The organism is Snodgrassella sp. CFCC 13594 (genome assembly GCF_001590725.1).
Classification (GTDB): Bacteria; Pseudomonadota; Gammaproteobacteria; order Burkholderiales; family Neisseriaceae; genus Snodgrassella.
In genome coordinates, this window is sequence record NZ_LQXR01000017.1 from 1 (window position 1) to 46,361 (window position 46,361).

Consider the following 46,361-nt stretch of genomic DNA (forward strand, 5'->3'; position numbering starts at 1 on the left):
TTCGTAAAAAAATGCATTGTGCATTGCGACAAACAAACCTTTTGCCTAAGGCATCTTTTTGGGTACTACTAATGTTTCAGGGCTGGTTAAAACCATAGGCGAATGGCTTATTAAGCCAATCCCACTATCCGATGACGCCACTAACGGCCAATATAATTGGCAACACATTTCTGAAGAACAAGAAAAAGCGCAAATCAAATTACACGCCGGTTGAGAAAAGGCCCCCTATGCGCTACATACTACGAATAGGCGCCTCTTTATCCTGCTCATGCACGTCGGAAGCGCGTCTCTCCTAACAGGCTGTACAACCAGGCTATTAACGCACAGACGGTCAGAACCAGTCCCAGTTGCTGTACCATGCCGGCGACCCCCAGCATTAAGCCCAACAGCAGATAGTAGCTTAATCCGAACAGTGCTCCAGCCGCGCCGGCCTGCTCACGATAGTGACTCAGGGCTTGGCTCAGGACATTGGGTATCGCAATACCATAGGCAACCACCACCCCAGCCACGGGGACAAGTATCCATGCAGAATGCTGCAGCCAACAGGCAGCGACACCAGATAGCAGCGCCAGAGCACAAGCATGCCGTACCAGCTGTTCCTGCGAAAGTCCAGTTGCCAGCAGCTTCCAGTTTAGGAGGCTGCCCAATAGTGACGCAAGCGCCAGTATGCCTCCCGTCCACCCGAACGCCCTGTTGCTCCAGCCAAGTTGCCCGAAAAGAAACGGAGCGAGACTGTAGTAACTGAATAACATGGTGTTCAGGAGGGCAACCAGCATGGTGTTTTTTCGAAGCGCTTTGTCCCGCACCATGCGCGAAACTAATCCTGAAAAATGAGGGCTTGGTGTATTTTCCTGCCGTGTTTCCGGCAATACGACTGCTGTCAGTGCCAGCAGCACAACTGCTAGCGATATCAGTGCTGTAAACACGCCGGTATGCCCGTATAGACTGACCAGCAAGCCGCCGCTCGCTAGGCCGAAAACCGGGCTCACAGCCAGAGCAGCCCCCATGATGGAAAAGATACGAGCCAGCGCGGTTGACTCATAACTATCTCTCAGTATGGTCTGTACCACAACTGATCCAGCTGCCGCACCCATGGCCGACACCATCCGCGCTAGCAGCAAAACACTAAAATCAGTTGCAATAATCGCCATTGCAGAACCTGCTCCGTAGCATAGGAGTCCGGCCATCATAGATAGGCGTCGCCCGATGCAGTCACTCATCCAGCCCCAGACAGCAACGCCAGCAGCAAAGGCGACAAAATAGACGGAAAGTGTCTGAGAGGCACGCTCACTGCCTACCTGAAATGAATGAGCAATACTCGGTAATGCTGGGCTGTATATGGTTTCCACTAGTTGTGGAAACATAATCAACAGCGTCAGTAGCCACAAGGGCGGCTGTTTGCTTGTATTCATGGCTGTGTCCTAAGAAGCACAAAATTAAAGCATTATTATTGCTGAAACGATGATGTCTTATTATCATAATAAAGACTTTTTATATTAAATATCGGACACTAATGAAGATTAATCAAGATGATATTTTTGATCCAGACGGCTTTAATGCACCGGTAGTCGGGATTGCGTCCGATATGGGTGTACATGACTCAGGGAGGCACAGTCACCTGCGCCATCAACTGCTTTTTTCGGCTGCTGGGAGCATCACGATTGAGCTGGAGAAAACCTTGTGTTTGCTTCCGCCACGTCGTGCTGCCTGGCTTCCGGCGGGCACGGTTCATCGTGCCATCATGCGTGGCGTGCTAGCCTATCGATCTCTCTATTTTTCAACCATACTTCAATTACCTGTACTGCCACTACAGATAGTCGAGGTTAACCCACTCTTTTTTGAAGTCATAGAACGAATGGCATCCTGGCCATGGGAAATGCCAGCAGAGCAACAGACCAGCCTCATTACCGTTTTTAGTGAAGAAATACAGGCTGCACGACGAGAAAATTGGACATTAAGGTTTCCCTCAGACGCGCGCCTAGGCTCATGGTTGGATAGGGTATGTATGGGTGAATTACCCCCGCGACTGAGCCAAGTGGCCAGACAGGTTGGCGCATGTGAGCGTACGATAAGCCGGATATTTATCAAGGATACAGGAATGAATTATCAGAGCTGGAGGCAACAATGGAGGCTGCTGAAAGCAATGGAAATGCTGTCTGACGGATGGATGTTAAGTCAGGTGGCACAGCAGCTTGAATTTATTAGCGACAGTGCCTTCATCGCTTTTTTTCGGCGGCATACAGGTATGACACCGAGACATTATTTATATGAAAATACAGTTGAAAACCGGCATTAATTTAGGGCTTTAAATAACAAATAACAATGAGTTGATTTATTATTTATTACTCGGATCGTCAATTTTCACCCGTAACGTACAATATTTTCCATTTCCCGAACGGAGTTCAGGTATTGATTGAAACTCCTAAATAGATAGCCTTAGCCTGCCTAGAACTGGGGTTTCAGTCGACCCAGGACTTAGCTAGCCCATTAACTCGAGTACCACGAGTTGCTAATTCTGCTGACAGCGTTCGGGCGAGGGAAAGTAATCTATCCTTGCTAGCGGCGTAGGCGCTATTTTGTGGAAGACCAATATGAGCGCTGGTCGATCCGTATAAAATAATTGAGGCAGGATTTCTCAGCAAAGGCAAGACTGCTTGAATCAAGAAAAAAGGCTCTTTAAGGTTTGTTGCCATGAGACAATCCCAAGTCTCTTCATCCCAATTTTCAAGTGATCTGTGCGTAACATCGCCTGCATTGGCAAATAGCACATCTAGACGTGGCCATTTTTGTGAAAGCATCTGTGCTAAATATCGCTGAGATTCAACGTCGCCTGCAGGGACGCTTTCAGCTCTACATGAACCAACCTGTGTTGTCGGTAGCAGTTGCAACGGCGGCTACGCTGAATTGATGCTGGCACGTAGCACGGGCCTTGTCGCCATTCCACAAGAACTGCGCTCGGAAGAAGCAGCGCCCATCCTATGCGCGGGGATTGCGACCTTCAACGCGCTGAATAAATCTGGCGCGCAAGCAGGTGACACGGTCGCTGTACTTGGCATCGGTAGCTTGGGATACATGGCCCTGAAATATGCAATACGCATGATGTTCAAGGTGGTGGCCATTGGGCGCGGCAAAGCTATTGCAGCGGATACGCAGACACTTGGTGCACACATCTATATCGACAATCGGGAGGAAGACGCCGCCATTCTCAAGAGGATGGGTGATGCGCAAGCCATTGTCACCACGATCGATCATGCCGAAACAGTGTCACCATTCTGGCCGGCTTCGCTCCTGAAGGCCGATTAGTGGGGCTTAATCCAGCTAAAAACCCGCTGCAAGTTCCTGCTGGCCTACTGGGCGGTGACCAGCGCAGTATTTTCGGCTCTATCACTGGCACGCCCTACGACAACAAAAAAAGCGCTGAATTTCAGTCTGCTGGTGAGCGTGAAGCCGCACATTGAGCTTCTCCCCTTGGAATACACAAACGAAGCTCTGTGCAAGCTCAAATCTGGCGATGTAAGATACCGCATGTTGCTATCAGTTAGAAATTAACCATAAATGACAGAACAAACATGACCCCTGATCACTACAACCTAATGAATGGCGAGTTGCCTGAAAAGGCACAAAGCGGGAATATCTGGCGGCTTTCTATAGCCCAAGCACTAGCTGGTGCGAACTCAATAGTGGTGTATGCCACTGGCGCTATTGTAGGTGACATACTTGCTCCGTCCCCGATGCTGGTTACGCTGCCAATTTCGATTTTTGTGGTGGGCATGGCAGCATGCATCCTGCCAGTAGGTGCCATAGCACGTCGGCATGGACGGCGAGCTGCCTTTCTGACTGGCACGGGGGCCGGCATATTGGCAGGCTTATTAGCCATGTTCGCCGTCATCTGGGGCGAGTTTTGGCTATTTTGCTTGGCTACCTTTTTCGGCGGTAGCTACGCGGCTGTGGTGTTGTCGTTCCGCTTTGCAGCCACAGATGGCGTGGCACAGCAGTGGCGCGCTCGTGCGCTATCACTGGTTATGGCGGGTGGTGTAGCCGCCGGGGTGGTCGGGCCTCAGTTGGTAACTTTCACAATGGATTTGTGGCCGTCCCACATGTTTGCAGCCACGTTTCTTGTACAGGCTGTCGTCGCTTTTGCTTCGACCTTTATTCTGCTCGGGGTAAAGCTGCCTATGCCCACTGCAGAGGAAATCGCGGGCGGTCGCCCGCTCAAAGTGATTGTACGACAGCCGAGTTTCGTGGCTGCAGCCATCTGTGGCGCGGTGTCATACATGCTGATGAATTTCCTGATGACAGCCGCGCCGCTAGCGATGCATCATGTTGGTCATTCGCAAGCGTCCGCCAATCTGGGGTTGCAGTGGCATGTGATTGCAATGTACGCGCCCAGCTTTTTCACCGGCAGCCTGATTTCTCGCTTCGGTGCTGGGCGAGTAGCGACGGTGGGGTTGGCATTGACTGGATTGTCTGCTCTAGTCGGGCTGGGCGGTATGGATGTTGCTCATTTCTGGGCCTCCTTAATACTGCTGGGAGTGGGATGGAATTTTGGATTTCTTGGTGCGTCTGCGCTGGTGCTGGAATGCCACCGGCCCGAGGAAAAAACACGTGTGCAATCGCTTAATGACTTTATCGTCTTTGGGCTTATGGCAGTCGGGTCTTTCTCGTCAGGTGGCCTGTTATCCGCTTATGGCTGGAATACGGTTCTGTGGGTTTCGTTTGTTCCTCTTGCCATTTCCGCCCTAGCACTGGCCTTAGGAATGACAAGAAGCAAAGATTCTGCCATTTCATCAAGGTAGGTATGTACTGGCCGCAACAGGTGCTCATTCCAATCAGCGAAACATGAAGCCTGAGGAGACAATCATGGAGCTACGTCATCTTCGCTGTTTTCTCACTGTTGCTATAGAACTGCATTTCGTTCGAGCAGCGGAGAAATTGCAAATCGAATCAGCTCCACTTTCGCACGCCATCAAAGAGCTGGGATATGATCTATATCGTTGTTTTTAAATACCTTAATTAGGAGTGTTGTTCTGGTCGCGGCATGGCAGGTTCAATACTGTTGAGGCTGTTCTCAGAGCGAGTTCGATTAACTAATGCTAGGCCTGCTGCGGTTGGTGTATAGCCACGGGTGCGGATGCCGTTGCGCAGGACCGACCAGTTTAAGAAAAGAGCCAACCTTGAGGTTGGCTTTTTTTGTAGCGTTTCAATGCGCTTGGGTTCGATACCTCATTTCCTTTGGGCATTGCTCTATTCTGTTTTCATCTCTGTGGTGCAGGATTCAGGCAGCCAGACCATCATTTGCCATTGGGGCGTATCGGGAATGGTAAAAACCATACGTTGGTGGATAACAGGCCCTTTGTGGCTCAAAAAAGTGGCTTGTAAAGGCAGAAGAACTGGCTCTTTTGGGGTGTTTGGGGTTTTATCGGCGCTCTCAAATAAAGGACTTTGTGCCCGACGTTGTTGCAAGAATTCAGCGATGGTTTTGTGATTGCGGTAAGGTGCAATTTGCTGGCAAAAGTGGCGCAATAATTGTGGTACATGCGCTTGCCATTGATGGATGAATAACCGGCTTTGTGGGTCAAACAACAGATAATCAATCAGGCTTTGATATTGTGCATGTTTGCCTAGCCAATGCGAAAATAATTGGCCAGCCACGCGGTTGTGACACACCGGTTGCCAAAGTTGGTCGAGGATGTAGGCGGGTGCGCTAATGGCATCAACGGTTTGCTGTAAGTGGCGGCGTAGTTCTTTTTTTGGCAAATCGGTTAGCCGTTCTGGTAGCCAACCGGCTTGTTGTAATAATTTATGCTGCTCCTTGGGTGAAAAACGCAAGGTTTGCAGTATCCGCTTTAAGCCTTCAAAATCGTGCAAAATCAGCTGGTCTTGCTCAAGGCGGCTAAGCCAACGTAAGCCCACGCCGCTTAGCACGGCTACTTCCATGATGCTCAAGCCATGTTGGCGTCGCTTTGCAAGCTCAGGCAATCCTACTTCACTAGGGTTAAGCGCTTGGCGTTTGGCGCGAATTTGCACGCCCAAACTCGTCAGGATAGGCATGGGTCAAGTTTGTTGTGAGTCAACCCCGTCGATACTAACGAATTTTCTCAAGCGAATCCACTCAGACACTAAAAAAAGCCGTTATCGATTGGCGATAGCGGCTTTGGGTAGCTGGAAAGTTAATGTTTGTCTTCTAATGCCTTTTTGGCATTGTCTTTTAGTTGCTGTCCTGCTTCTTTTGCATCTTGTGCTGCGTTTTGCGCTGCTGCTTTGGTTTTATCGGCCGCTTCTTTTGCGGATTCTTTTAAGTCAGCCCCTGCTGCTTTGGTTTTGTTTGCGGCTTCGGCCGCTGCTTGGTGTGCATCTGATGCGGTTTTGGCAACATGTGCTTGTGCATCTGCGGCAACAGAGGCAATGGTGGCAGAGGCATCTTCGTGTGCGGCTTGAATATCGGAAGCAACGTTTTGAGCGGCTTCACTGGTGCTTTGTTGGGTTTGCTGCGAGCAGGCACTCAGCAACGCAAGGCTGATCAATAAAGGGACATATACGGTTTTCATGGTGCTCCTCAGTTAAAAGCAAAGTGTCTGTAACAGACCGGTTGGATCGTAAATGGTTCCCATGCCAGGCTGGGTAGTGTCATGAAGCGCATACATGATGAGCTTTATGGATCACGACTGCACCCATGGTGGTGTCGGCCAATTCACGCTGCGCAACAGGTGCAAGGTTTCATATACGGGTAAACCCATGACGCCAGTAAAGCTACCGCTTAAATGCGCCACAAAGGCACCACCTAAGCCTTGTATGCCATAGGCACCAGCTTTGTCGAGTGGCTCGCCAGTGGCCACATAAGCGCTGATTTCTGCGGCAGATAAGGCTGCAAACCGTACATCGCTACATTGAACAGTTGCCTGCACATGCCCTTGCCAAGAAACACATACCGCACTCAATACCTGATGCGTTTGGCCAGAGAGCTGATGCAGCATGGTTTCTGCATGTTGTGGTGATGAGGGCTTGCCTAAGATGCGCTGCTGAATGGCGACGGTGGTATCGGCGCTGAGTATGGGAAAAGCAGGTTTGTTATCATGATGTTGCGCCCAAATTTGCCGGGCCGCCTGATTTTTTTCTTTGGCCATGCGGTCCACATAATGGTGTGCAGTCTCATTAGGACAAGGGGTTTCGTCTATGGCAGAAGGCAGAACATGGACGGCATAGCCAAGCGCGATCAAGATGTCACGCCGTCGTGGGCTGCCTGAAGCCAGATACAATGATGGGGGTGTCGCAATCATGTGGTTGATGCCTTTTAAAATCTGAGCGCTGGCATTGTGTGGTGGTGTTGTTATGGTCAACTAGGAGGTGCTGCTGAGGAATAAGGTGTGGCTTAATGGGTTTTGCCTTGCCCAGCCACCGCGCGCCGTGACGCAGCATCTAACCAAGCAGTAGGCAACCAACGCTTTAAATACCAAAAGACGTGGGTGGGAATGGTAACCGCATAGCGGGCCTTGGGTTGCTTGGCACTTAAGGCTTTTGCACATACCTGAGCACAGGCTTCAGCGGATAGGGTAAAAGGTGCTGCGGCGCCTTCGGTTTGCAGACGGTTTAATTGCGCTTCGTAGTTGGCTTTGTGTACGCTTTGCTCGACGTCGATGTACTGTCGAAATTTAATGAGCGCATTGGGGCGGAACCGAGTGGCAATCGGGCCTGGCTCAAGCAAGCTCACGTGTATGCCGCTGCCGTGGGTTTCTAGACGCAAGGTATCACACAGTCCTTCGAGCGCAAATTTGCTGCTGTTGTATGCGCCGCGCCAAGGCATGGCGGCAAAGCCCAAAATACTGGAATTCACGAGGATTCGTCCATGGCCTTGACGGCGAAATAAGCGCATGGCCGCGTTGATGCATTGCCAGGTGCCGAATACGTTGGTTTCATATTGCTCGCGCAAAGCCGCGCGATTGATGTCTTCCACTGCGCCGGTTTGGCCGTAGCCAGCATTGCAGAAAAGCGCATCTAAATGACCCAATTCGGTGGTGGCGTGAGCAAAGGCTGCCTGAATTTGCGCATCATCGGTAACATCGAGCTGGATGCAATGAAAGCCCTCATCTTGAAGGCGAGCCACATCTTTTGGGTGGCGGCAGCTGGTCAAAACACGCCAGCCTTGTTGGCGCAGCAGTTGAGCAGTGGCGTAACCAATACCGCTGGAGCAGCCGGTAATCAAGATGGATTTCATGCAGTTGGCATCCTTATTTGGGTGTGTTCACGGACGGGTGGCGGTCGCCGGGCTACGTCAGTGGCTGATGTTAAGCTTCGGTTACCGATTCTCGGGCAAAAGTTTTTTCACAATAATGGCATTGCAGCTTGGTATGACCTTGACTTTGGCGCACATAAAAGCGGCTGCGAACGGGTTCGCCATGGCTGGCACAGTTGTTGTTGGGGCAACGGAAGACTTCACTGATGGTTGCCGGCAGCGTGAGCGCGCGTTTGTGGACCACATCAAAATGTTCAATGTCGTTCACCGTGGCGTTGGGTGCAAATAGCGCCAAACGGTTGGCTGCATGATCGTCTAGGTGGACGCCCGCAATTTTAATGATGTCTTTGTGGCCAGTGCTTTGACTGGGTAAATTAAAGCCCACAGTGACGGCGCTGCCATAAGACAATAGCTTGAACTGCCGCAAAATGGCCAGCCCTTGACCCGCCGGGATATGGTCAATAACGGTGCCATCTTTGATGGCTTCAACGCTGAGTTTGGTATTGTTCATGATGTTGCTCCCAATGCCTGATGTGCTTCAGGCAGCTTTATATTTAAAGGGATTCGTTTAAAATTAAAGACAAAATCGCTTGCCGCGCAAAGACGCCGTTATTGGCTTGCTGAAAGTAGTAAGCGTGTGGGCTGGCGTCTACATCTGGGTGGATTTCGTCCACACGGGGTAGCGGATGCAAGATACGCATATTGGGTTTGGCTGTGTTCAACATGGCTGCGCGTAAGCAGAATTTACCTTGTATTTTGGCGAACTCTTGCTCATCAAATCGTTCTCGTTGAATACGCGTCATGTACACAATATCGGCCCAAGCAACTGCTTCTTCTAAAGTAGCCAAGTTGTGATGAGGCGATTGTGCGTCATCCAATTGCGCACAAATGTAATCTGGCATGGCCAAGTTTGGCGGTGCCACAAACGCCAATTCGCAGTTCCAGCGGCTTAATGCTTGGGCTAAGGAATGTACCGTACGGCCGTATTTCAAATCGCCCACTAAGGCAATTTTGAGACCATCAAGCTGTTTTTGGGTTTCGTAAATGGTGAGTAAATCCAATAGCGTTTGCGATGGGTGCTGGTTGGTGCCATCGCCAGCGTTGATGACTGGCACCTTGGCAAATTCGCTGACCACCCGTGCAGCGCCATCTTTGGGATGGCGCATCACAATCGCATCTGCATAATTACTGATGATGCGGGCGGTATCAGCTAATGTTTCGCCCTTTTTGGCGCTGGTGTTGGCACCATCGGCAAAGCCAATGACCTTGCCACCCAAACGTTGGATCGCAGTTTCAAACGAGAGGCGCGTACGTGTGGAAGGCTCGAAGAAGCATGAGCCGATAAGGCGGCCTTGCAGCAAATCGGTTTGTGGCTGCTGCTTTAATTGCAATGCTGTGTGCAGCAACAATTCCAGCTGGGCGGTCGATAAATCGTTAATCGAAATCAGATGTTGGCGGTAAAGTAGATTGGCCATGATTTAACCTTTGAAAAGCACCCGCAACAGGCATAAAAAAACCCGTCAAAAACGGGTCGAAATGGCGACGCACCGCTGTCACAGCGGTTTAGTTTATTGACCATTGGCAATACGTTGCGACCCGTGGTCGCACAACACAACCCCATGCTCATGATGCAAACGCCAAAGTATGCAAAACGCGGCGATTATCGCATATTTGCACGCACGGCAAAAGGGTGGTCAGTGTTGTACAATGCGGTTTTTGAAGCTCACCTGGCTCGCTGTGATTTATCATCATTTGGCGCTCAACGTTCCCCTTTATTGCTTATTTACCTATGTCCATGACGCTGTTTTGGTGCCTGGGACTCGGGTATGCGTGCCGTTTCGCAATAAGCTGGTCGTGGGGGTGGTATGGGCGGCAGCGGTGACGCCCGACATTGATGTCGCGAAAATCCAGCCCATTCAACAAGTATTTGACGCCGAACCCAGGTTGCCTGAAAGCTGGTTGGCGCTACTGGATTTTACCGCCCGCTATTATCATTATCCGCTCGGGCAGGCGGCTCTGGCGGCATTGCCACAAGGGCTACGCCAAACCCGTGCGGTGCGTTTGCCTGAGCCGGTGCGCCATTACACTTTGTCGATACTAGGGCGACAACATGCGCCTCCCCCCATACGTCATGCCAAACAGGTCGCTTTGTGGCAGGTGCTGAGTAAGGGTACTGCGGACATGGCTGCGTTAAAAGCCATCTATGTCCAAGCTGCAAAGTATATTCAGATTTGGCAGGATGCAGGGTGGATTACGGTGCAGACCGAGGCAGCGTACCGCGCCTCGCCAATTGATGGGCATGTGCTCAACCCTGAACAGCAGGCTGCCAGTCAGGCCGTCCAAGCTGCTTTGCCTGAATTTGTGCCATTTTTGCTGTATGGCATTACCGGTAGCGGCAAAACGGAAGTGTATTTCGACATCATGGATAAGGTATTGGCTCAAGGCCGGCAAGTGTTGTTTTTATTGCCTGAAATCAACCTGACTCCGCAACTGCTCAAGCGCTTGTCGCAACGTTTTGCGCAAACGACCACTGCGGTACTGCACAGTCAGATGGCGGCAGGAGCGCGCACCCAAAATTATTTGCGCGCAGCATTGGGTCAGGCTGCTTTGGTGGTGGGTACTCGTTTGGCCGTGTTTACCCCGATGCCTCATCTGGGCTTGATTGTGGTGGATGAAGAGCACGATGCTTCATTCAAGCAAGACAGTGAACTGCGGTATCAGGCACGTGATTTGGCCGTGTGGCGTGCACGTCAAGCCAAATGCCCAATTGTACTGGGCAGCGCGACTCCCTCGTTGGAAAGCTGGCATAAGGCCCGAATGGGCGACTACACTCTGCTCACCTTGACGCAACGTGCCCACGCTGCTGCTCAGCTGCCACAAGTGCATTTGGTGGATACGAGAAGATTGCCACTGGACCAAGGGTTCACCGAAGTGGTGAAAGAAAAACTCCAAGCCAATTATGCGTCTGGCGGCATGAGTATGGTGTATTTAAATCGTCGTGGTTTTGCACCTGCACTATTTTGCTCAGCGTGTGGCCATGTTTTTGGGTGCCCACATTGTGCGGCGAAAATGGTGCTGCACCAGCGCGCCCACCAATTACGCTGTCATCATTGCGATTATCGCATGCCCGTACCTTCAGTATGCCCCGAATGTGGCAATCAGGATTTAACTGCAGTGGGTCAAGGGACACAGCGGCTAGAAGAAACGCTGCGTCATTGGTTGCCAGGTGCCCGTGTGGCTCGGGTTGATCGTGACAGCACCAGCCACAAACAAGATTGGGCGCAGTTGTATGAACATATTGCGCGCAATGAAATAGATGTGTTGGTGGGGACGCAAATGTTGGCCAAGGGCCATGATTTTGCTCGCCTCAATTTGGTGGTGGTGGTGAATGCCGATGGCAGTTTGTTCAGCGCGGATTTTCGGGCGTCCGAGCGCTTGTTTGCGGAATTGATGCAAGTTGCGGGTCGTGCTGGTCGCGCTGATCTGCCCGGTGAAGTATGGGTGCAGACGCAACAACCGGAAAATAAGGTATATCAAGCGTTGAAAGCCCAAGATTATACGCGTTTTGCTGATGCCGAACTGGCGGAGCGCCGTGACATGGCGATGCCGCCTTTCGCGCATATGGCGGCGGTGCGAGCAGACGCCCGCACCATGCAGGCGGCCCAACAATTATTGCGGACAGTGATGGCGGCCAGTGTGCAGCAACATGGGCTGCCTGAACACGTTAACCAATTTGGCCCAGTACCCATGCTGATGGCGCGTTTGGCCGGATATGAGCGGGCGCAAGTATTTTTAGAGAGTCGCAGTCGTCGGGATTTACATCGCGCAGTGTCATGGTGGCAAACCGCTTTGTTGGCGGAAGCCAAATCCCATCCACACATAAGGTGGTTGATTGATGTTGATCCGATGGAATTGTAAAACACTGCTGGTGTTTGCGTTGGGGATTATGCTGTCTGCCAGCGCTGTTGCCGAGGTGTATTTAGGTGGATTACCGACTGCGCAAACGGCAGTGTATGCAGTGGATTTGGTGACGGGCAAAGTGGTGGCGGCGCACCGTGCTGAGACAGCAATGAGTCCAGCCTCGACCATGAAGCTGGTGACCGCTTTTGCTGCTTTTCAGCATTTGGGCGCGGATTACCGTTGGCGCACTGAGTGGCTTAGCCATGCTCCTCTTGATGCAGGCCATTTGCGCGGCAAGCTCTATTGGCGAGGCAGCGGTGATCCTGTATTTGACCAACAGGATCTACAGGCTATGCAGGCGCAATTGCGCCTGAAAGGCGTGCAGTACATTGATGACGACGTGGTATTGGATCGCTCGGTGTGGCGTGAAATCGCTGGCGCTGATGATTTTGGGCATGATGCAGAAGCGGCTTTTGTGACGCCACCAGACCCGCAAATGGTGGCATATAAGGTATTGTGGATCGAACTCCGCAATGATGCAGACGGTGTGCCTCGCTTTGACTTGGTGCCGCCGCTGACTGATTTGCCTACCCATGTTGATGTACGGTGGCTAACTCAGGCTATGCCCTGCTCGAGCTTAGGACATTTTGTGCAAGCAGATTATCGCCAAGGGGTATTGAGGTTGACAGGGCAAGTACCCAAAAGTTGTGTGGGAAAGCAGCTGTATGTGAATCTGTTTGACGCTCCTACCTTTGCGCAGAAGAGCTTTCAGGCTTATTGGCAATTGGGTGGTGCAGAGCAACGAATGTCATTCACCACTGGCATAACCCCAGCCGATTCTGCTGTGTTGGCGGTGCATGAAAGCAAGCCTTTGCGCTCGGTGGTGGCCGATATGAATAAATATTCTAATAACATCATTGCGCGCACGCTGTTGCTTACTTTGGGGCAGTCCGCATCGAGTCAGCAGGCTGGTACTGTGCGGCAGAGTAAGGCGGCATTGCGGCAAACTTTACGTGCAGCCGGGTTGGATGATGGTGCTTTGGTGGTGGAAAATGGTTCAGGATTGTCGCGTACCGAGCGGGTGAGTGCTGCATTGTTGGGTAGGTTGCTGGTGCAGGCGTATCAATCGCCATTCGCAGCAGACTGGGTGGCTAGTTTGCCCATTGGCGGCGTGGACGGTACGCTGAAAAACCGTTTTCGCCATACCGCAGGCCAGTGGCATTTGAAAACCGGCACTTTAGATAATGTACGGGCTTTGGCCGGTTATTGGTTGCCTGAAGCGCCAAAACAGCATCCATTAGCGGTGGTGGTACTGGTGAATGCGCCTCATGCCGAAACGTATGTGGCGGCCATGGATGATTGGTTGCAGCAGTTGCCTCAGCGGGCGGTGAGTGGGCAGTTGAATTAATGACGGAATGCCGCCATATCAATCATTAAATTTAAGGAGCTAATGATGAAACCCATTACTATGTACACCACTGGGGTATGCCCATATTGCCAGATGGCCAAGGCCTTGCTGAAGCAAAAGGGTATTCAGGATATTCAGGAAATTCGTGTGGATACCGAGCCGCAACAGCGCGTGGCAATGATGGAACGCACGGGTCGGCGGACAGTACCGCAGATTTATATTGGCGAAACGCATGTGGGTGGTTTTGATGATTTGAATGCCCTCAATCAAGCAGGTAAACTGGACGCCTTATTGGCCGATTGAAACTGGGCCTAACAGCACTTATTATTTTTTAATTCGGGTGGCTACATGCTGCCCCAATCTTCACTCTTTAACCATGAAAGTAACCATATGAGCGAGCAAGAACCAGCCGTAGACCAACAACCAGTGTTCAGTATTGAAAAATTGTATGTGAAAGACTTGTCATTGGAAGTTCCCCATGCGCCACGCGTGTTTTTGGAAAATGGCGAGCCACAAGTCGACATGCGCGTGGCCACGGCCAGCGAAAAGCTGGAGGATGAATTTTATAATGTCACAGTCACTGTGACTGTGACCGCCAAAATGGCCGATGAGCGGGTGATGTTTTTGAATGAAGTGGCACAAAGCGGTATTTTCCGCATTGCCAATATTCCTGATGAAGACATTCAATTATTGCTGGCGGTGGCCGCGCCGAATATTTTGTTCCCGTATGCGCGTGAAACAGTTTCCAGTACCGTTACTCGGGCTGGTTTCCCGCCGGTATTGTTGGCACCCATTAATTTTGAAGCCATGTATCAACAATCACAACATCAAGAAGTGGGCAACGCATAATATCAATGGTGTTGGTTTTCACGAAAAGGCTGCCTGAATACATTCAGGCAGCCTTTTATTATGTTCTTTAGCTGAATTTGTTCAGACTCGATCAAATCGAAGTGTCGTGCTTATGGTGCTTCATCTACAGATAGTCATCTTGCAAAATCGATAGATTGAAAAATAATGAGTTATCTTTGGTTAAAGGTACTGTATCTGTGGGGCTGATGGAACAGTCATTTGGCGCGGGTGTAAATTTAGGGCTACATGCATCGAAGGTGTTCAAAATTGCGTCCGGAAATGTTGCCAGCCTTGCTCGCTCACGAAAGCCGGGAGTGGCTGGTCGTGGTTTTCGGTGGCCAATACAGGAACTTGTTGGCAGGCAAAACCCACGCCCACCAAGCGAGGACGTAAACGGTGACGGATGTGTGTCAATGTAGTGTCGTAATAGCCCCCGCCTTGGCCAAGCCGAAAGCCACGTTCGTCTATGCCTACCAGTGGTACCAATAATACGTGCAAGGCATGCGCACGAATTTTGGGGCCGGCAAATTGTGGAATACCAAAGTGATGGCCAGCGGCGCGCTCGGGACAAGGTGGAAGCGGCGTAAACCACAATCGGCGTTGATGGGAATCAATATAAGGCAAGTATAGCTTGGCGCCACGCTGGTGTGCGGCGGCGATGAAATCGTCGAGCGCCAGTTCGCTGCCCACAGCCCAATACACACCGATGCGTTGGTTGCGCCGGATCAGCGTATATAAATTTCGGTTGATGCGTCGCGTGGCTTGGCGCCTTGTACGCAGGTCTAAGGATTGGCGTTGATGGCGCAAATGCTGGCGTAATTTTGATTTGTGGCGAGCAGGTGTGGACATAATGGAAAGCCAATGAGTAATTGATGGTTATTGTAGCGCTGGTGGTATGCTGGTGCATGGGAATATCAATGGCTAATGGGTTGAAATCAGGCTTGTTTTCTTGGCTTAATTCGGGTATCATGCTGCGGCTTTTCTCTGTAAAAGCATTATTTTATTTATTGAACGCTCGCATTCGTCGCCAAAGGGTGCCCATTTTCGGGTTCGGCGCGGTGAATGTCAGGCTTAACCCTTTAAGGAATCGTTATGTCACAAATTACCATGCGCCAGATGCTGGAAGCCGGTGTGCACTTTGGTCACCAAACCCGTTACTGGAACCCGAAAATGGCCGAATACATTTTCGGCGCGCGCAATAAAATTCACATCGTGAACTTGGAAAAAACCCTGCCGATGTTCTTGGAAGCCCAAGACGTGGTACGCCGCTTGGCTGCCAATAAAGGGACGGTGTTGTTTGTGGGTACCAAACGCCAAGCACGCGACATCATTAAAGAAGAAGCGGCCCGTGCAGGTGCGCCTTATGTGGATCACCGCTGGTTGGGTGGCATGTTGACCAACTACAAAACGGTAAAACAATCCATCAAGCGCTTGGAAGAAAAATCTGCTGCATTGGAAAATGCCACTGAAGCTGGCTATAGCAAAAAAGAAATCTTGGAAATGCAGCGCGAAGTGACTAAGTTGGAACGCTCTTTGGGCGGCATTAAAGACATGAAAGGCCTGCCGGATGCGATTTTTGTGATTGATACCGGTTACCAAAAAGGTACTTTGATTGAAGCTGCTAAGCTGGGTATTCCAGTCATTGCTGTGGTCGATACCAACAACAGCCCAGAAGGCGTGAAATACGTGATTCCAGGGAATGATGACTCAGCCAAAGCCATCCGTTTGTACTGCCGTGGCATGGCCGATGCCATTTTGGAAGGTAAAGCACAATCTTTGCAAGAAGTGGTACAAGCTGCTCAAGCCGCTGAAGAAAACCAGGCTGCCGCCGCTGCTGCTGAATAAAGCACAGGCACGAAAACTAAGGGGCGGTGAGCCCCTTTTTTTAAATGTATTTTTCAGGTGGCTCGAAGGTTGCCTGAAAGCCGATTTTTGAATTTGAAGGAGTAAACAATGGCTGCAATTACCGCAAAAATGGTGGGTGACTTACGTGCTGCTACCGGCTTGGGTATGATGGAATGCAAAAAAGCCTTGGTAGAGGCCGATGGTGATTTTGACAAAGCCGAAGAAATTTTGCGCATCAAATCTGGTGCCAAAGCCGGTAAGTTGGCGGGCCGCACCGCTGCTGAAGGCGTGGTGACAGAGTGTGTTAAAGGTAAAGTGGGCGCCGTGGTGGAAATCAACTGCGAAACCGACTTTGTGGCCAAAGATAAAAGCTTTTTGGCTTTTGCCAATGCCGTGGCCGAAGCCGTGGTTGACAGCAATCCTGGCACCTTGGAAGCCTTGGCTGAAACCAAGTTGGCTTCGGGCGAAACCGTAGAAGAAGCGCGCAAGGCCGTGATTGCTAAATTGGGTGAAAACATCACTGTGCGCCGTTTTGATCGCATTGAAACCGCGCATGATTTGGTTACCTATATGCACGGTGCTAAAATTGGTGTGCTGGTCGAACACAAAGGTGGCGATGCACAAGCCATTCGCCAAGTGGCGATGCACATTGCAGCTTCTCGTCCGCAATGCGTGTCTTCTGCCGAAGTGGATCCAGAAGTGGTGGCCAAAGAGCGGCACATTTATGAAGAGCAAGCGGCGCAATCTGGCAAACCCGCCAACATCATTGAGAAAATGGTGGAAGGCCGCGTACACAAATTCTTGGCTGAAGTGACTTTATTGGGCCAGCCTTTTGTAATCAATCCTGATGAAACCGTGGAAAAATTCTTAAAAGAAAACAACGCTGAAATCGTGCGTTTTGTTGCGTTCCATGTTGGCGAAGGGATTGAGAAGAAAGAAGTGGACTACGCTGCTGAAGTGGCTGCGGCTTCTAAAGTTTAAAAAATCATGTAAATCAAGCACTCTGGTTTCAGGCAGCCTGAACAGAGTGCTTTTTTTTGAGCGTGTTGATTCATTGATTGTGCGTCATCAGCATGCTGAATAAAAAACATTTTTGATTTATATTGAAGGCTGTTTTCGGCAGTCTTGTTTTTAGATAATCCATTGAGAAAGAAAAAAATGAGCACCCAACCCAAATATCAGCGTGTGTTGTTGAAATTGTCTGGCGAATCCTTAATGGGCTCGGATGCCTTTGGTATCAACCGCGACACCATCATGCAAATTACCGCGCAAGTGAAAGAAATTGTCGATATGGGTGTAGAAGTGGCGGTGGTGATTGGTGGTGGTAATATTTTTCGCGGGATGGCGCAGTCAGCGAAAGGCATGGAGCGTGCCACTGCGGATTACATGGGCATGATGGCTACGGTGATGAATGCATTGGCATTAAAAGAGGCATTTGAGACTCAAGGTGTTAAGGCGCGTGTGCAGTCGGCGCTGAGCATGCAGCAAGTGGCGGAAACCTATGCGCGCCCGAAAGCGATTCAATATTTGGAAGAAGGCAAAGTGGTGATTTTCGCTGCCGGTACCGGCAATCCATTTTTTACCACCGATACGGCTGCTGCCTTGCGAGGCGCAGAAATGAATTGTGATATCATGCTTAAGGCCACTAATGTCGATGGTGTGTACACGGCGGATCCAAAAAAAGATAGCAGTGCCACGCGCTATCAAAACATTACTTTTGATGAAGCCATCAGTAAAAATTTAAAGGTGATGGACGCCACTGCATTTGCCTTGTGTCGCGAACAAAAATTGAACATTGTGGTGTTTGGTATTTTCAAAGACGGGGCACTCAAAAAGGTGATTGCGGGTGAAGATGAAGGCACTTTAGTTCATGTCTGAACTTGTGGCCGCGCGCGCAGTTGCGGTAGTATGCGCGCTAATTTGCTTTTCAGGCAGCCTGTGTCAATAAGCTGCTGTTTCCCAAATCGAGGACAAACATGATTAACGAGATTCAAAAAACCGCTGAAGACAAAATGAAGAAATCGCTGGAGGTGCTGCGCGAAAATTTGTCGAAAGTGCGTACCGGACGGGCACACACCGGTTTTCTCGACCAAGTGGAAGTGGATTACTACGGCAGCCCAGTGCCTGTCAGCCAAGTAGCCAGCGTGACGCTACTGGACGCCCGTACCATCAGTGTGAAACCCTATGAAAGCAAAATGGCGGGTGCGATTGAAAAAGCCATTCGCGATTCCAATTTGGGTTTGAACCCCGCATCTATGGGTGATTTGATCCGTGTACCCATGCCTATGCTCACAGAAGAGCGCCGCAAGGATTTGATTAAAGTGGTGCGTGGCGAGGCAGAAGAAGGGCGCGTAGCGGTGCGCAATGTGCGCCGTGATGGCAATAATGATTTGAAACGATTGCTTAAAGACAAAGACATCAGTGAAGACGATGCGCGTCGCGGCGAAGAAACCATTCAAAAATTGACCGACAAATACATTGCTGAAATCGATAAAATGTTGTCGGCCAAAGAAGAAGATTTGATGGCCATTTGATGGCCTGTGGTTTGATCACAAAGGATATGCATTGACCAGCAGTACGCAAACCATACCTGAACACCGTGATTTGCCGCGCCACATTGCGGTGATCATGGATGGCAATGGCCGTTGGGCCAAAAAACGCTTGTTGCCGCGGGTGGCTGGACACAAAAAAGGCTTGGAAGTGTTGGAAGCCCTCACGGCCATATGCAGTCGATTGGGTGTGGATTATTTAACGGTGTTTGCTTTTTCAACCGAAAACTGGCGCCGCCCTCAAGAAGAAGTGGGTTTTTTAATGGGCTTGTTTTTGCAGTCGCTGCAAAAGAGGGTAAAAAAGTTGCACAAAAATGGCCTGCGCTTGAAGATTATTGGTGATCGCAGTCGGTTTGCGCCATCGATTGTAGCGGGTATTGAGGCGGCAGAAGCTTTAACCGCCAATAATACAGGCCTCACGCTGACGATTGCCGCAGACTATGGCGGCCGTTGGGACATTCTTCAGGCAGCCAATCAGGCATTGGCCACGGGCGTGAAGGTATTGGATGAGGCTGCCTTGGCGCCTTATTTGGCTTTGAGTGAGGCGCCTGAGCCTGATTTGTTTATCCGCACCGGCGGTGAAACCCGCATCAGCAATTTTTTATTGTGGCAGTTGGCCTACACCGAGTTGTATTTCACACCAGTATTGTGGCCAGATTTTGATGAGGCTGCCTTAATGCATGCCGTCCATTCTTTTCAAACCCGAGAGCGCCGTTTCGGACGTACTTCCGAGCAGTTGCCAATTCATTTGCAGCGCCCCTAAACCATGTTGAAACAACGCATTTTGACTGCGCTGGTCTTGTTGCCGCTGATGATTGGCATGTTGTTTTTTGCAGATGCCCAATGGTGGGCCAGTTTTGCTGGTTTGATGGCTTTGGTAGCGTTGTGGGAATATGCCCGCATTTGCCACATGAAAGCATGGCAAAATGCGCTGTATTTGGGCGTCAGTTTGGCTTTGGGTATTTATTTGTATCAAACGGATTTTCGTTTACAGCCGTGGCAGCATGCCTTGGTTTTGTTGTTTTGGTTGGTGGTAGTGCCATTGTGGTTAAAGTTTAAATGGCGCTTGCAGGCCAATGTGTTTGGCTATCTGGTCGGGTGGTTGCTGATGGGACCGTTTTGGCTCGCCTTGATTTCCTTGCGGCCCAACTCGGCCGCTGCGGGTTATTTGTTGGCCATTATGGGCATGGTTTGGATTGCGGATGTGGCGGCTTATTTTGTGGGCCGCTCCATTGGCAAACGCAAACTGGCACCCACCATTAGCCCCAATAAAAGTTGGGAAGGCGCCATCGGTGGTGTGATGTGTGTGTGCGTCTATGCGGTGGTTTTGCAGCAGCAACAATGGTTTGCAGTAAATTTACCATTGCTGCAAACCTTGGTGATTGCTGTGGTGCTCACAGCCGTGAGCGTGTGTGGTGACTTATTGGAAAGTTGGCTCAAACGCGCCGCTGGCGTGAAAGACAGCAGCCAACTTTTGCCTGGACATGGGGGCGTGTTTGACCGCGTGGATTCGCTGATTGCGGTGTTGAGCGTGTATGCGGCTTTGTTGTCTTGGTTGACGTTTAAAGTGGTTTCCGTATGAATCAAAAACAAACAGTGCTAACGATCTTGGGTGCCACCGGCAGCATCGGTGAAAATACTTTGGATGTGGTGGCCCAGCACCCTGAGCGGTTTCGTGTGTATGCGCTAACGGCACACCGACAAGTAGATAAGCTGGCCGAGTTGTGTGAACGCTTTGTGCCTGCCTATGCGGTTGTCGCTGATGAAACGGCTGCTCGTTCTTTGCGTGCGCGCCTTCAGGCAGCTTCTGTTGCCACAGAAGTGCTATTTGGTGCTGAAGCGTTGTGTGCAGTGGCCAGCTCGACCGAAGTAGATGCAGTGATGGCAGCGATTGTGGGAGCAGCTGGGTTGTTGCCGGCGATGGCCGCAGCGAAGGCCGCCAAAACCATTTACCTTGCCAATAAAGAAACTTTGGTTGTGGGTGGTGCTTGGTTTATGGAAGCTGTGCATCAGCATGGTGCTCGCCTTCTGCCTATAGATAGTGAGCACAACGCCATTTTTCAATCTTTACCGCGCAATTATGCTGGTGATTTAGATGCCGCAGGCGTGGCTTCATTGATTTTGACCGCATCGGGTGGTCCTTTTTTACACACGGAATTGCGCGATTTCGCGGGCATTACCCCTACTCAGGCGGTAAAACACCCGAACTGGCGTATGGGGCATAAAATCTCAATTGACTCGGCCACCATGATGAATAAAGGGCTTGAGTTGATTGAGGCGAGGTGGTTGTTTAATGCGCCGGCCACTCGGATGGAGGTGTTGATTCATCCGCAAAGCGTGGTACACAGCATGGTTCGATATCAGGATGGTTCTGTGCTGGCGCAGATGGGCACGCCCGATATGCGGATTCCCATTGCATATTGTTTGGGGTTGCCTGAAAGGATGACATCGGGGGCGGCACCTTTGGATTTTGCTGCGCTGAGCGGGTTAACCTTTGCCAAGCCTGATTTTCGGCGATTTCCTTGTTTGAAACTGGCTTATGATGTATTGATGGCTGATGCACCGGCAGCCAGTTGTGTACTCAATGCGGCGAATGAAGTGGCGGTAGCCGCTTTTTTGGCGAAACGTATTGGTTTTACTGACATTGCCGCTTTGGTAGATGCTGCTTTGCAACGACATGGTTCAGCACAAGTGGACCAGATTGAGTCAGTATTGGATTTAGATGAGCAAGTACGCGCGACGGCGCAGGTGTGGGTACGTAACCACCACCGAATCTTGCCAGATTAGGATAGCATGAGTGGATTTTTGACAACGCTTTTGGCGTTTGTGGTTGCCATCGTGGTACTGGTGAGTCTGCATGAGTTGGGCCATTTCGCTGTGGCGCGCTTGATGGGGGTTAAAGTGCTGCGGTTTAGCGTGGGATTCGGCACGCCTTTTTGGAAAACCCAGCGCGGGGACACTGAGTGGTGTTTGGCTCCCATTCCATTGGGTGGTTATGTCAAAATGGTGGACACTCGGGAAGGCCCAGTAGCCGATGCGGATTTGCCCTACGCGTTTGATCGGCAACATCCAGCCAAACGCATTGCCATTGTGTTGGCGGGGCCACTCACTAATTTGTTATTGGCGGTGGTGTTGTATGCCGTCAGCTTTAGTGTGGGTGGGGTCACTCAAGTGCGTCCCTGGGTGGGAATGGTTACTGCGCCTTCTATTGCCTCTGAAGCGGGCTTTCAGCCTGGTGATCGTATTGAGTCAGTGAACCAGCAAGTAGTTTCTGATTGGGCTGATGCTCAGGCGGCGATGGTATTGAATTTGGATGCAGCGGCATTGAAAGTTCAGGTGCGCACTGCCGATGGGCAACAGGTAACTCGGGTGATTGATGTTGCCGGAACAGATGCAGCAGATGCTGTGGCCAAAACTGGCTTTCTGGGCATGCTGCCTTTTAAATTGACTAATCGCATAGGTGTGGTGGAGCCCAATGGCCCCGCCGCCAAAGCCGGCTTACAAAAAGGCGATGCCTTATTGGCGGTGGATGGTAAGATTTTGCCAGACTGGCAGGCCTGGGTACAGGTGATTCAAGGCAGTGCAGGTCAAAAATTAACCGTGACTTATGAGCGTAATGGACAACAGGCACAAACGCAAATTCGCCCAGATTCGGTGATGAGCAGAGGTGAAATCACGGGCAGGGTAGGTGTGGGTGCTTTACCCGATCGTGATTGGCAAGCTCAAGTAGAACACCATTACCGCCCTGACTTCGCGGCGGCGTGTACATTGGCTGCGCAGCGGGTGTGGCACTATATTTCGCTAACTTTGCGCTTTTTCGGTAAATTATTGATGGGACAGGCCTCTTTGGCGAATATTTCGGGGCCTTTAACCATTGCTGATGTGGCTGGTAAAACGGCGGCTATGGGTTGGCAAAGCTATGTGGAATTTTTGGCATTGGTGAGTGTCAGTTTAGGGGTGTTGAATTTATTGCCTATTCCCGTTTTAGATGGTGGGCATTTACTGTATTATGCGGTCGAATGGTTGCGTGGGAAGCCACTCAGTCAAACTGTGCAAGAATGGGGTTTGCGCTTTGGTTTGATGGCCATGCTGTTATTGATGATGGTGGCCTTTTTTAATGATATTACCCGTTTGTTTGGATAGATTATGAAATTGAAACAAATTGCAGCAAGCTTGATTGCGTTGGGCTTGTCCTCCATGGCCTTGGCGGTTGAACCGTTTACCATTAAAGACATCAGGGTGGAAGGCTTGCAGCGCACAACACCCTCGACAGTGTTCAGTTATTTGCCTGTGAAAATCGGTGACACTTTTACCGACACAGAAGGGGAAAGCATCATCAAAACGCTTTTTGCGACGGGCTTTTTTGATGATGTACGGGTGGAAACGCTGAATAATCAGGTGTTGCTCACAGTGGTGGAGCGGCCGGTAATCAGTAGTTTGAATGTGACCGGTGGTAAAACCATAGGCAATGCTGATATTAAAAAGAATCTAGATTCATTTGGTTTAGGGCAGTCGCGTTTATTTAATCAAGCAACGCTGAATCAAGCCATGGCGGGGTTGCAAGATGCTTATCGTGAACGCGGTAAGAATCAAGTAAAAATAACACCGACAGTGACACGCTTGGAGCGCAATCGGGTGGCTGTTGATTTGGCCATCGACGAAGGGGCCACGACCACCATCAAAGACATCGAATTTTCAGGCAACCAACATTTCTCTAGCCGGACGTTGCGTAATCAAATGGCATTGAGCGAGGATGGCTGGTTGACTTGGTTCAGTAAAAGCAATCGTTTTTCAGATACTCAGTTTCGTCAAGATTTAGACAACATCAGTAATTTTTACCAAGATCGTGGCTACTTTGATTTCCGCATCACCAATGTCGATGTCAAAACCAGCGAGGATCAAAAATCACAAACCATCCACGTTGATGTTTCTGAAGGCGAGCGTTATCGGTGGGGTAACGTAACATTACAAGGCGACAGCCGTGAGGTACCGAAAGAATCACTGCATAAGCTACTGACCATGAAGACGGGCAAATGGTACAACCGATCACAAATGGTTGATAGCTTGAAAGCCATGCAAGACAAAATGGGTGAAGCTGGTTATGCCTTTAGTCAGATTGATGTTAAACCTCAGCCCAATGCGCAAACGGGTGTGGTTGATTTTGTCTTAACAGTCGTACCCGATCGCAAAGTCTATGTGAACCAAATTAATATTACGGGCAATAACAAAACACGCGATGAAGTATTGCGGCGCGAATTGCGCCAGATGGAAAGTGCGCCGTACGATACATCCAAAATTAAGCGGTCTCAAGAACGTATTCAACAGCTGGGTTATTTCGATAATGTGCAAGTCGATGCCAAGCCCGTGAGTGGTACTCCAGACCAGGTTGATTTGGACATGTCTGTGAAAGAACGTTCTACAGGTTCCCTGAACGTAGCCGCAGGTTGGGCGCAAGATGATGGCTTGATATTGTCTGGAGGTATTGCTCAAGATAATTTATTCGGCAGCGGTAAATCTGCCAGCATGCAAGTGTCACGCTCGAAGGTGAGCCAAGTGGGATCGATTTCATTTACCGACCCCTACTTTACGCCCGATGGTGTGAGTCTCGGCTATGATGTTTATTACCGTGGTTATAACCCTAATAAATCCGATAGTAATAGACAAGGTTATAAAACCACGACAATAGGCGCGGGGGCGCGTATGGGTGTGCCCATTACCGAATATGACCGAGTGAATTTCGGTTTGGGTTTGGAGCACCTGAATGTGAAATTGTTTGAGGATCAATATCCTCCCCAACGTTATGTGGATTTCGTAAGACAACACGGAGAAAAAAACTGGATTGTCAAAGGTTCCGTAGGTTGGGGGCGAAACACCACCGACAGCGCACTCTGGCCAACGCGAGGGTATGTGATTAACGCTGGATTGGATTCGGGTTTACCTGGTGGCGATTTACTGTATTACAGCTTGAGTCATGACCAACGTTGGTATTTCCCTGTAAGTAAAAATGTCACTTTTATGTGGTCCGGTGCTATTGGGTATGCCAATAGTTATGGCAAAACCAAAGAACTGCCATTTTTCCAATCATTGTATGCAGGTGGTTTGGGTTCGGTGCGTGGATATGAGTCTGGTACGCTAGGGCCGAAGTATTACACTCAGTATAGTGATAGCGGTAAAAGTTCAGAGGCCAGTAGTTATGGTGGCAATTACAAAGCCTACACTACAGCAGAGCTGATGTTCCCCTTTCCTGGGGTGAAGGACCAGCACACGGTTCGTTTGAGTTTGTTTGCTGATGCAGGCAGTGTGTGGGATAACAAAGAGCATGGGCCTACAAATGATGGAAGTTACTCTGCTTATGATGGTAACTATAAGTCAACTTTCAGCAAAGAGCTACGCTACTCAGCTGGTGTGGCAGTGTCGTGGTTGTCGCCGCTGGGGCCGATGAAGTTTAGTTATGCGTATCCGATTAAGAAAAAGCCTGAAGATCAAATTCAACGCTTCCAATTCCAGTTGGGTACCACGTTCTAATCGGCTGTAGAGATAGACGAGGATAATTTATGTTACGTAAATATATATGGATGGTGGCGCTGGGTCTGCTTTCAGGCAGCCTAGCGTGGGCAGATGGAGTCCAAAAACTGGGCTTTATCGATACTGGCCGAGTGTATCAGGAGTCTAAACAAGCACAATCCATCCAAATGAATCTGGATAAAGAATTTGCTGCACAGCAGAAGCGTTTGCAAGACATGCAAAAACAAGGCCTAGCGCTGAAGAATGCTTTGGAATCCGGCAAAATCCCTGAAGCACAGCGTGAAGCCAAAGTGAGGCAAATGCTGCAAATGGATCAGCGATACAAGCAACAAGCACTGCAATTGGCGGAAGAATACAATTTGCGGCGCAATGAGGAGTTCGCTTCCTTGCAGCAAAATGCCAACAAAGTGATTGTGAATTTAGCCAAAAAAGATGGCTATGACCTGATTATTCAAGATGCGGTGTTTGTGAACAGCAAATACGATGTCACAGACCAAGTGATCAAGGCATTGAATGAGCAAAGATGATGGCTCAATCTGAATTATCCTTTCTGGCCAGCGAGCTGGTGGCGCAATTGGGTGGCACGCTTCAGGGACATGACTTGCGCGTGCGCCGTTTAACGTCGTTGCAACAAGCTACTGTTGACGACATCAGTTTTCTGAGTAATCCACGGTTGCGTGCCGACGCCCTTGCCAGTTGCGCGGGTGTGTTAATTGTCACTGAAAAAACCGCGCAAATTTTGGGTGATGGCCGCACATTGATTGTGGCCGATGATCCATATTTGTATTTTGCCCGAGTAGCGCGGCTCTTCCATCCCGTAATTAAAGCAAAACCCGGCGTCCATCCTACTGCTGTGGTCGCGGCATCGGCGCAGCTGGCCGCAGATTGTGAAATTGGCCCTCATGTGGTGGTGGGCGAACGTACGGTGATTGGTTCCGGCAGTCGTCTATTGGCTGGTGTCGTGGTCGAAGATGATTGTGTGATTGGTACCGACTGTGTGTTGCATGCCAATGTAGTTGTCTACCCAGGTTGTCGTTTGGGTGATCGCGTGGAGTTACATTCGGGCTCCATTATTGGTGCGGATGGTTTTGGTTTGGCTTGGGACAAGCAAGATAACTATTGGTATAAAATTGTACAAACGGGTGGTGTTGTACTGGGCGACGATGTTGAGATTGGTGCCAACACGACTATTGATCGTGGTGCGATTGAAGACACTGTAGTAGAAAACGGTGTCAAAATCGATAATCAAGTGCAAATAGGGCACAATGATAAAATTGGTGCCCATACTGCCATTGCTGGTTGTACGGGCATTGCAGGCAGCACCGAAATTGGTCCTTATTGCATTATTGGCGGCGCAGCTATGATTGCTGGTCATTTAACCATCCCGGCGAAAACCATGATTGCAGCTGCCACGCCAGTCAGCCACAGTATTAAGCAAGCAGATCATTATGCTGCTGTTTATCCGCTGCAAACCCACAAAGAATGGGTAAAAAATGCAGCATATCTGCGCCATCTGCGTGAGATGCATCATCAATTAAAAAAATTAGAACAGTTACTGATGGCTCAACAGACATCAGAAATTGTGAATCAGGAATAAAATCATGGATTTCACTCTGCCCATTGATGTGCGTGCGTTGCAAAAATTGCTCCCGCATCGGTACCCATTTTTGTTGATTGATCGGGTAGTCGCCTACAACGATGAATTACAATCGCTCACAGCCATTAAAAATGTCACTTTGAATGAACCGTTTTTCCAAGGTCATTTTCCTGACTTCCCAGTGATGCCTGGGGTATTGATTATTGAAGCCATGGCGCAAGCATGCGGCACACTGGCTATTTTGAGTCATGGTGGTCGTGAAGCTGATGAAATTTATTTTTTTGTGGGCATCGACAATGCGCGCTTCAAACGCCAAGTGGTGCCTGGGGATCAATTGGTTTTTGAGGTCAACATGATGGCAAACAAGCGTGGTATCGGTAAATTCCAGGCCGTTGCTAAAGTGGATGGCCAGATAGCGTGTGAAGCAGACATTATGTGCGCCAAACGCAAAGTCGATCAGTAATTGAGGCCAAGCTTATGATGTCATTAATACCGTGTGCGGTGCCCCATTTGGTGGTGGTTGAAGCCACGGGTTTGGTGGTGGCGGAAGATTATCGCACTGTGTTGATTCCAGCCTTGAAAAAGCAAAACGGGCCAATCCGGCTGGTTTATATTTTGGATACCGATGTGGCTCAGTACACGGCCAAAATATTGTGGGAAGACGCAGAAGTAGGTTTGCAAAGGTTATTTCATTGGCAAAAAATTGCTTTGGTATGTGCTGATGAACGCTTGGAAGAAAGCGTGGCTTTTTTTGGTCATTTTTTGCCGGGCGATTGGCGCAGTTTCCCGCGTAATCATTTGGAAGACGCTCTAGAGTGGGCGGCCGCCTAAAATTGGTTGACTGAAGAATTCAGGCAGCCACAGTAGGAATCATTCATGACTCACATTCATCCAACCGCCATTATTGATCCGAAAGCACAATTAGACAGCAGTGTGCGCGTGGGTGCGTACAGCATCATCGGGCCTAATGTGCAAATTGGTGCAGGCAGTGACATTGGTCCGCACGTGGTGATTGATGGGCACACCACCATCGGGCGTGAAAATCGGGTGTTTCAGTTTGCTTCTTTGGGGGCTCTGCCGCAGGACAAAAAATACCACGGCGAACCCACCAAATTGATCATCGGTGACAACAACACCATCCGTGAATTCACCACCTTTAATACTGGCACAGTAACTGGAATTGGCGAAACGCGGATTGGCAATGATAACTGGATTATGGCTTATGTGCACATAGCCCACGATTGTGTGGTCGGCAACCACACCATCTTTGCCAATAACGCTTCTTTGGCAGGCCATGTGACCATCGGTGATTGGGTCATTTTGGGCGGATTTTCATTGGTGCATCAGTTCTGCATCATTGGCGATCATGCCATGACGGCGTTTGCAGCAGGCATCCACAAAGATGTACCCCCTTATGTGATGGCGGCGGGCTACCGAGCGGAGCCTGCAGGGCTGAACTCAGAAGGTTTGCGCCGCCGTGGTTTTCGTGCCGAGCAGATCACCAACATCAAGCGCATGTATAAACTGCTCTATCGCCAAGGTTTGTCGTATGAAGAGGCGAAGATGCAAATTGTCAATGAGGCAGACAGCGCGCCAGAATTGGCGGTATTTAAGGCATTTTTTGAAGTATCCCAGCGCGGAGTGATCCGATAGTTGCAAGAAGCAATGAAAATAGGCTGCCTGAAACCTTTCAGGCAGCCTATTTTCATTCACAATTATGACTCATTAAAGCATACGGCAGACATAAAAAACCAGCGATGCGGGGTTTAATCATGGTCAGCATACTGCCGACTATGGGTCTTCAGTCACAAAACCCACTTTGGTCAATCCAGCATCACGCGCAGCAGCCAGAGCTTGTGCTACATGGTCGTAAGGAACGTTTTTATCTGCAGCAATGGCGAGTATGGCGTCGGGATTGGTCTTGGCTATGGTACTCAAACTGGCCCGCAATTGTGTCAAGTCTTCTTTTTGTTCACCCAACGCATATTGCCCATCCTGACCTATAGATAAACGCAGTGGCTCTTTTGGGTTAACGGCTTCGGTATTGCCCGCACTGGGCAGTTGCAAAGGAATCGAATGAGTAAGTACGGGCATGGTGATCATAAACACAATCAACAGCACCAGCATGACATCCACCAACGGCGTCACATTGATTTCCGCCATGGGCATGTTGTCATCTTGATTTAAGTTGCCAAAAGCCATGACTTAGTCCTCCGTGTTCAGCAATTGGGCATGCAAATCATGCGCAAAGCCATCCATGTCTTGAGTTAAGGTTTTATTACCGCGCACCAATGCGTTGTAAGCTAAAACAGCAGGGATCGCCACAAATAAGCCTGCAGCGGTTGCCACCAATGCTTCACCAATGGGACCCGCTACAGCGGCAATGCTCATTTGGCCGCTGTGGCTGATATTGATAAGGGCATGATAAATCCCCCAGACGGTGCCGAATAGACCAATGAAAGGGGCTGTAGCACCAATAGAAGCCAATGCCGTTAAACCACCGTCAAATTGGCGCAGAATCTGGCTCATGCTATTGCGTATTTGGCGCACCAAATATTCATTGAGTGGCACGGCAGCAGAGAGCACACTGCTTGGGTGGTGACGGTAGCGTTCTTTGGCTGAAATGGCTTCCAATGCCAATGCGCTCATCGGTGCTGCTGTGGCACGCACGCGTTCTTGTGCTTCTTGCCAATTGTTGGCAGACCACAATACATCTTGTACCGTTTTATTGCCCCGTTTGGCTCGGAATAACTGAATACTGCGCAAGATGATGACGCACCAAGTAATGACACTCATCAACATCAAAATGAGGAAAACACTTATCAGGACCCAATCGCCCTGTTCAAAAACCAATCCGATATTCATGGGTGTAGCTGTCCTTGTATTGTTATGTATTTCAAAAAATGATGGTTTTAAGCAGATTTCTTTAACTTGAACTGCACCGTAAAGTGATAATCATAAGGGATTGGAGTGCCGCCACGCGTAGCAGGCTTAAAGCGGTAGTTTTCGACCGCTTGTTTGGCAGCACGATCCAGCTGGGGAAAACCGCTGCTTTTGGCGACGCGCACATTGGTCGGTGAGCCACTGGCCGAGACCGAAACGGCAATACCCACATTGCCTTCTTCACCATTTTCGCGAGCGCGCTCTGGATAGTTGGGGCGCAATGCCGCCAAAAACCCCCCTTTGTATTCGCTGGGAATGACCAAATTACCGCCACCCCCCGCCGCTGCGGAGCCGCCAGCAGTGCCCGAAGGGCTTCCGTTGTTTACCCCAGACCCGCTGCTACCCGTCGCCCCCTTGCTGTTGCTATTGGACTGGCTTTTTTCAGTGCTGCTGGTTTGGCGGGTGAGCGTTGTTGTGGTTGTGGGTTGAACGGGTTTGGCTTTTTGTGTTGGTTTGGCTAAGTCGGCTGCGCGCGGCTGTGTGGTTACCACAGGTTTAACTTGAGGTTTAATAGGGTGCGGTTGTGTTTTTGTCTTAGGTTTTTGGCTGGCTGGTTTACTTGGTGCACCAGCAGCAGTGGGGACATCGCCTTTCGCAGGCAATGCATTTAAATCCACGAAACTCAAAGACGCTGATGACAGGTCGACTTTAGGTGGCTGATCTCGCCACATGGCCCACAGCAAGAGACTGTGTAGCATCAATACCAAGGCCAAGGTCGGCCAGCGGAGCAAATGATCGGTTTCCATAGGCCAGCAATAATAATAGAAACTATTATTATTTGCAATAAATTAGATGAATATCAACATGAAATAATATTCGATGTGCTGCTTGTGGCTTGCCATGAAAATAGAGATTGGTCGCCCAATTTTGCTTAAATTTGAATTAAGGAGAATGACTTGAGGAAGGAAGTACACGATAGGCTGCCTGAATCATCAGGCAGCCATGGGACATGGTTGGTTATTCAAGCAGCGCTTTCGATGGTGTTGCCACGATTTATGGGTGCAACCAATGATGAAAAGGATGCTTGCCGCGCTCAAAAGGGCTAGTGAAATGGCTATTGATGTATGCATCGGTGCATTGTGCCAACGTGTGTCGCCATTGCGGCTGCTTGTCTTTGTCTACCAATAAGGCCCGCACACCTTCTTGAAAATCTCCATTGTGACAACAATGCAGCGATACACTCAATTCCAAATGCAACACTTCTGCAATGGAATACGTTCGTGTCCGGTGGAACAGTGCCCAAGTGAGCGCAGCAGTGGCGGGACAACCGTGTTGGTAATGGTTGGCTGCTTGTTGCAGCCATGGGTCAGTGAACGGTGTTTGGCGCAGGCAGCAGTCGACAGCCTGAATGTCGGCACGATTCACGATTTCATGCACCATATCCAAGCGAGTACTGAGAATGCTTTCAGGCAAGGCGCTTGATTGATTGAGCTGGAGTAAGGTTTGACTGGCCAGTGGGTGATTGGTGGCAGGGTCACTATGCCAAGCGGTGCGCTGCAAAGATTCAAGCAGAGCTTCATATTTTTGGCTGGGCATCGCATACTCGGCCAAATTGGCAATTAAGGCATCGTGGCCATTGCATTGGGCGCCAGTAAGGCCCAAAAATAGGCCAGCCTTGCTTGGCATGCGCTGTAAAAACCATGACCCGCCGGCATCTGGATACAAACCGATGGTAATTTCAGGCATGGCCCAGCGAGTGGTGTCTGTTACGACGCGATGGCTGGCTGCTGCGGTTAACCCCAGACCACCGCCCATGACAATACCGGAGGCCCACACAATGATGGGCTTGCTGTAGGTATACATTTGGTAATAGAGGCTGTATTCACCTCGAAAGAATGCCAGCGCGTAAGGGTTGGGTAGAGCATTTTCGGTGCGCATGCTGTCATAGAGTTGGCGGATATCGCCACCAGCACAAAACGCTTTTTGCCCAGCGCCTCGCATCACAACGGCGGCAATGTTGTCATCCTCTTCCCACAGAGTTAGCTTTGGTTGCAGCGCTTGAATCATGCTTAGGCTCAAGGCATTGAGGGACTTCTCTGAGTTGAGTGTGATTACGCCCAATTGCCGCCCGTTGTTGGTGGGTAAAGTGTCAAAAAGCACCACATTGTTTTCTGCCACGGTTCGCTCCTCTGTTTTTCTGGTGATGCATGGTGCTGAATATTCGTTTCGCCACGCATAATGAAACTTATCATAATGGTCACCGTCTTGTGGTACAAAAACATTCAGGCAACCCTAAGGCTGCCTGAAGCGACACATTACGTATTCGTATTAAAGATAAATCAATAGGAACCAGGTACCAAAATGTCTTTGCCAACTTTGGTAATGTCAGTGTGCCCACAGAAGGCCATGGAAATATCCATTTCGTTATAGATGATTTCTAAAGCGCGGGTGACCCCTTCTTCGCCATAAGCACCTAAGCCATACAAAAATGCACGGCCTATCATGGTGCCCTTGGCCCCCAGCGCCATGGCTTTGAGCACATCTTGGCCGCTACGGATGCCGCTATCCAGCCAAACTTCAATGTCACTGCCCACCGCAGAAACAATATTGGGCAAGGCTTGGATGGTGGATGGGGCACCATCCAATTGGCGGCCGCCGTGGTTGGAAACCACAATGGCATCTGCCCTGATTTCACTGCTAACTCAGCATCTTCCGGATCCAAAATACCTTTAATGATGAGCTTTCCACCCCACAAATCTTTGATGCGTGAAACATCATCCCAACTCAAACGTGGATCAAATTGTTCGGCAGTCCAAGAAGAAAGAGAAGATACATCACCCACGTTTTGGGCATGTCCCACAATATTGCGGAATGTACGCCGCTGCGTATTGAGCATTTTCATGCACCATTCTGGCTTGGTGGCGAGGTTAATCCAATTTTTGAGGGTGGGTTTCGGTGGCGTGGATAGGCCATTTTTGATGTCTTTGTGCCGCTGCCCCAAAACTTGTAGGTCTGCGGTCAGCACCAATGCCGAGCATTTGGCGGCTTGCGCGCGATGGATCAGGTCTTCCATGAATGGACGGTCACGCATCACATACAATTGAAACCAAAACGGCGCACTGGTGTTTTCTGCTACGTCTTCAATTGAGCAAATCGACATGGTTGATAAGGTAAACGGCACGCCGAATTTTTCTGCGGCACGCGCCCCTAAAATCTCACCATCTGCGTGTTGCATGCCGGTTAAACCAGTTGGGGCAATGGCGACCGGCATGTGTACTTTTTGACCCACCATCGTCGTGGCCAATGTGCGGCCAGTCATGTCAACCAATACGCGTTGACGAAATTGAATGTCTTCAAAATCACGGCTGTTGGCACGATAGGTATGCTCGGTCCATGAGCCGGTATCGGCATAGTCATAGAACATTTTCGGCACTTTGCGTTTTGCCACCACGCGCAAGTCTTCAATACAGGTTATTTTGCTCAAATCGGGTTTCATGACGCAGTCTCCCCTATTGTTTTGTGAGAATGATGTGTAAAAAGAGATTTTCGCTTGAATAGATAAAAAACTCAATTGAAATTTTCGATTGTGTTAATGAGGTGTTCGAAATCAAACATGGCGAGGCAACTGCCTGCTGGAAAAGCGTTTTACTCAAGCAGAGCAGGATGCCCTAGCATACTTTATAATATGTACCTCATGCCGCTGAAATGTATCTTGAGCGACGCACCTTAAGCAAGCACACATTGACATGCTATCCGATTTAGAAAAAACCGCCATTCGCGATCATTATCAAAATATTGCCAAAAGCCTGCCTCATTTCCGTCCTCGAGCAGCACAGCGGCAGATGATTGCGGCCATTGCTCAAGCGTTTTCGCGCAGCCAATCTGTCTCAGGAGAAGCAGCGCCGGAGCGGGAAGGAGAGAGTATTGTGGTGGTTGAAGGCCCCACTGGGGTTGGCAAAAGTCTAGCGTATTTGTTGGCTGGCGGGATCATGGCGCAAACGCGAGGAAAGAAACTGGTGGTCAGCAGTGCGACGGTGGCGTTGCAGGAGCAGCTGGTGGGCCGGGATTTGCCATTTGTGGTGCAACACAGCGGCTTGACTCTAACCTTCGCCCTAGCGAAGGGGCGCGGGCGCTATTTGTGTCCTTACAAACTGTATCAATTAACTCAGTCGAATGCCCAAGACAGCTTGGTTGGGTTCGAATCCCCCAATGTATTGTGGGACAGTAAACCTCGACCAGAAGAGCTGGCACAACTGCGTGTGTTGGCAGATGAGTTTGCCGCCCGCCGTTTTAATGGTGATCGCGATACTTGGCCAGAAGCGATTGATGACGGGATTTGGTTTAAGGTGACCAATGACCGTCATGGCTGCTTGAAGGCAGCCTGCCCGAATCGAGCCGAATGTCCTTTTTTCTTGGCTCGTGAGACTTTAGATACTGTGGATGTGGTGGTGGCTAATCATGATTTGTTGTTGGCTGACATTGGTATGGGTGGTGGGGTTATTCTGCCCAGTCCAGCCGACAGTTTCTATTGCATTGATGAAGCCCATCATTTGCCCAAGAAAGCATTAAGTCAATTTGCAGCCGAACACAGCTTAAACCAAGCACTGTGGTTTTTAGAGCGCGTTGGTGGTGTGGTGGATAAAGTGGCGGGGGTAACGGACAAAGGCGAATTGGCGACTTTGGCCGACGAGGCTGCCCAGGCCGTCATTGAAAGCCTGCAGGAATGGATGATGCATTTGGCCGATGAGCCGACATTGGCAGCTCATGATGGGTTTAATGAACCGAGCTGGCTGTGGCCAGATGGCGTGGTGCCGAATTCACTTGAATTGTTGGTGAACAATACCGCACTGTCAGCGCAGGCATTGCTGAAAAACCTCAATCATCTCAATGATGCCTTGGCGGCTGCTCGCCGTGATCAAAACCAGGACGGTCCGCTGATTGATCGTCTGACGGGTGAATTGGGCATGATGACGGCCCGTGCCGAGCAGGTTGAAGCGGTGTGGTCGCAAATGGCAACGACCACCGTGGAAGGTGAGGCCCCATTGGCCAAATGGGTTTCCCGCAAGATGACAGATAAGCCAGACTATGTGTTTCATGCCTCGCCCATCAGCAGTGCCAGTAAATTAGCCAATGGGTTGTGGCGCCGCGCCGCGGGGGCGGTATTGACTTCGGCAACATTGCGCTCATTGGGCAATTTTGATTTGTTATTGAGGCAAACGGGGTTGATCTGGCTACCTGAAACCACTTGCGTGGCTTTGGATAGCCCATTTGATTTTTCACAACAGGGCGAATTGTATATTCCTACGCTGGCGGCCAGTCCCAAGGATGTGACGGCGCACACGGCAGAAATTGCCAGGTGGTTACCCAAACTGGTCAGTCATGCAGAGCCGATTGGTACGCTGGTGTTGTTTTCCTCGCGCAAGCAAATGCAAGAAGTGGCACTCAGGCTGCCTGAAAGCCATTTGCCGTTGCTGCTTATCCAAGGGGAACTGCCCAAAAACATTTTGTTGGCGAAACACCATGAGGCCATTGCCGCCGGTAAACCCAGCGTGATTTTTGGTTTAGACAGCTTTGCAGAAGGCTTGGATTTGCCTGGAGAGGCTTGCGTGCAGGTCATCATTGCCAAACTGCCGTTTGCCATGCCCGATAACCCCATCGAAAAAACCCAAAACCGATGGATAGAACAACGCGGGGGCAATCCCTTTTTGGAAATTACCGTACCGGAAGCCAGTATTAAGTTGATTCAGGCAGTGGGTCGTTTGATCCGCACTGAATCTGATTATGGACGCATTACCATTTTGGATAACCGCATCATCACTGCTCGTTATGGTAAACAAATGCTGGCGTGTTTACCGCCATTTAAACGCATTGGTTAATTTCTCTTAAATCTTGTCAGGGAATGGCTATGCCTTTAGAGAATCCTATTTATCAACTCAGAATCTATGAAGTTAAACCGGAATTGAGATCGGTTTTCCATCGGCGATTTGAGCAGCACGCAAGCCGCATCATGCGACAGGATGATTTTCATATATTGAGTATGTGGGAATCAGGAAATGAATCACATTTAGAGTTTGTGTACTTATTAGCATTGCCAAATAAGGCAGTCTTGCAGCAACAGTGGGCGGCATTTATGGGTGATGAGGAATGGCAATCCATTAAAATTCAAATTCAGGAAAGTACGGGAGAACCTGTTTGGGCAAAGGTTCGAGACTCAATTCTAACCACAGTACCCTATGCCCCTTTTTGTAAGGTCTATCACATTTTCGCAATTATGATTGGAATCAGATGGCACAAATTAAAATTTTTGGTCATGCAGTATTTCTTAAAAAACAATCCCAAGCTATTTCTGATGCCATTCATCAGTCGGTGATGGCGGCATTGGCATATCCTCCGGAAAAGCGGTTTCATCGTTTCATGGCTTTGGAGGACTGGCAATTTGTGCATCCAGATGATCGCTCAGACCAATATTTAATCATTGAGATTAGTTTATTTGAAGGACGAACGGAAGCAGCCAAAAAACATTTGATTCAATTGTTGTTTGTTTCTTTAAAGTCAATCGGCATCGCCGCACAAGATGTTGAAATTACTTTGTTTGAAACTCCGAAAAGCCATTGGGGTATCCGTGGTTGCTGTGGCGATGAATTGGCTTTAAATTATCGTGTTGAAGTGTGATCAAGGCAGCTTGCGGAAAAAGGCTGCCTGAAACGGGCACTACACAACAGAATCATTGCATTACGTTGACAGGGCCTTGTTATTTCTTTAAAATCGGCAGCTTTCGTATATTTATTTGGATTAGCTCCCATGAAAACCTTTTCAGCTAAACCGCATGAGGTGAAGCGCGATTGGTATGTAGTAGACGCCCAAGACAAGGTTCTGGGTCGTCTGGCTGCCGAAATTGCCCACCGTTTGCGCGGCAAACATAAGCCAGAATACACGCCGCACGTAGACACCGGTGACTACATCATTGTCATCAATGCCGACAAATTGCGTGTGACCGGTAACAAACAAACTGACAAAAAATACTATCGTCACTCTGGTTACCCAGGTGGTATTTACGAGCGTACTTTTGGTGAAATGCAAAACCAATTTCCAGGCCGTGCCTTGGAAAAAGCAGTTAAAGGTATGTTGCCAAAAGGCCCCTTGGGCTATGCTATGATTAAAAAACTGAAAGTGTATGCCGGTACTGAACATGGCCACGCTGCTCAGCAACCCAAAGCTTTGGAAATCTAAGGACACGCAATGAACGGTAAATATTATTACGGCACAGGTCGCCGCAAAAGTTCAGTGGCCCGTGTTTTCTTACAAAAAGGCAATGGTCAGATCACTGTAAACGGTCGCCCATTGGATGAATTTTTTGGTCGTGAAACTGGCCGCATGATTGTGCGTCAACCTTTGGTTTTGACCGAAAATTTGGAAGCCTTTGATATCAAAGTCAATGTAGTAGGCGGTGGTGAAACAGGCCAGTCTGGTGCCATTCGCCACGGCATTACCCGTGCATTGATTGATTATGATGCTGCTTTGAAACCAGCTCTGTCTGCTGCTGGTTTGGTGACACGTGATGCACGTGAAGTTGAACGTAAAAAATTCGGTTTGCGCAAAGCACGTCGTGCCAAACAGTTCTCAAAACGTTAATTGTTGCCTATGCAAAAAGAGCCCTCTGGGCTCTTTTTTATTGCTGGTGTGTTTAGAAATTGTACGACATTTGCAAACGGTTTTGCCAAAACGCATGGGCATTCCCCTCTCGCTTTTGCACCCCGGCAAAATTACCGATGCTGAGGCCTTTTAGCTTGCCGTTGAAATTATAAAAACCATAAACCAAATATTCAGTCATTTTAAGATGTGGCTGGGTACTCACATTGCTAGCACGCACATGGGAGAGGCGTCCACCCATCGATATTTTCTCGGTAACATTGCCCGTTAATTCGGTGGAGAAGGCATTGCCAGCGCCCAAATCTTGAGTGCTGGTGAAAAATGGCTGTGCAAAGAATGGGCCAGATGAAGTGTTGTGTGCATAAGGGGTGGGTAGTGCGCCGTTATGCCAAGCGTCGTTTTGGCTAAACATGTGATTGGCGGCAATTTTCCAAGTCAGTTTGGGATTGGGTTTGAATTTTGCTTGAATGCCCACTACTTTGCTTTCAACTTTACCTAAATAAGCATGACCAGTGTCTTTTCCGTACATTGCTTGTATGCTGAATTCCGGTTGCCAAGTGTATTTAGGAAGGCCGTAATTGAGTTCGCCGTAAACAAGGTCGAGTACGTTGTTGTAGTGCTCTGCCCAAATTTGGCCTTTGATATATTGGTGTTCACCTTGCCATCTGTGACCGGCTCCCAGCGCAAACATGCCATTGGTTTCATGATCATAACGCATGAATGCATCATCATTTAGTCGTGATGTTTTGCGAAAATCGCTGGTGCCGTATGTTTTGGCTTTATGGATTTTGGTGGCGCGGACAAAATTATCTGCATCGCCATATTGGATATCGGCAGCTTGATACAAATATGGCAAAACGCGGAAATTAGCATAATCACCGACGAAGGGTAGATTCAAGCGCTGATTGCCTAGCGTAATGGAAAGTCGATTTTTTTGCCATTTCACATAAGCTTCACTTAGGCCGAAAGTATTGTCGTGTAATTCGGCAATTGAGTTAGCACCTTCATCAATGCGATGCTGTCCTTCAATCCCAATGGCTGCCTGAAAGCCATGTAGTGGTGCCGTTTTATAGGTTGCATAACCGCCAATGCTGGTGGTGTCTTGGCTGGTGCCACCAAAATAGGCATTTTTAAGTGAATAGCTATTTAAGCGGATACTGCCATCGAGTTGGCCGCAGCTAAAGACTTCAGTTGCGTTATTTGCTTGACCTTGGTTGTCGGTACAGTCATTTTGAGTAGAGACTGGAAAGGCCAAAGCGCTGCTACATGCTGCGACCATGGCACTTGTGAGTAAAGAGATTTGGATGTTCATGTGGTTTGCTCCCCGCAAATTGGCCTGCTGTGACGATCAGCCATGAGTGACTGTTGTAAAAAATATCCCAATGACGCATTCCCTTAATTACATCGTTAAGATTATTTTTGTAAATTGTTAACAATTTACAAGTAGATTGTCAACAATTATTTGGGAAAGTTGGTGGAAATCCGATAGGAATCAGAGTACGTAATTGCCCATCGGATGGTTATCATGGTGATATATGCATGCGCTTGAGAAGGTAATGTGGTGTATTGATGAGGTGCATGCCACCCAATGGGATGAGTGTGTTATAGCCAATAAATAAATGTGGTGTTGATTCGACTTGACTCCGGTTGCTTGAAATTTTCAAAGGCAGTTGAATTTGTATTTTTCGCATTTAGATGGTGCATCTATTGCTAACTGCATCAATGCTGGTTTCAAAACGCACTTTTCAACCCAAAGCTTGGCTTAGGGGCCTACTGGGCAATGTTTATGTTTGACTCTAAATGGCATTTTATCTTTGGGTGATGAAGTTTTTTGGGAGTACATCTATTTGGAAATGTGCTTGTTGGGTATGCAGCCGAATTGAAAAAATCGGTGGTGATGATGGTGGATTGGCACAGTATGGCCGAGGTAATCTTGCTGCTTTTTGAGGGAAATGATTCAACGGCTGTGTAGCCATAATGGGGTAAGCATTGCCGTGTTGTCATCCTGACAAACTCGGCATGCTCGCGTAAAATAACACCATTTTGGTTGCGCACGGTTTTCTTGGTGAAAACAGTGCCGATAAAGCACATTAAGATGAACTATCCTATTGAATATGATGTGATTGTGGTAGGTGGCGGTCATGCAGGTACCGAGGCAGCGCTGGCATCTGCGCGCACGGGCGTGCGAACGTTATTACTCACACACAATATTGAAACCTTGGGACAAATGTCCTGCAATCCATCGATTGGCGGGATTGGCAAAGGCCACTTGGTGCGTGAATTGGATGCGCTGGGTGGTGCTATGGCCTTGGCTGCGGATCAGGCCGGAATTCAATTTCGTCGATTGAACGCCTCTAAAGGTCCGGCTGTGCGCGCTACCCGAGCACAAGCTGACCGAATTTTGTATAAAGCGGCCATTCGCCATATGTTGGAAAACCAAGAGCACTTGGATTTATTTCAACAGCAAGTGGAAGATATTGTGGTGGAACACGGCCGTGCGGCAGGTGTGATTACGGCCATGGGCGTGACTTTCCGGGCACGCTCAGTGGTATTGACTGCCGGTACATTTTTGGCCGGAAAAATTCACATTGGTTTGGAAAATTATGCTGGTGGGCGCGCGGGTGATCCCGCAGCACAACATTTATCGGGCTGCCTGAAAGAGCTGAAGTTGCCGCAGGGGCGTTTGAAAACCGGCACACCGCCGCGTATTGATGGGCGCAGTATTGATTTTTCGCAACTGCAGGAGCAGCCCGGTGATCAACCAGTACCGGTTTTCTCGGTGCGCGGTGATGCCAATATGCATCCGCGCCAGATTTCATGTTGGATTACTCACACCAATACACAGACACACGACATTATCCGCGGTGGGTTTGATCGAAGCCCGATGTTTACTGGCAAAATTGAAGGCGTGGGGCCACGGTACTGCCCGTCGATTGAAGACAAAGTCAATCGTTTTGCCGATAAAGACAGCCACCAGATTTTTCTGGAGCCGGAAGGATTGACTACACACGAATATTACCCCAATGGCATCTCTACCAGTTTGCCGTTTGATGTGCAGTTGGATTTGGTGCATTCGATGCCTGGTTTGCAGCATGCGCATATTTTGCGGCCGGGCTATGCGATTGAGTACGATTATTTTGATCCACGCAATCTTAAAGCCAGTTTGGAAACCAAAAGCATACCCGGTTTGTTTTTTGCGGGCCAAATCAATGGCACGACAGGCTATGAAGAGGCAGCTGCACAAGGCTTATTGGCTGGCGCCAATGCTGCGCTTTATGTGCAAGAAAAAGAATCCTTGGTGCTGCATCGAGACCAAGCTTATTTGGGTGTATTGGTTGATGATTTAATTACCAAAGGTGTTACGGAGCCTTACCGTATGTTCACCAGTCGCGCTGAATATCGACTGCAGTTGCGTGAAGACAATGCCGACATGCGCTTAACTGAATTGGGTAGACAGGTAGGTCTGGTAGATGAGGATCAATGGCGGTTATTTGAGGAAAAACGAGAAGCGGTGGCACGCGAAATCCAGCGCATGAGCCATACTTGGTTTACGCCACTGAATTTACCTGAGCATGAACAATTGCGTGTATTGGGGCAAACTTTAAGCAAAGAATCCAGCTTGTTGGATTTATTGCGTCGCCCCAATGTTGCCTATGCTGATTTAATGACACTGCCCGGTGCTCAAGCAGAATCACTGGATGATGCAGCAGCAGAGCAGGTGGAAATTCAGGTTAAATATCAGGGCTATATCGAACGGCAAAATGATGAAATCGGCCGTCATCAGGATTTGGAAAAACTCAGGCTGCCTGAAAGCATTGATTATGCTAAGGTAAAAGGCTTGTCTGCCGAAGTGCAACAAAAATTAAATCAATATCGTCCGGAAACCGTTGGCCAAGCAGCGCGTATTTCTGGCGTAACGCCAGCTGCCGTTACTTTATTAATGGTGCATTTGAAGCGCGGTTTTGAAGGAGCAAAAATATCGTGAGCGAAATGAAAAATAGGCTGCAACAAGGTTTGCAAGAAATGGGCATTGAGTTAACAGTGCCGCAGCAGTTGCAATTGCTGGCGTTTGTGGATTTGTTGAAAAAATGGAATAGCACTTATAACTTGACCGCTTTACGCGATGACCAAGCCGTGATTAGCCACCATATTCTGGACAGTTTGACTTTGTTGCCGTATTTAAAAAAAGCGCGGGGTTTAATTGATGTGGGTTCAGGCGGCGGCATGCCCGGTATTCCTGTGGCCATTGCGCGGCCAGATCTGCCAGTCGCGCTGCTGGATGCCAACAGCAAGAAAACGTCGTTTTTACAGCAAGCCGTGATTGAGCTCGGATTGAATAATGTGGAAGTGATTACTGCCCGGGTGGAAGCCATGGTGGGCGAGCAGTTTGATGTGATTACCAGTCGTGCATTTGCTGAATTAGGTGATTTTGTCACCATTACCAAGCAGTTAATGGCTAAGGGTGGGCAATGGGCTGCCATGAAAGGTGTCTACCCTTATGAAGAAATTGCCCAATTGCCTGCAGGCGTAGAAGTGGTGAGTGTGGATAAATTGAAGGTACCCCATCTGCATGCAGAGCGGCACATGGTGTTGTTGCAAAAGAAAGAAACTGCATGAGTGCGCACATCATCGCTGTGGCCAATCAAAAAGGCGGAGTGGGCAAAACCACCACGGTGGTGAATTTGGCGGCTTCATTGGCGCATAGAGGTAAGCGCGTATTGACGGTGGATTTGGATCCACAAGGCAATGCGACGACTGGGTGTGGCATCAATAAAGGCAGTGTGCGCGATGGCGTCTATGCTGTATTACTGGGGGGTGCAGACATTCAAGCAGCCATTGTGCCAGCGAAAAACGGTGGGTTTGATGTTCTGCCAGCCAATCGCGCTTTAGCGGGCGCTGAGGTGGAATTGGTACAAGAGCTGGCACGCGAAATGCGGTTGAAAAATGCTTTGATGCACATTGCGGATCGCTATGACTACATTTTAATTGATTGTCCACCTACGCTAACGTTGCTGACCATCAATGGTTTGGTGGCGGCGCAGCAAGTGATGGTGCCGATGGTGTGTGAGTATTATGCGCTGGAAGGCATTTCCGATTTGGTGGCCACAGTGCGCAAAATTCGCCAAGCGGTGAATCCTCAGCTAGATATCTTGGGCATCGTGCGCACCCTTTATAATGGACAAAGCCTGTTGTCTAAACAAGTGGATGAACAGCTGATCAAATATTTCCCCAAAAAGCTGTTTGAAACTACTATTCCAAGGAATATTCGGCTGGCAGAGGCACCGAGTTACGGTATGCCGGCGTTGCAATACGACGATAAGGCCAGAGGTACTTTGGCCTATTTGGCGTTGGCAGATGAGCTTTTGGCGCGGCAGGCGTCTTAAATCTAAATGGCACTGGGTCACTTCAGCTTGGCTTGTTTGTCATGCAGATTGAATGTTCAGGCTGCCTGAAACACAACAATTAACCGATCAAGAATAAATATGGCAAAAGCAAAAGGTTTAGGTACAGGTTTGGATGCGCTGCTGGGTTCTGGAAGCGATGTGGGCGGCGCTGATCGACTGACTAATGTGGCCATCAGTGACATCGTGCCTGGACGGTACCAACCTCGGGTGCAAATGGATGAGACGGCTTTGCACGAATTGGCGGAGTCCATCAGGGTACAGGGTGTTATTCAGCCAGTGATCGTGCGTGAAATGGGCTTGTCACAATATGAGTTGATTGCAGGTGAACGACGCTGGCGCGCGAGCCAATTGGCTGGATTGGCAGATATTCCCGCAGTCATTAAGAGTATTTCCGATGAAACCGCTTTGGCCATGGGATTGATTGAAAATATTCAACGAGAAAATTTAAATCCCATTGAAGAAGCACAAGGATTGAAGCGCTTAGTAGATGAATTTGGGCTGACACACGAAACTGTGGCCAATGCTGTGGGGCGCAGTCGCAGTAGCATATCCAATAGCCTGCGTTTATTGAATTTGCCACAGCCTGTACAGGATTTGATGTATACGCGGCAATTGGAGATGGGGCATGCCAGGGCACTATTGAGCTTGCCTGTGGTTCAGCAGATCGATTTTGCACAACGTGCTGTTAAAAATGGGTGGTCCGTTCGTGAAGTTGAACGGCGTAGTCAGCAGTGGTTGGCGCGCAAACCAGAGCAAGAAGAGGGTGCCAAAAAAAGCACTGAAATAATGCATATTGAAGCTGTATTGGCGCACCATTTATCGGTACCGGTAGAGCTGATCAGTAAAAATCAGCGCAGTGGCCGTTTGGTGCTGCATTTTGACAGCCCAGAAAGTTTGGCGCACTTATTGAAAAAAATGGGTTTGACGCTGGAGAAATAGTGATCGGATACATGTTGTTGCAGCGCAAAGGAAATTGTTACATTGAGTAAAGCATTTTGGCGAAACATTTGAAAAATATGAATTTTGCGTTGAGAAGTGATTAACATGTTTTGTCAAAATGGCTTGACGCTTGGGCTGTGGTTGATTATAGTTGCGCGGCTTGCTGCGGTGTCTGAGTAGGAGGCTTCATGGGCAAAATAATAGTGTGGCAAATGGTCCTGCTGGTTGTGGCAATTGCTATAGCTGCTTGGGTATGGGGTGTTGCTGCTATTGGGTCTGTCGTATTGGGCGGGTTGTGTTATTTGTTGCCCACCATTTTGGCCATCGTGTTGTTAAGCATTTTGAAGAAAATCCCGGACTTACTGCCTGTGGCTTTGATGGCGACAGAGTTGGGTAAAATTATATTGGTGTGCCTGATGATGCTGGTGGTCTACCTAGCTTACCCGGCGGCCAATTGGCTTGCGTTCTTATTGGGGCTCATTTTGGTGAGCCAAGCGGGATTATTTACTTTTGGAAAAAGATTGGTACTATGAGTAGCACTGAAATGACTCCGGGCGAATACATTAGCCATCATTTAATCAACTTTACGCAAAAATCGCCTGAATATCAGACGAATATGGTTGATTTCTCTTTCATTAACTTGGATACCCTGTTTTTCTCTATTCTGTTGGGTATCATCATTTCCCTCGTGATGTGGCGCGCAGCGCGCAATATGAAAGCGGATGTACCAACGCGCTTTCAGGCAGCTATTGAGCTGTTGATTGAGTTTGTTGATGGCTTGTGTAAAGACATGGTGCACAACAGCAACTCGCGCAAAGTGATTGCCCCATTGGGTTTGACGGTATTCTTGTGGATTTTATTCATGAATGCGTTGGATTTGCTGCCTGTGGATTTATTGCCATGGGCGTGGCAGCACGCTACTGGCGATCACCATGCTTATTTGCGCGTGGTGCCAACAGCAGACTTAAATACCACTATGGCAATGGCCATTTCCGTGCTGGTATTGTGTTTTATCTACAATATCAAAATCAAAGGCCTTGGCGGCTGGGTGCATGAATTATTCAGTGCGCCGTTTGGTAATAAAGTATGGTTGTATATCCCCAATTTTTTGATGAACGTCATTGAATTCTTCTCCAAAACGCTGTCTCACGGTATGCGACTTTTCGGTAATATGTATGCTGGTGAGGTACTGTTTATGGTGATCGCGCTGTTAGGTGGTGCTTGGGGCCTTTCAGGCAGCGCAGGTGTGAGTGATGTTGTTTTGTTCTTGCTGCAATTGGTGGCAGGTTCGGCTTGGGCTATTTTCCATATTTTGGTTATTGCCTTGCAAGCCTATCTATTCATGGTATTGACCTTCGTATATTTGGGTCAGGCGCATGATTCGCATTAAAGTGTTTTATTTGTTGTTTGATTCTTTAACTTAAGGAGTGAAGTAAATGGGTGGTTTAATCGCTATCGCTTGTGGTCTGATGATTGGTATTTCTGCTATGGGTGCCTCTATCGGTATCGGTTTGTTGGGTGCTAAATACATGGAATCTTCAGCCCGTCAACCTGAATTGATGAATCCATTGTTGGGTAAATTCTTTATTATCATGGGTATGATTGACGCTGCGTTTATTATTTCTTTGGGCGTATCATTCTTGTACTTTGCCAAAATTGGCGGCTAAGAATTTAGATTTGCTGGTTGTTAACTGTTTAATTAATAAACACTAATCTAAAGGTTTAATCGTGAATATTAATGCAACCTTAATTGCGCAAATTATTGTTTTTCTGATATTTGTGTGGTTTACGATGAAGTTCGTGTGGCCACCTATCGCAAAAGCATTGGATGAGCGCACTGACAAAATCGCCGAAGGTTTGGCTGCGGCTGAACGCGGGAAAAGTGATTTTGCTCAAGCGGAAAAACGTGTTGCAGAAATCTTAGCCGAAGGACGCAATCAGGTCTCCGAAATGGTGGCCAATGCGGAAAAACGTGCTGCACAAATTGTTGATGAAGCCAAAGATCAGGCTGTCACCGAAGCTGCACGCATTATGGCTCAAGCCAAAGCCGATGTTGAACAAGAAGCCAATCGCGCCCGCGAAGCTTTGCGTGAACAAGTGGCCACTTTGGCTGTGAAAGGTGCTGAAGCGATTCTGCGCAGTGAGGTTGATGCCTCACGTCATGCAGACATGCTGGCCCATCTGAAACAGGAGCTGTGATTCTATGGCTGAGTTCGCAACCATCGCCAGACCTTATGCCAAGGCATTATATGAGCTGGCGCAAGCGCAAAATTGCACCGAGTCTTGGCTGGGCGAACTGAAAACTTTGGCAGAAATCGTGTTGCAACCCAAGGTGGTGACATTGATTGAAGAACCTGAAACCGGTTATGCCGCAAAAGCCGACAGTATTTTGTCTTTATTGGACAAACAACCTGTTGACACAGAATTGAAAAATTTTGTGTATGTGCTGGCGCAAAATAAACGATTGATGGCTTTGCCTGAGATTTACGCGTTATTCCAGGACTATGCCTTGTCCCGTAACCACATCAAGGAAGCCACTGTGTATACGGCCTACCCCATTATGCCCGCGCAATTTGCGCAA

At 49.1% G+C, this 46,361-nt stretch carries 51 protein-coding genes and 2 pseudogenes; 38 read left to right on the forward strand and 15 right to left on the reverse strand.

Annotated features, from left to right (window positions below; genetic code table 11):
* Positions 1-58: 58 nt before the first annotated feature.
* Complete coding sequence (locus A2F46_RS12335) at positions 59-214, forward strand: hypothetical protein (protein ID WP_156471618.1); 156 nt, start codon at positions 59-61, stop codon at positions 212-214.
* 52 nt (positions 215-266) lie between these two features.
* Here the strand turns inward: A2F46_RS12335 and A2F46_RS09475 are convergent, their stop codons facing one another.
* The gene (locus A2F46_RS09475; RefSeq protein ID WP_066569742.1) at positions 267-1,412 is read right to left on the reverse strand and encodes an MFS transporter; all 1,146 of its coding nucleotides are present in this window, start codon (positions 1,410-1,412) and stop codon (positions 267-269) included.
* Between the two features lie 101 nt (positions 1,413-1,513).
* Here A2F46_RS09475 and A2F46_RS09480 point away from each other — a divergent pair, with 101 nt between their 5' ends.
* The gene (locus A2F46_RS09480) at positions 1,514-2,296 is read left to right on the forward strand and encodes a helix-turn-helix transcriptional regulator (protein WP_066569745.1); all 783 of its coding nucleotides are present in this window, start codon (positions 1,514-1,516) and stop codon (positions 2,294-2,296) included.
* Positions 2,297-2,459: 163 nt separating this feature from the next.
* Here A2F46_RS09480 and A2F46_RS13485 read toward each other — a convergent pair whose 3' ends face one another.
* Entirely contained in the window at positions 2,460-2,798 is a 339-nt protein-coding gene (locus A2F46_RS13485) for an SDR family oxidoreductase (RefSeq protein WP_197457627.1), read from the reverse strand.
* A gap of 109 nt (positions 2,799-2,907) precedes the next feature.
* On the opposite strand from A2F46_RS13485, the gene A2F46_RS12630 reads away from it, so the two are divergent.
* The 4 genes and pseudogenes from A2F46_RS12630 to A2F46_RS12095 all read left to right on the forward strand — a co-directional run.
* On the forward strand, positions 2,908-3,303 hold the full coding sequence (locus tag A2F46_RS12630) for a hypothetical protein (protein ID WP_197457628.1): 396 nt from the start codon (positions 2,908-2,910) through the stop codon (positions 3,301-3,303).
* Positions 3,303-3,458 carry a hypothetical protein gene (locus tag A2F46_RS12635; RefSeq protein WP_197457629.1) on the forward strand — a complete coding sequence of 52 codons (156 nt, stop codon included), beginning with the start codon at positions 3,303-3,305 and terminating at the stop codon, positions 3,456-3,458. Before A2F46_RS12630 ends, A2F46_RS12635 begins: the two co-directional genes overlap by 1 nt.
* Positions 3,459-3,569: 111 nt before the next feature.
* Positions 3,570-4,796 carry an MFS transporter gene (locus tag A2F46_RS09490; RefSeq protein WP_066569748.1) on the forward strand — a complete coding sequence of 409 codons (1,227 nt, stop codon included), beginning with the start codon at positions 3,570-3,572 and terminating at the stop codon, positions 4,794-4,796.
* A gap of 64 nt (positions 4,797-4,860) precedes the next feature.
* Positions 4,861-4,989, forward strand: a pseudogene (locus A2F46_RS12095) (LysR family transcriptional regulator); the annotation flags it as partial.
* Positions 4,990-5,244: 255 nt separating this feature from the next.
* Here the strand turns inward: A2F46_RS12095 and A2F46_RS09495 are convergent.
* The 6 genes from A2F46_RS09495 to pyrB form a co-directional block, all read right to left on the reverse strand.
* Positions 5,245-6,051: a helix-turn-helix domain-containing protein gene (locus A2F46_RS09495; protein ID WP_082783653.1), complete on the reverse strand. Its 807-nt coding sequence runs from the start codon at positions 6,049-6,051 to the stop codon at positions 5,245-5,247.
* A gap of 119 nt (positions 6,052-6,170) precedes the next feature.
* Complete coding sequence (locus tag A2F46_RS09500; RefSeq protein ID WP_066569754.1) at positions 6,171-6,548, reverse strand: hypothetical protein; 378 nt, start codon at positions 6,546-6,548, stop codon at positions 6,171-6,173.
* A gap of 111 nt (positions 6,549-6,659) precedes the next feature.
* Complete coding sequence (locus tag A2F46_RS09505; protein ID WP_066569762.1) at positions 6,660-7,277, reverse strand: nucleoside triphosphate pyrophosphatase; 618 nt, start codon at positions 7,275-7,277, stop codon at positions 6,660-6,662.
* A gap of 92 nt (positions 7,278-7,369) precedes the next feature.
* Positions 7,370-8,212: an SDR family NAD(P)-dependent oxidoreductase gene (locus A2F46_RS09510; protein WP_066569768.1), complete on the reverse strand. Its 843-nt coding sequence runs from the start codon at positions 8,210-8,212 to the stop codon at positions 7,370-7,372.
* A 70-nt stretch (positions 8,213-8,282) separates the two neighbouring features.
* Positions 8,283-8,741, reverse strand: a complete 459-nt coding sequence (pyrI, locus tag A2F46_RS09515; protein WP_066569771.1) for an aspartate carbamoyltransferase regulatory subunit — start codon at positions 8,739-8,741, stop codon at positions 8,283-8,285.
* Positions 8,742-8,784: 43 nt separating this feature from the next.
* Positions 8,785-9,705 carry an aspartate carbamoyltransferase gene (gene pyrB / locus A2F46_RS09520; RefSeq protein ID WP_066569774.1) on the reverse strand — a complete coding sequence of 307 codons (921 nt, stop codon included), beginning with the start codon at positions 9,703-9,705 and terminating at the stop codon, positions 8,785-8,787.
* Between the two features lie 262 nt (positions 9,706-9,967).
* On the opposite strand from pyrB, the gene A2F46_RS09525 reads away from it, so the two are divergent.
* The 4 genes from A2F46_RS09525 (at position 9,968) to secB (ending at position 14,387) form a co-directional block, all read left to right on the forward strand.
* The gene (locus tag A2F46_RS09525) at positions 9,968-12,148 is read left to right on the forward strand and encodes a primosomal protein N' (RefSeq protein ID WP_066569870.1); all 2,181 of its coding nucleotides are present in this window, start codon (positions 9,968-9,970) and stop codon (positions 12,146-12,148) included.
* On the forward strand, positions 12,126-13,538 hold the full coding sequence (gene dacB, locus A2F46_RS09530) for a D-alanyl-D-alanine carboxypeptidase/D-alanyl-D-alanine-endopeptidase (protein ID WP_066569780.1): 1,413 nt from the start codon (positions 12,126-12,128) through the stop codon (positions 13,536-13,538). Before A2F46_RS09525 ends, dacB begins: the two co-directional genes overlap by 23 nt.
* A 45-nt stretch (positions 13,539-13,583) precedes the next feature.
* On the forward strand, positions 13,584-13,841 hold the full coding sequence (gene grxC / locus A2F46_RS09535; RefSeq protein ID WP_197457632.1) for a glutaredoxin 3: 258 nt from the start codon (positions 13,584-13,586) through the stop codon (positions 13,839-13,841).
* 87 nt (positions 13,842-13,928) lie between these two features.
* The gene (gene secB, locus A2F46_RS09540; protein ID WP_066569782.1) at positions 13,929-14,387 is read left to right on the forward strand and encodes a protein-export chaperone SecB; all 459 of its coding nucleotides are present in this window, start codon (positions 13,929-13,931) and stop codon (positions 14,385-14,387) included.
* Positions 14,388-14,648: 261 nt separating this feature from the next.
* On the opposite strand, the gene A2F46_RS09545 is transcribed toward secB, so the two are convergent.
* On the reverse strand, positions 14,649-15,236 hold the full coding sequence (locus A2F46_RS09545) for a 5-formyltetrahydrofolate cyclo-ligase (protein WP_066569797.1): 588 nt from the start codon (positions 15,234-15,236) through the stop codon (positions 14,649-14,651).
* Positions 15,237-15,479: 243 nt separating this feature from the next.
* On the opposite strand from A2F46_RS09545, the gene rpsB reads away from it, so the two are divergent.
* The 14 genes from rpsB to lpxA all read left to right on the forward strand — a co-directional run bounded on the left by rpsB (position 15,480) and on the right by lpxA (position 28,556).
* Positions 15,480-16,232, forward strand: coding sequence for a 30S ribosomal protein S2 (gene rpsB / locus A2F46_RS09550; protein ID WP_066569799.1), 753 nt, complete (start codon positions 15,480-15,482; stop codon positions 16,230-16,232).
* A gap of 108 nt (positions 16,233-16,340) precedes the next feature.
* Complete coding sequence (tsf, locus tag A2F46_RS09555) at positions 16,341-17,213, forward strand: translation elongation factor Ts (RefSeq protein ID WP_066569801.1); 873 nt, start codon at positions 16,341-16,343, stop codon at positions 17,211-17,213.
* Positions 17,214-17,390: 177 nt separating this feature from the next.
* A complete protein-coding gene (pyrH, locus tag A2F46_RS09565; RefSeq protein ID WP_066569807.1) occupies positions 17,391-18,110 on the forward strand; it encodes a UMP kinase in 720 nt (239 codons plus the stop codon).
* Between the two features lie 98 nt (positions 18,111-18,208).
* Positions 18,209-18,766 carry a ribosome recycling factor gene (gene frr, locus A2F46_RS09570; protein ID WP_066569809.1) on the forward strand — a complete coding sequence of 186 codons (558 nt, stop codon included), beginning with the start codon at positions 18,209-18,211 and terminating at the stop codon, positions 18,764-18,766.
* A 31-nt stretch (positions 18,767-18,797) separates the two neighbouring features.
* Positions 18,798-19,544 carry a polyprenyl diphosphate synthase gene (gene uppS, locus A2F46_RS09575; RefSeq protein ID WP_066569813.1) on the forward strand — a complete coding sequence of 249 codons (747 nt, stop codon included), beginning with the start codon at positions 18,798-18,800 and terminating at the stop codon, positions 19,542-19,544.
* Between the two features lie 3 nt (positions 19,545-19,547).
* Complete coding sequence (locus tag A2F46_RS09580) at positions 19,548-20,363, forward strand: phosphatidate cytidylyltransferase (protein WP_066569814.1); 816 nt, start codon at positions 19,548-19,550, stop codon at positions 20,361-20,363.
* Positions 20,360-21,568 carry a 1-deoxy-D-xylulose-5-phosphate reductoisomerase gene (ispC, locus tag A2F46_RS09585; protein WP_066569817.1) on the forward strand — a complete coding sequence of 403 codons (1,209 nt, stop codon included), beginning with the start codon at positions 20,360-20,362 and terminating at the stop codon, positions 21,566-21,568. The genes A2F46_RS09580 and ispC overlap by 4 nt, the downstream gene beginning before the upstream one ends.
* A gap of 18 nt (positions 21,569-21,586) precedes the next feature.
* Positions 21,587-22,924 carry an RIP metalloprotease RseP gene (gene rseP, locus A2F46_RS09590; protein WP_066569872.1) on the forward strand — a complete coding sequence of 446 codons (1,338 nt, stop codon included), beginning with the start codon at positions 21,587-21,589 and terminating at the stop codon, positions 22,922-22,924.
* 3 nt (positions 22,925-22,927) lie between these two features.
* Positions 22,928-25,306, forward strand: a complete 2,379-nt coding sequence (gene bamA, locus A2F46_RS09595) for an outer membrane protein assembly factor BamA (protein ID WP_066569819.1) — start codon at positions 22,928-22,930, stop codon at positions 25,304-25,306.
* 29 nt (positions 25,307-25,335) lie between these two features.
* Positions 25,336-25,833 carry an OmpH family outer membrane protein gene (locus tag A2F46_RS09600; protein ID WP_066569821.1) on the forward strand — a complete coding sequence of 166 codons (498 nt, stop codon included), beginning with the start codon at positions 25,336-25,338 and terminating at the stop codon, positions 25,831-25,833.
* Positions 25,833-26,903, forward strand: a complete 1,071-nt coding sequence (lpxD, locus tag A2F46_RS09605; protein WP_066569874.1) for a UDP-3-O-(3-hydroxymyristoyl)glucosamine N-acyltransferase — start codon at positions 25,833-25,835, stop codon at positions 26,901-26,903. Before A2F46_RS09600 ends, lpxD begins: the two co-directional genes overlap by 1 nt.
* A gap of 4 nt (positions 26,904-26,907) precedes the next feature.
* Entirely contained in the window at positions 26,908-27,366 is a 459-nt protein-coding gene (gene fabZ, locus A2F46_RS09610; RefSeq protein ID WP_066569824.1) for a 3-hydroxyacyl-ACP dehydratase FabZ, read from the forward strand.
* Positions 27,367-27,380: 14 nt separating this feature from the next.
* Positions 27,381-27,734, forward strand: a complete 354-nt coding sequence (locus A2F46_RS09615) for an STAS/SEC14 domain-containing protein (protein WP_066569826.1) — start codon at positions 27,381-27,383, stop codon at positions 27,732-27,734.
* A gap of 45 nt (positions 27,735-27,779) precedes the next feature.
* On the forward strand, positions 27,780-28,556 hold the full coding sequence (lpxA, locus tag A2F46_RS09620; protein ID WP_066569829.1) for an acyl-ACP--UDP-N-acetylglucosamine O-acyltransferase: 777 nt from the start codon (positions 27,780-27,782) through the stop codon (positions 28,554-28,556).
* A gap of 138 nt (positions 28,557-28,694) precedes the next feature.
* On the opposite strand, the gene A2F46_RS09625 is transcribed toward lpxA, so the two are convergent.
* The 5 genes and pseudogenes from A2F46_RS09625 to A2F46_RS09645 form a co-directional block, all read right to left on the reverse strand.
* Positions 28,695-29,105 (reverse strand): biopolymer transporter ExbD, encoded by a 411-nt coding sequence (locus tag A2F46_RS09625; RefSeq protein WP_066569831.1) that lies wholly within the window; start codon positions 29,103-29,105, stop codon positions 28,695-28,697.
* 3 nt (positions 29,106-29,108) lie between these two features.
* The gene (locus A2F46_RS09630; protein WP_066569832.1) at positions 29,109-29,768 is read right to left on the reverse strand and encodes a MotA/TolQ/ExbB proton channel family protein; all 660 of its coding nucleotides are present in this window, start codon (positions 29,766-29,768) and stop codon (positions 29,109-29,111) included.
* A 47-nt stretch (positions 29,769-29,815) separates the two neighbouring features.
* The gene (locus A2F46_RS09635; protein ID WP_066569837.1) at positions 29,816-30,592 is read right to left on the reverse strand and encodes an energy transducer TonB; all 777 of its coding nucleotides are present in this window, start codon (positions 30,590-30,592) and stop codon (positions 29,816-29,818) included.
* Between the two features lie 247 nt (positions 30,593-30,839).
* On the reverse strand, positions 30,840-31,964 hold the full coding sequence (locus A2F46_RS09640) for an enoyl-CoA hydratase/isomerase family protein (protein WP_231867769.1): 1,125 nt from the start codon (positions 31,962-31,964) through the stop codon (positions 30,840-30,842).
* 161 nt (positions 31,965-32,125) lie between these two features.
* A pseudogene (locus A2F46_RS09645) lies at positions 32,126-33,282 on the reverse strand (L-lactate dehydrogenase).
* 250 nt (positions 33,283-33,532) lie between these two features.
* Between A2F46_RS09645 and dinG the strand changes: the two are divergent.
* The 5 genes from dinG (at position 33,533) to rpsI (ending at position 37,418) form a co-directional block, all read left to right on the forward strand.
* Positions 33,533-35,662: an ATP-dependent DNA helicase DinG gene (gene dinG / locus A2F46_RS09650; protein ID WP_066569841.1), complete on the forward strand. Its 2,130-nt coding sequence runs from the start codon at positions 33,533-33,535 to the stop codon at positions 35,660-35,662.
* A 29-nt stretch (positions 35,663-35,691) separates the two neighbouring features.
* Positions 35,692-36,156 carry an NIPSNAP family protein gene (locus A2F46_RS12100; protein ID WP_197457630.1) on the forward strand — a complete coding sequence of 155 codons (465 nt, stop codon included), beginning with the start codon at positions 35,692-35,694 and terminating at the stop codon, positions 36,154-36,156.
* Positions 36,156-36,458 carry a tautomerase family protein gene (locus A2F46_RS09655; protein ID WP_197457631.1) on the forward strand — a complete coding sequence of 101 codons (303 nt, stop codon included), beginning with the start codon at positions 36,156-36,158 and terminating at the stop codon, positions 36,456-36,458. Before A2F46_RS12100 ends, A2F46_RS09655 begins: the two co-directional genes overlap by 1 nt.
* Before the next feature lie 129 nt (positions 36,459-36,587).
* Positions 36,588-37,016 (forward strand): 50S ribosomal protein L13, encoded by a 429-nt coding sequence (gene rplM / locus A2F46_RS09660; protein ID WP_066569846.1) that lies wholly within the window; start codon positions 36,588-36,590, stop codon positions 37,014-37,016.
* Positions 37,017-37,025: 9 nt separating this feature from the next.
* Positions 37,026-37,418, forward strand: a complete 393-nt coding sequence (rpsI, locus tag A2F46_RS09665) for a 30S ribosomal protein S9 (protein WP_066569847.1) — start codon at positions 37,026-37,028, stop codon at positions 37,416-37,418.
* 52 nt (positions 37,419-37,470) lie between these two features.
* On the opposite strand, the gene A2F46_RS09670 is transcribed toward rpsI, so the two are convergent.
* A complete protein-coding gene (locus A2F46_RS09670) occupies positions 37,471-38,748 on the reverse strand; it encodes a hypothetical protein (RefSeq protein WP_066569850.1) in 1,278 nt (425 codons plus the stop codon).
* A gap of 783 nt (positions 38,749-39,531) precedes the next feature.
* On the opposite strand from A2F46_RS09670, the gene mnmG reads away from it, so the two are divergent.
* From mnmG to atpH, 9 genes are all read left to right on the forward strand, one after another.
* A complete protein-coding gene (mnmG, locus tag A2F46_RS09675; protein ID WP_066569852.1) occupies positions 39,532-41,421 on the forward strand; it encodes a tRNA uridine-5-carboxymethylaminomethyl(34) synthesis enzyme MnmG in 1,890 nt (629 codons plus the stop codon).
* A 5-nt stretch (positions 41,422-41,426) separates the two neighbouring features.
* Positions 41,427-42,053 carry a 16S rRNA (guanine(527)-N(7))-methyltransferase RsmG gene (gene rsmG / locus A2F46_RS09680; protein WP_066569878.1) on the forward strand — a complete coding sequence of 209 codons (627 nt, stop codon included), beginning with the start codon at positions 41,427-41,429 and terminating at the stop codon, positions 42,051-42,053.
* Positions 42,050-42,820 (forward strand): ParA family protein, encoded by a 771-nt coding sequence (locus tag A2F46_RS09685; RefSeq protein ID WP_066569854.1) that lies wholly within the window; start codon positions 42,050-42,052, stop codon positions 42,818-42,820. The genes rsmG and A2F46_RS09685 overlap by 4 nt, the downstream gene beginning before the upstream one ends.
* A 99-nt stretch (positions 42,821-42,919) precedes the next feature.
* Positions 42,920-43,780, forward strand: a complete 861-nt coding sequence (locus A2F46_RS09690; RefSeq protein WP_066569855.1) for a ParB/RepB/Spo0J family partition protein — start codon at positions 42,920-42,922, stop codon at positions 43,778-43,780.
* Between the two features lie 188 nt (positions 43,781-43,968).
* On the forward strand, positions 43,969-44,313 hold the full coding sequence (locus A2F46_RS09695) for an ATP synthase subunit I (RefSeq protein WP_066569858.1): 345 nt from the start codon (positions 43,969-43,971) through the stop codon (positions 44,311-44,313).
* The gene (atpB, locus tag A2F46_RS09700; RefSeq protein WP_066569861.1) at positions 44,310-45,170 is read left to right on the forward strand and encodes a F0F1 ATP synthase subunit A; all 861 of its coding nucleotides are present in this window, start codon (positions 44,310-44,312) and stop codon (positions 45,168-45,170) included. Before A2F46_RS09695 ends, atpB begins: the two co-directional genes overlap by 4 nt.
* A 46-nt stretch (positions 45,171-45,216) precedes the next feature.
* Positions 45,217-45,447 carry a F0F1 ATP synthase subunit C gene (atpE, locus tag A2F46_RS09705; protein ID WP_066569865.1) on the forward strand — a complete coding sequence of 77 codons (231 nt, stop codon included), beginning with the start codon at positions 45,217-45,219 and terminating at the stop codon, positions 45,445-45,447.
* 61 nt (positions 45,448-45,508) lie between these two features.
* Positions 45,509-45,979 carry a F0F1 ATP synthase subunit B gene (locus tag A2F46_RS09710; protein ID WP_066569866.1) on the forward strand — a complete coding sequence of 157 codons (471 nt, stop codon included), beginning with the start codon at positions 45,509-45,511 and terminating at the stop codon, positions 45,977-45,979.
* Positions 45,980-45,983: 4 nt separating this feature from the next.
* Positions 45,984-46,361: ATP synthase F1 subunit delta (atpH, locus tag A2F46_RS09715; protein ID WP_066569868.1), on the forward strand; the 378-nt coding region annotated here is incomplete at its 3' end.

What these genes read in the sequence shown, in the direction of transcription:
- A2F46_RS09475 (WP_066569742.1), bottom strand. Translation starts at nt 1,412, where the DNA reads ATGAATACAAGCAAACAGCCGCCCTTGTGGCTACTGACGCTGTTGATT.
- A2F46_RS09480 (WP_066569745.1), top strand. Translation starts at nt 1,514, where the DNA reads ATGAAGATTAATCAAGATGATATTTTTGATCCAGACGGCTTTAATGCA.
- A2F46_RS13485 (WP_197457627.1), bottom strand. Translation starts at nt 2,798, where the DNA reads ATGCTTTCACAAAAATGGCCACGTCTAGATGTGCTATTTGCCAATGCA.
- A2F46_RS12630 (WP_197457628.1), top strand. Translation starts at nt 2,908, where the DNA reads ATGCTGGCACGTAGCACGGGCCTTGTCGCCATTCCACAAGAACTGCGC.
- A2F46_RS09490 (WP_066569748.1), top strand. Translation starts at nt 3,570, where the DNA reads ATGACCCCTGATCACTACAACCTAATGAATGGCGAGTTGCCTGAAAAG.
- A2F46_RS09495 (WP_082783653.1), bottom strand. Translation starts at nt 6,051, where the DNA reads ATGCCTATCCTGACGAGTTTGGGCGTGCAAATTCGCGCCAAACGCCAA.
- A2F46_RS09500 (WP_066569754.1), bottom strand. Translation starts at nt 6,548, where the DNA reads ATGAAAACCGTATATGTCCCTTTATTGATCAGCCTTGCGTTGCTGAGT.
- A2F46_RS09505 (WP_066569762.1), bottom strand. Translation starts at nt 7,277, where the DNA reads ATGATTGCGACACCCCCATCATTGTATCTGGCTTCAGGCAGCCCACGA.
- A2F46_RS09510 (WP_066569768.1), bottom strand. Translation starts at nt 8,212, where the DNA reads ATGAAATCCATCTTGATTACCGGCTGCTCCAGCGGTATTGGTTACGCC.
- pyrI (WP_066569771.1), bottom strand. Translation starts at nt 8,741, where the DNA reads ATGAACAATACCAAACTCAGCGTTGAAGCCATCAAAGATGGCACCGTT.
- pyrB (WP_066569774.1), bottom strand. Translation starts at nt 9,705, where the DNA reads ATGGCCAATCTACTTTACCGCCAACATCTGATTTCGATTAACGATTTA.
- dacB (WP_066569780.1), top strand. Translation starts at nt 12,126, where the DNA reads ATGTTGATCCGATGGAATTGTAAAACACTGCTGGTGTTTGCGTTGGGG.
- grxC (WP_197457632.1), top strand. Translation starts at nt 13,584, where the DNA reads ATGAAACCCATTACTATGTACACCACTGGGGTATGCCCATATTGCCAG.
- secB (WP_066569782.1), top strand. Translation starts at nt 13,929, where the DNA reads ATGAGCGAGCAAGAACCAGCCGTAGACCAACAACCAGTGTTCAGTATT.
- A2F46_RS09545 (WP_066569797.1), bottom strand. Translation starts at nt 15,236, where the DNA reads ATGTCCACACCTGCTCGCCACAAATCAAAATTACGCCAGCATTTGCGC.
- rpsB (WP_066569799.1), top strand. Translation starts at nt 15,480, where the DNA reads ATGTCACAAATTACCATGCGCCAGATGCTGGAAGCCGGTGTGCACTTT.
- tsf (WP_066569801.1), top strand. Translation starts at nt 16,341, where the DNA reads ATGGCTGCAATTACCGCAAAAATGGTGGGTGACTTACGTGCTGCTACC.
- pyrH (WP_066569807.1), top strand. Translation starts at nt 17,391, where the DNA reads ATGAGCACCCAACCCAAATATCAGCGTGTGTTGTTGAAATTGTCTGGC.
- frr (WP_066569809.1), top strand. Translation starts at nt 18,209, where the DNA reads ATGATTAACGAGATTCAAAAAACCGCTGAAGACAAAATGAAGAAATCG.
- A2F46_RS09580 (WP_066569814.1), top strand. Translation starts at nt 19,548, where the DNA reads ATGTTGAAACAACGCATTTTGACTGCGCTGGTCTTGTTGCCGCTGATG.
- ispC (WP_066569817.1), top strand. Translation starts at nt 20,360, where the DNA reads ATGAATCAAAAACAAACAGTGCTAACGATCTTGGGTGCCACCGGCAGC.
- bamA (WP_066569819.1), top strand. Translation starts at nt 22,928, where the DNA reads ATGAAATTGAAACAAATTGCAGCAAGCTTGATTGCGTTGGGCTTGTCC.
- A2F46_RS09600 (WP_066569821.1), top strand. Translation starts at nt 25,336, where the DNA reads ATGTTACGTAAATATATATGGATGGTGGCGCTGGGTCTGCTTTCAGGC.
- lpxD (WP_066569874.1), top strand. Translation starts at nt 25,833, where the DNA reads ATGGCTCAATCTGAATTATCCTTTCTGGCCAGCGAGCTGGTGGCGCAA.
- fabZ (WP_066569824.1), top strand. Translation starts at nt 26,908, where the DNA reads ATGGATTTCACTCTGCCCATTGATGTGCGTGCGTTGCAAAAATTGCTC.
- A2F46_RS09615 (WP_066569826.1), top strand. Translation starts at nt 27,381, where the DNA reads ATGATGTCATTAATACCGTGTGCGGTGCCCCATTTGGTGGTGGTTGAA.
- lpxA (WP_066569829.1), top strand. Translation starts at nt 27,780, where the DNA reads ATGACTCACATTCATCCAACCGCCATTATTGATCCGAAAGCACAATTA.
- A2F46_RS09625 (WP_066569831.1), bottom strand. Translation starts at nt 29,105, where the DNA reads ATGGCTTTTGGCAACTTAAATCAAGATGACAACATGCCCATGGCGGAA.
- A2F46_RS09630 (WP_066569832.1), bottom strand. Translation starts at nt 29,768, where the DNA reads ATGAATATCGGATTGGTTTTTGAACAGGGCGATTGGGTCCTGATAAGT.
- A2F46_RS09635 (WP_066569837.1), bottom strand. Translation starts at nt 30,592, where the DNA reads ATGGAAACCGATCATTTGCTCCGCTGGCCGACCTTGGCCTTGGTATTG.
- dinG (WP_066569841.1), top strand. Translation starts at nt 33,533, where the DNA reads ATGCTATCCGATTTAGAAAAAACCGCCATTCGCGATCATTATCAAAAT.
- A2F46_RS12100 (WP_197457630.1), top strand. Translation starts at nt 35,692, where the DNA reads ATGCCTTTAGAGAATCCTATTTATCAACTCAGAATCTATGAAGTTAAA.
- A2F46_RS09655 (WP_197457631.1), top strand. Translation starts at nt 36,156, where the DNA reads ATGGCGGCATTGGCATATCCTCCGGAAAAGCGGTTTCATCGTTTCATG.
- rplM (WP_066569846.1), top strand. Translation starts at nt 36,588, where the DNA reads ATGAAAACCTTTTCAGCTAAACCGCATGAGGTGAAGCGCGATTGGTAT.
- rpsI (WP_066569847.1), top strand. Translation starts at nt 37,026, where the DNA reads ATGAACGGTAAATATTATTACGGCACAGGTCGCCGCAAAAGTTCAGTG.
- A2F46_RS09670 (WP_066569850.1), bottom strand. Translation starts at nt 38,748, where the DNA reads ATGAACATCCAAATCTCTTTACTCACAAGTGCCATGGTCGCAGCATGT.
- mnmG (WP_066569852.1), top strand. Translation starts at nt 39,532, where the DNA reads ATGAACTATCCTATTGAATATGATGTGATTGTGGTAGGTGGCGGTCAT.
- rsmG (WP_066569878.1), top strand. Translation starts at nt 41,427, where the DNA reads ATGAAAAATAGGCTGCAACAAGGTTTGCAAGAAATGGGCATTGAGTTA.
- A2F46_RS09685 (WP_066569854.1), top strand. Translation starts at nt 42,050, where the DNA reads ATGAGTGCGCACATCATCGCTGTGGCCAATCAAAAAGGCGGAGTGGGC.
- A2F46_RS09690 (WP_066569855.1), top strand. Translation starts at nt 42,920, where the DNA reads ATGGCAAAAGCAAAAGGTTTAGGTACAGGTTTGGATGCGCTGCTGGGT.
- A2F46_RS09695 (WP_066569858.1), top strand. Translation starts at nt 43,969, where the DNA reads ATGGGCAAAATAATAGTGTGGCAAATGGTCCTGCTGGTTGTGGCAATT.
- atpB (WP_066569861.1), top strand. Translation starts at nt 44,310, where the DNA reads ATGAGTAGCACTGAAATGACTCCGGGCGAATACATTAGCCATCATTTA.
- atpE (WP_066569865.1), top strand. Translation starts at nt 45,217, where the DNA reads ATGGGTGGTTTAATCGCTATCGCTTGTGGTCTGATGATTGGTATTTCT.